Source organism: Pseudomonas sp. PB101 (assembly GCF_009764265.1).
Taxonomy (GTDB): domain Bacteria; phylum Pseudomonadota; class Gammaproteobacteria; order Pseudomonadales; family Pseudomonadaceae; genus Aquipseudomonas.
Window position 1 is genome coordinate 1 of the sequence record NZ_RWIR01000051.1, and the last position, 57,671, is coordinate 57,671.

Here is a 57,671-nt window from a genome sequence, read left to right on the forward strand (position 1 = left end):
CCTCTTTTTCAACTTCCTTTTGGCTTCGATGACCTGAAGCACCTGCTGTCGAAATCTGCGTAACTCATTGTTTACCAAGGAGTTTTCCGTTTCGACTGCGCCGGAAGTGGGGCGAATTATAGGCTTCTAGAATTCGCCGTCAACCCCTTATTTCAGGTTTATTCGGATTTGAGCGTAATACGCGCAAATGCCTTCTTGCCGGCCTGGCAAACATGGGTCGCGCCCAGTGCATATATAAAGGAGCGATCAACCACCTCACCATCGATACGCACACCACCTGAACCGAGCAGATCGCGAGCCACCGCCGAGTTCTTCACCAGGCCTGCCTTATTAAGGACGGCCGCGATCGGCATATCTTCGGCAGCGGTCAATTCGATCTCCGGCAGATCATCCGGCAGCTCGCCATCCTTCATGCGGTTACCGGCAGCACGGTGAGCATTGGCAGCAGCTTCTTCGCCATGGAAACGCGCAACGATCTCCTCGGCCAGCTTGATCTTGATATCACGCGGGTTGGCACCCGCTTCGACATCAGCGCGGAACGCATTGATCTCATCCATGGAGCGGAAGCTGAGCAACTCGAAGTAACGCCACATCAGCGCATCCGGAATGGACACCAGCTTGCTGTACATCACACCCGGCGCTTCCTGGATACCGACGTAGTTGCCCAAGGACTTGGACATCTTCTTCACGCCATCCAGACCTTCAAGCAGCGGCATGGTCAAGATGCACTGAGCTTCCTGACCATAACCACGCTGCAGTTCACGCCCCATCAGCAAGTTGAACTTCTGATCGGTGCCGCCGAGCTCCACGTCTGCACGCAGGGCTACAGAGTCATAACCCTGAACCAGCGGATAGAGAAACTCGTGAATGGCGATTGGCTGATTGGTGGTGTAGCGCTTGTCGAAGTCATCGCGCTCGAGCATGCGAGCCACGGTGTACTGCGAAGTCAGGCGAATGAAATCGGCCGGCCCCATCTGATCCATCCAGGTGGAGTTGAAGGCCACTTCGGTTTTTGCCGGATCCAGAATCTTGAACACCTGAGTCTTGTAGGTCTCGGCATTCTCGAGGACCTGCTCGCGAGTGAGCGGCGGACGCGTGGCACTCTTGCCGCTCGGATCACCGATCATCCCGGTGAAGTCACCTATAAGGAAGATCACCTGATGCCCCAGCTCCTGGAACTGGCGCAGCTTATTGATAAGCACGGTGTGACCCAGATGCAGATCCGGAGCCGTTGGATCGAAGCCCGCCTTAATACGCAGCGGCTGGCCGCGCTTGAGCTTTTCAATCAGCTCGGACTCGACCAACAGTTCTTCCGCACCACGTTTGATCAGCGCTAGCTGCTCTTCAACCGACTTCATAACAGACCCGCAAGGCTCAGATTCAAAGGGAACCAACCATACAAGATCGCGCGTCAAATACAAGGTTTGCCCGGCGCACGGACGCCAATCCGCAGACAGGGTGCCTGCAGACTTGCTTCAGAGATGATTTGGTTATATTTTATACAGTTATTTCATCTTCATCATGTCATTCATCTTTTCCAATTCATCTTTTTCAAAGTCAAAACCACTTATGACCACAGAATCGTCTAAAGCGCCGCCGCTTTACCCGAAAACCCACTTGCTCGCAGCAAGTGGCATCGCCGCCCTTCTCAGCCTGGCGCTCCTGGTATTCCCTTCCAGCGATGTTGAAGCCAAAAAGACGACCCTCAGTCTTGAACTGGAAAGTCCTGCTGAACAACTGACACAAGATCAAGACGCTGCCGAAGCCGCTCAAGCCACAAATGAACCGGCAACATCTCCCTTCGCACAGATCGACAACAGTGCCGAGGACACTCAGGAAACCGCTCAAGCCGAGCCGGTACCAGCACCAGTATCGGCGGTAGAAGAAAAGAAACCGGCAAGCCACAGGGAAGTGATCGTGGCCAAGGGCGACACCCTTTCTACGCTGTTCGGGAAAGTCGGCCTGCCTGCCACCGCCGTGCATGAAATACTGGCCAGCGACAAGCAGGCCAAGCAGTTCAGCCAGCTCAAGCACGGGCAAAAACTCGAATTTGAACTGAGCCCCGAGGGACAGCTGACCAACTTGCACAGCAAGCTCAGCGACCTCGAAAGCATCAGCCTGACCAAGAACGACAAGGGCTACACGTTCAACCGCATCACTGCGAAACCGACCGTGCGCTCCGCTTACGTTCACGGCGTCATCAACAGTTCGCTGTCGCAGTCCGCGGCCCGCGCGGGCCTGTCTCACAGCCTGACCATGGACATGGCCAGCGTGTTTGGCTACGACGTCGACTTCGCCCAGGATATTCGCCAGGGCGACGAGTTCGACGTGATCTACGAACAAAAGGTGGTCAACGGCAAGGCTGTCGGCAACGGCCCGATCCTGTCGGCGCGCTTTACCAACCGCGGCAAGACCTACACCGCCGTGCGCTACACCAACAAACAAGGCAACAGCAGCTACTACACCGCCGACGGCAACAGCATGCGCAAGGCGTTCATCCGTACACCGGTGGACTTCGCCCGCATCAGCTCGAAATTCTCCATGGGGCGCAAACACCCGATCCTGAACAAGATCCGCGCCCACAAAGGCGTCGACTACGCCGCGCCACGGGGCACGCCGATCAAGGCCGCCGGTGATGGCAAGGTCCTGCTGGCCGGTCGTCGCGGCGGCTACGGCAACACCGTGATCCTCCAGCACGGCAATACCTACACCACGCTGTACGGCCACATGCAAGGTTTCGCCAAAGGCGTGAAGACTGGCGGCACGGTGAAACAGGGCCAGGTGATTGGCTACATCGGCACCACCGGCCTCTCCACCGGCCCGCACTTGCACTACGAGTTCCAGGTCAATGGTGTGCACGTCGACCCGCTGGGCCAGAAACTGCCAATGGCCGATCCGATCGCCAAGGCTGAGCGCGCACGCTTCCTGGCCCAAAGCCAGCCGCTGATGGCGCGCATGGAACAGGAAAAAGCCACTCTGCTGGCTTCGAGCAAGCGTTAAGCATGGCGCTCTATATAGGTGTGATGTCCGGGACCAGCCTGGATGGCCTGGACATCGCATTGATCGAGCAAGCCCCGGCGATCAGGTTGATCGCCTCCCACTACATCCCGATGCCCGACGCCCTGCGCGCCGAGCTTCTTGGCTTGTGCGCCAGCGGCCCGGACGAAATTGCCCGCTCCGCCATCGCCCAGCAGAACTGGGTGAAACTGGCAGCCCAAGGGATTCATGCCCTCCTCGCCCAGCAGCAACTGAAACCTGACGACATACGCGCGATCGGCAGCCATGGCCAGACCATACGCCACGAACCGGCTCGTGGTTTCACCGTGCAGATCGGCAACCCGGCCCTGCTGACGGAGCTGACCGGCATCACCGTGGTCAGCGATTTCCGCAGCCGCGACGTCGCTGCCGGCGGCCAAGGCGCACCACTGGTTCCGGCCTTTCACGAAGCCCTTTTTGAAGAGCAGGCGGGCAATCGCGCAGTGCTTAACGTTGGCGGTTTCAGCAATCTCAGTCTTATCGAGCCCGGCAAGCCGGTTGCCGGTTTCGACTGCGGCCCGGGCAACGTGCTGCTGGACGCCTGGATTCATCAGCAACGCGGCGACCACTTTGACCGTGACGGCCAATGGGCTGCCAGTGGCAAGGTTCAACCGGTGCTGCTTACTGCGCTGCTCAGTGATCCGTTCTTTGTGACCAAAGGCCCGAAGAGCACCGGCCGGGAAGTGTTCAACCTGCCATGGCTGACACAGCATCTGGCGAACCTGCCAGCCTTCACTGCCGAAGACGTTCAGGCGACGCTGCTTGAACTGACCGCGCTGACCATCGTCGAATCACTGCAAAGCGCCCAGGCAGATACGCAACAACTGCTGGTCTGTGGCGGCGGTGCCCATAACTCCACGTTGATGAATCGCCTGGCCAACCTGCTGCCAAATGCCAGTGTCGGCAGCACTGCCACTTACGGCGTAGACCCCGACTGGGTTGAAGCCATGGCCTTTGCGTGGCTGGCTCATTGCTGCCTCGAAGGCATCGCAGCCAACCGTCCAAGCGTTACCGGCGCTCGTGGCTTGCGCGTACTCGGCGCCATCTACCCCGCATAATCTCCACACAGCAAAACGCCGCAAGACCATGAGGCCCTGCGGCGTTTTGTGAAACCGGTGCGTTGATCAGATCGAGAACGAAGAACCGCAGCCACAAGTGGTGGTCGCATTCGGGTTCTTGATGACGAAACGCGAACCTTCCAGACCTTCCTGGTAGTCCACTTCGGCACCTGCCAGATACTGGAAGCTCATCGGATCGACCACCAGACTCACACCTTCGCGCTCGACAATGGTGTCGTCATCGGCCACTTCTTCATCGAAGGTAAAGCCGTACTGAAAACCTGAACAACCGCCGCCCGTAACGAATACGCGCAGCTTCAAGCGATCATTCCCCTCTTCATCGACCAGGCTCTTCACCTTGTGCGCGGCACCGTGGGTGAATTGCAAAGCCGTGGGGGTGAAGGATTCGACGCTCATGCTGACTATCTCCCGGCGTTACGCCGTCATATTGCGTGATGACGCGCATTATCCGCTTCTCCTAGAAAAGCGGTCAACTATTGTTATGGTATATCAGCCAATCGGATCGCCGGCCTGAAATGCAAAAAAGGCCCGTCAGACGGGCCTTTTCCTGCGCGGGATAAAGCCTTACGGCAACATGCCGGCGTGAGACAGGCCCAGACGCTCATCCAGCCCGAACAGAATGTTCATGTTCTGCACAGCCTGACCTGACGCGCCCTTGACCAGGTTATCGATCACCGACAGCACAACCACCAGATCGCCATCCTGAGGGCGATGCACCGCAATACGGCAGACGTTGGCACCCCGTACGCTACGAGTCTCCGGATGGCTGCCGGCCGGCATGACATCGACAAACGGCTCGTTGGCATAACGCTTTTCAAACAGCGCCTGCAGATCCACCGAGCGATCAACAACAGTGGCGTAGAGCGTCGAGTGAATGCCGCGAATCATCGGCGTCAGGTGTGGAACGAAGGTCAGGCCGACGTCCTTGCCTGCCGCACGACGCAACCCTTGGCGAATTTCCGGCAGGTGACGGTGACCTTTGACGGCATAGGCTTTCATGCTTTCCGACGTCTCGGAGTACAGCGAACCTACGGAAGCACCGCGACCGGCACCGCTGACACCGGATTTGCAGTCAGCAATCAGATGAGAAGCATCGGCCAGGCCGGCTTCGAGCAATGGCAGGAAACCCAATTGCGTTGCAGTCGGGTAGCAGCCCGGCACGGCAATCAGGCGCGCTTTCTTGATTTGCTCGCGATTGACTTCCGGCAGGCCGTAGACCGCCTCGTCCAGCAACTCCGGAGCGCCGTGTGGCTGGCCGTACCACTTGGCCCACTCATCCGCGTCCTGCAGACGGAAGTCGGCCGACAGGTCGATGACCTTGGTCCCGGCCGCCAGCAGCTCGCCCGCCAGGGCATGGGCAACACCGTGCGGCGTGGCGAAAAACACCACATCGCAGGCACCGAGGGTCTTGGTGTCCGGAACGCTGAACGCAAGGCCGTCGTAATGGCCTCGCAGGTTCGGGTACATGTCGGCCACGGCCAGGCCAGCCTCGGATCGGGAAGTGATGACAACCACTTCAGCTTGCGGATGTTGCGCCAAAAGACGCAGCAATTCGACACCGGTGTAACCCGTGCCGCCGACGATACCGACCTTGACCATAAACCTGCCCTCAACGAACCCACTGGAAAGCCGTCGATAATAGGGGCCGCGCGCCCCTGCGACAACCGTCAAGGTGACGTGCGGACGCTCAAGCCTCTACTATTCGGGCTACCGTGAATTGGGGAATAACCAAAAATGCTCTATCTGTGGCTCAAAGCGTTTCATATCGTCAGCGTCGTGTGCTGGTTTGCCGGCCTGTTCTACCTGCCACGACTGTTCGTTTATCACGCACAAAGTGAAGACACGATCAGCAAGGAACGCTTCAGCGTTATGGAGCGCAAGCTGTACCGCGGCATCATGGGGCCGGCGATGATCGCTACGCTGATCTTCGGCGGCTGGCTCGTCTACCTCAATCCAGGCATCTTCAGCCAGGGTGGCTGGATACACGCCAAGCTGACTTTGGTCGTGCTCCTGATCGGCTACCACCACATGTGCGGCGCGCAGGTAAAACGTTTTGCCCGTGGCGAAAACACCCGCAGCCATGTCTTTTTTCGCTGGTTCAATGAGGTACCGGTTCTGATATTGCTGGCAATCGTAATTCTGGTCGTCGTTCGGCCGTTCTAAACCCAACAGGCACAACTCACCGGGGTACTTCCAATGTCGCTGCCCGCTTTGCTCGAACAACGTTTGCGTCTGCCCGTGGTGGCTGCGCCGATGTTTCTGATTTCCAACCCGCAATTGGTACTCGCCTGCTGCCGCCAGGGCGTGGTCGGCAGCTTCCCGGCGCTGAATCAACGCGAAAGCAGCGGCTTCAAGGCCTGGCTGGAAGAAATCGAAGCCGGGCTGGCGACAATGGAAAACCCGGCGCCTTACGCCGTGAACCTGATTGTGCACAACAGCAATCCGCGCCTGCAGGCGGATTTGCAGATCTGCGTCGAACATAAGGTGCCCATCGTGATCACCAGCCTCGGCGCCGTGAAAGAAGTGGTCGACGCGGTTCATGGCTACGGCGGCCTGGTGTTCCATGATGTGACAACTCGTCGTCATGCCGAGAAAGCGGCCGAAGCCGGTGTCGATGGCTTGATCGCCGTGGCCGCCGGCGCCGGTGGCCACGCCGGGACCTGGAGCCCGTTCTCGCTGATTGCCGAAATCCGCCAGTTCTTCGACAAGACTTTATTACTGGCCGGATGCCTGAACCACGGCCACGAAATTCTGGCCGCGCAACTGCTAGGCGCGGACCTGGCCTACTTTGGTACTCGATTTATCGGCACGACCGAAAGTCACGCGCCCGACGCCTACAAAGACATGCTTCTGACCTCCAAAGCGGCAGACATCATCCATACTCCAGCCGTGTCAGGCGTTCCTGCGAGTTTCATGCGCCAGAGCCTGGAAGCCGCCGGTTTCGACATGGCGGCGTTGCAAGGCAAGGGCGAGATCAACTTCGGCTCCAAGCTCAAACCCGTGAGCGATGAGGCCAAGGCCTGGAAAACCGTTTGGTCTGCCGGCCAGGGCGTGGGAGAAATCGAAGACTTGCCGAGTGTCGAGCAGCTGATTGCACGTCTCGACGCGGAGTACCGCCAAGCCCTGGAGCATGCTGCCCAGTTACCCAAGCGCTGGCCGCGCTGACAACCTTGGCCAGTCTTGCCCGACTGGCCTTACACTGGCCCGGACACAACATTCTTCTTTGAACCTCTCGCGACAAGGATGCCTCGCACATGGGCGAAAACCGTTTCAAGATCGTCTTCGAAGGAGGCTTGCTGCCGGGTGTCGATAGCACCACAGCAAAGCTCAATCTCGCCGAGCTGTTCAAAAGCGATGTCACGGCCATCGAGCGCCTGTTCAGCGGACGCCCGGTAGCACTCAAACGCAACCTGTCGCAAGCCGATGCCCAGACCTATCTCCAGGCACTGAGCAAAACCGGTATCGACGCCCGCATCGAAGCCGAAACGCCGATCGAGCTGAACCTCGCCGAAGTTCATGACCATACCCCGGCCAGCAGCCAAACCACCTCGGCAGATCCGCAGTCCCCTTACGCCCCGCCTCGCGCCCCCGTCGGCGAAGCCGTGGCGCAGTTCGCCACCCTCCAGCCATTCAGTTTCGATGGCCGTATCGGCCGTTTGCGTTATCTCGCCTGGACGCTGGTACTGACACTCGTGCTCATGACTGTTTGCGGGGTGTTTGCCTTGATCGCCCTGGCCCTCATCGGCGCGGACTCGACCGCCGGCCTGATATTGGGCAGCTTGCTGGCCTTTATCCTGTTTGTCGGATTTGCCTTCGTCAGCATCCAGATCACCGTTCAACGTTTGCACGATGCTGGCTGGTCTGGCTGGCTATGGTTGCTGAACCTGGTGCCGTTTGTTGGCAGCTTCTTTCCGTTTGTGATCATGGCCGTACCGGGTAACGAAACTGCCAACCGCTATGGCCCACCACCACCGCCGAACAGTGCCGCAGTCAAGGTTTTGTCTTCGCTGTGGCTGGTCGTTATCGCGCTGATTCTGTTCGGCTCGCTGGCCGGCGGTCTCACGGCGATACGCGAAGGATACGAAAACGCCGCCCAGAGCAGCTACGACAGCAGTTCGGTTATCACCGATGAAATCGATGTCGAAGTCGAACCGGTGCCTAATTCCACCGACGATGCAGCCGAAGAGGCCCGCCCCCCTGTAGACTCTGCGAAAGAATGAACAGCGCTCCTGGCCCGTGACACCTGCGTCGCGGCGCGGAGCTGTTGCGATGGAGAACTGCATGACCCGTTACGCTCTGATCACTGGTGCCTCCAGCGGCATCGGCCTGGCAATGGCCGAAGCGCTGGCCCGCCGCGGCCGCAGCCTCATATTGGTGGCCCGACAACGTGATCAGCTGGAAAGCATTGCGATTGAACTGACCCAAAGGTTCGGCGTGGAAGTGTTGTTCCGAGCCTGTGACCTGGGCGAGCCGCTGCGCCTGTCCGGCTTCCTGCTGGAACTGGAAGAAGGCGACCGGCAGATCGATCTGCTGGTCAACTGCGCCGGCATCGGCACATGCGGCCCGTTTCTGGCACAGGACTGGATGACCGAGCAGGACCTGATCGAGGTCAACATCCTCGCCCTCACCCGCCTGTGCCACGCCATCGGCAACAGCATGGCCCTGCAAGGCGGCGGGCAGATTCTGAATGTGGCCTCGGTGGCGGCATTCCAACCGGGGCCGTGGATGAGTACCTATTACGCCAGCAAGGCGTATGTGCTGCACTTTTCCGAAGGATTGCGCGTCGAGCTGAAAAAGTGCGCGGTCAAGGTTTCCGTACTCTGCCCCGGGCCGACCCGCACGGCGTTTTTCCGCACAGCGCAACTCAACAGCGACAAGCTGACCGGCAGCAAGCTATTGATGAACCCCGAGGAAGTGGCGCTCTATACCGTGCGCGCGCTGGAAAAGAATAAAGCGATCATCATTCCGGGGCGGCGCAACCGCTGGTTCGCCTTCCTGCCAAGGCTCGGCTCACGCTGGCTGACTCGTACAATCGCCGGCATGGTCAACAAGGCCTACTGCCCGCGCTGATCCAACTCAAGGTAAAAGGCTGGGCGCTGGCATAAGCCATGAGTACACTCAGGCCAGCCCAAACAACGGAGAAAACAGCTGTGGATACTCTGTTCACCAAGATCATCAACCGGGAAATCCCGGCGAAGATCATTTACGAGGACGACCAGGTACTGGCCTTCCACGACATTGCCCCACAGGCACCGGTACATTTTCTGGTGATCCCGAAGAAACCGGTTCGCACCTTGAACGACCTGACCGAGGACGACAAGGCACTGGCCGGACACATTCTATTCACCGCCCAGCGCCTGGCACTGGAACTGGGCTGCGAAAAAGGCTTCCGCGTGGTCATGAACTGCAATGAAGAAGGCGGGCAAACCGTCTACCACATTCATATGCACGTGCTGGGTCAGCGCCAGATGCACTGGCCGCCGGGCTGATTGCAGCAAACCCGATGGGAACGGCGCAGCGTCCCTCCCATCGGGGCATCACAGCATTGTCATCACACCTGCATCACAATGACCCAGCGCAAACCTTCCCCGGCCGTTTGGGTTAAACTGGCCGCCGAAATCCCCCCGGAGGTCAGCATGACTACCCAACGTCACTACTCGCCGATTGACCGCCTGCTGCTGCAAGCCGATGCCGCGATGCGCACCCTGCTGCCCTTCAGCGGCCAGCCGTACCGCCCGTCGCCAGCCATTGTGCAGCCCGACGTGAAGATGAGCGACGAAGACACGCGCCACGTTGCCGGCCTGATGCGCATCAACCACACCGGCGAAGTCTGCGCCCAGGCCCTGTATCAGGGTCAGGCGCTGACGGCCAAGCTGCCGCAAGTGCGTGCCGCCATGGAGCATGCCGCCGAAGAAGAAGTCGATCACCTGGTCTGGTGCGAACAGCGCATTCACCAGTTGGGCAGCCACACCAGCATCCTCAACCCGCTGTTTTATGGCATGTCGTTCGGGATCGGCGCAGTGGCCGGCCTGATCAGCGACAAAGTCAGCCTGGGGTTCGTGGCGGCGACGGAAGATCAGGTCTGCAAACACCTGAACGAACACCTGGAACAACTGCCGGCCGAGGATGAGAAGTCCCGGGCGATTCTCGAGCAGATGCGTATCGATGAAGAACAGCATGCCGAAAGCGCACTGGAGGCCGGCGGGTTCCGGTTTCCGGCGCCAGTGAAATTCGGGATGAGTTTGATGGCCAAGGTGATGACCAAGAGTACTTATCGCATCTGACTTTTGCGCAGTCAGACAGGGCCTCTTCGCGGGCAAGCCCGCTCCCACAGGGGATTTGCGGCAGACATGAAAAAGGCGACCGAGGTCGCCTTTTTTTGTGCTCGCGGTTCTTAGTTCGGCATGTTGCGCGCGTAGAAGATCTCGAGCATTTCGTGTTTCACACGATCGGTCACCTGGGCGCGTTGCTCAGAAGACAGGTTGCTGGTGGCGTCACCGAACAGGTAGTTATCCAGTTCGAAGTTCTTCAGCAGCATCTTGGTGTGGAACAGGTTTTCCTGGTACACGTTCACGTCGGTCATCTGGTACGCGTCGCGGGTGTCTTCGGAGAGGTAGTTCTGGATCGAGTTGATCTCATGATCGATGAAGTGCTTTTTACCTTCAACGTCACGGGTGAAGCCGCGCACACGGTAGTCCACGGTCACGATGTCCGAATCGAACTGGTGAATCAGGAAGTTGAGCGCTTTAAGCGGTGAAATGACCCCGCAAGTCGACACGTCGATATCCACACGGAAGGTCGCAATACCGTCGTCCGGATGGATTTCCGGGTAGGTGTGCACCGTGATGTGGCTCTTGTCGAGGTGGGCCAGGATGATTTCGGGCAATGGGCCCGGGGATTCTTCGATCTGGCTTTCAGTCGGGGTCACCGGCTCTTCCGAGATCAGAATCGTGACGCTGGCGCCCTGTGGCTCATAGTCCTGACTGGCAATGTTCAGGATGTTGGCACCAATGATATCGACAACTTCCGTGAGGATCTGCGTCAGGCGCTTGGCGTTGTACTCTTTATTGATGTACTCGACGTAGGCCTGTTGGTCTTGCGGGGTTTCCGCGTAGCAGATGTCATAGATGTTGAAGCTCAAGGTCTTTGTCAGGTTATTGAACCCGTGGAGCTTGAGTTTGCTTTTCACCGTTAAAAACTCTCTATGTGTTTGCGGCCCGGCCGCGTGATCAAGCATGCCCGTCAGATGCGAACAACGCACCTGCGTAGGACGGTTAACACCTCTTCGCGATGGCGATTTTGGTTGTCTGTTCGGGTGCGAGGCCTGTCGGCTGACAGGCCACTACCCTGAAAAAAGTGGCGCATTATGCAGACGTCAGCAAGGGATCGCCAGAGTCTGCACTGCTTTTATGATAGTTGAATGTCGATTCAACCGAGCTCGATGATTTCGTAGTCGTGGGTAATCTCGACACCGGCCGCGCCCAGCATGATCGAGGCCGAGCAATACTTCTCGGCGGACAGCTCGATAGCACGCTTGACCTGGGCTTCTTTCAAGCCACGGCCCTTGACCACGAAGTGCATGTGGATCTTGGTGAACACCTTTGGATCTTCGGTCGCTCGCTCGGCTTCAAGGAAGGCTTCGCAGCTCTCGACCGCCTGGCGGGATTTCTTGAGGATGCTGACCACGTCGAAATTGCTGCAACCGCCGACACCCAGCAGCAGCATTTCCATCGGCCGGACACCCAGGTTACGTCCGCCGGCATCGGGCGGACCGTCCATGACCACGACATGACCGCTACCGGATTCGCCGAGGAACATGGCTTCGCCAGCCCATTGGATGCGTGCCTTCATCGCCAAGACTCCACTGTATAAAAAAGGGTCGCCAGCTTAGCACAGCCCCCGTGATTGACAGCGCCCGGCGTCCTGGGACATATCCTACGACCCTGTAGGTAAATGCTCGAATATTTCAGGAAGTGTCTGGTAAGCTGACGCCAATCCAATGGCGCATGGCCAGCTTCACTCCAGCTTTCGCTATTCATAAAAACCAAACACACCGTGCAGTCTTTTCGGGATACAACCATGGTTGCTATTGCCCCCACCCCCAGGATCAAAAACCTCGACAAGCTGTTGATGCATTGCCAGCGCCGCCGCTATCAGGCCAAGAGCAACATCATTTGTGCCGGCGACCGCTCGGAAACGCTGTTCTTCATCATCAAAGGCTCAGTCACCATCCTGATCGAGGATGACGACGGACGGGAAATGATCATCTCCTACCTGAACGCCGGGGACTTTTTCGGTGAGCTCGGCCTGTTTGAGCAAGCCGGCCTGGAACAGGAGCGCAGCGCCTGGGTGCGGGCCAAGGTCGAATGTGAAGTTGCGGAAATCAGCTACGCAAAATTCCGCGAGTTGTCTCAGCAGGATCCGGATATTCTTTACGTCCTCAGCGGACAAATCGCACAGCGCCTGCGCAATACCACGCGCAAGGTGGGTGACCTGGCATTTTTTGACGTGACCGGCCGTGTTGCTCGCTGCCTGCTGGAGCTGTGCAAACAGCCAGACGCCATGACTCACCCCGACGGGATGCAGATCAAGGTGACCCGTCAGGAAATCGGGCGGATTGTCGGTTGTTCCCGGGAGATGGTCGGTCGTGTGCTCAAGGATCTGGAAGAGCGCAACCTGGTGGACGTCAAAGGCAAGACCATGGTGGTCTTCGGTACGCGATAAGCTCGAAAACCTAGCTGCTGAACATCTGCGCCAGCATCAACCGGTAGAGTTCGTCGAGACGTGCCAGCGCATGGGGCGCGGCGAACTTCTCATGCAGCGCAATGTGGCTTTCGGCGCGTACTCGTTGTTCCAGGCCGCAGGCCTCGTTGAAACGATTGACCGCTGCGACCATCGATTCCCGCTCGTTATCCACCAGCATCGCGCCATGTACCAGCCCCACCGGACGCTGCCCACCCTGACTCTGGCGCCAGCGCTGGGCGGTACCGACCATCTTGCGTCCATCGAGATTGACGTTGAAGCGACCGTCACAGAATGCGCCTTCGATTTCACCCAGGGACGAAGTACCGCCCAGTTCATCCAGCAACTGGCAAATCGGGTCGCACAGACGACGATAACCGGATTCGATGCGATTCAGATCCCCTTCGCTGCGGGGAGGCGCATAAACCAGTGCGATGTTGATCGTGGTGGCCGATTGCGGTACCGGCTCGCCACCGGTATCGCGCAACAACACGGGCCAACCCGCTGCCGCCGAGACCTCACAGGCGGCTTCGAAGCCTGGTAATCGATTCAAACGACGCGGCATCACCAATGCCTGATCGCTCGGCTGCCAGAACAACAGACCGAACTCCCCATTGCCGGCACAGACCGACGCCAGCAAATCCTGCTCGGCTTGCAGGCCGGCTTCGATGGTCATGGAGGTGGGCAACGACATAGGCGACTCCGGCAGACATGAGGTCTTTAGGGAATTTGAGGGCCTCATCGCGGGCAAGCCCGCTCCCACAGGGAATCGGGTTGCCTGCAATGGCGGGGGTCAGTCGAGAGTTGAGCCGCTGACAGGCAGACCGCGCTCGGGGAAGAACAGACGCTGCAACTCGGTGCCCGGGCTTTCGGCGCGCATGAACGCCTCACCGACCAGGAACGCATAGACTTCGCTGATTTCCATCAGTTCGACATCGGCGCGGTTGAGAATGCCGCTTTCGGTGATGACCAGACGATCACGCGGAATACGCGGCAGCAGATCGAGGGTGGTCTCCAGGCTGACGTCGAAGGTGTGCAGGTTGCGATTGTTCACGCCCACCAGCGGAGTGTCGAGGGTTTTCAAGGCCCGCTCCAGCTCGTCACCGTCGTGAACTTCCACCAGCACGTCGAGGTTGACGCTTTTGGCCACGGCCGCCAGTTCGGCCATTTTCACGTCATCCAGCGCGGATACGATCAACAGCACGCAATCGGCGCCCAGGGCTCGGGCTTCGACGATCTGGTACGGATCGATCATGAAGTCCTTGCGGATAACCGGCAGCTGGCACGCCGCGCGGGCCTGCTGCAGGTAGGCATCGGCGCCCTGGAAATAATCGATGTCGGTGAGCACCGACAGGCAGGTCGCCCCGCCCTTCTCGTAGCTTCTGGCGATATCGGCGGGAACGAAGTTCTCGCGGATCACGCCTTTGCTCGGCGAGGCTTTCTTGATTTCGGCAATGACCGCCGGCTGCTTCAGCTTGGCCTGAGCCAGCAAGGCATTGGCAAAACCACGGGGTGCATCGGCCGCCTTGGCCAGACCTTCCAGCTCGGCGAGGCTGACACGAGCGCTGCGCTCAGCCACTTCCTCGACCTTGCGCGCCAGAATCTTTTCCAGAACCGTCGGTACACTCATCCCTCATTCTCCACTTTGAATACCGCGGTAAACGCACCCAGTTCCTCGAGCTTCTCCCGAGCGAGACCGGTGTGCAGCGCATCGTGCGCAAGTGCGACTCCCTCTTTCAAACTGCTGGCATGGTCGGCGGCGTACAGTGCGGCACCGGCATTGAGCATGATCATCTCGGCCGCTTTCTGACCGTTCTCGGTCTTGCGCTTGCCCAGGGCATCGCGAATCAACTCCAGCGACGCCGCCGGGCTATCCACCGCCAGGCCGTGCAGGCTCTGGCTCTTCATGCCCAGGTCTTCCGGCTCGACCCAATACTCGGTGATCTGGTCGTTTTTCAGCTCCGCCACGAAGGTCGGTGCCGCCAGGCTGAATTCGTCCAGGCCATCCTTCGAATGCACCACCAGCACATGCTTGCTGCCCAGACGCTGCAACACTTCCGCAAGTGGCCGGCACAGGGCCTGGGTGAAAACGCCTACCACCTGATGCTTCACACCGGCCGGATTCGTAAGCGGGCCGAGCATGTTGAACAAGGTGCGCAAGCCCAGATCACGACGCGGGCCAGCGGCGTATTTCATCGCAGAGTGATGGGTCTGGGCAAACATGAAACCAATACCAACGTTGTCGATGCAACGCGCCACTTGCACCGGCGTCAGGTTCAGGTAGATGCCGGCCGCCTCCAGCAGATCGGCGCTGCCGCTCTTGCCCGACACCGCACGGTTGCCGTGTTTGGCGACCGTACAACCGGCCGCCGCAACCACGAAAGCGGAAGCGGTCGACACGTTGAAGATATTGGCGCCATCGCCGCCGGTGCCGACCACATCGACCACGCCGTCGAGGGTCTTGAGCTCGACCTTGTCCGCCAGCTCGCGCATCACCGACACCGCGCCGACGATCTCGTCAATGCTTTCGCTCTTCATGCGCATAGCCATCATGAACGCGCCAATCTGCGCGTCAGTGCATTGCCCGGTCATGATTTCGCGCATCACGTCGCGCATTTCTTCGGTGCTGAGGTCGAGCTGTTCGACGATACGGCCCAGGGCTGTCTTGATGTTCATGATGAGTCCTTAGCGCGTGCCGCCGGTTTGTTTGAGGAAGTTGGCGAACAGTTCGTGGCCCTGCTCGGTGAGGATCGACTCAGGGTGGAACTGCACGCCCTCGATGTTCAGGGTCTTGTGGCGCAGGCCCATGATCTCGTCGACCGAGCCGTCTTCGAGCTGGGTCCAGGCGGTCAGCTCCAGGCAATCGGGCAGGGTTTCGCGCTTGACGATCAATGAATGATAGCGGGTCACCGTCAGCGGACGATTCAGGCCTGCGAACACACCCTTGTCCTCGTGAAATACCGGGCTAGTCTTACCGTGCATCACTTGACGGGCGCGCACCACATCACCGCCAAAGGCCTGGCCGATGGATTGGTGACCGAGGCAGACGCCAAGAATCGGCAGCTTGCCGGCGAAATGCTTGATCGCTTCAATCGAGATGCCGGCTTCGGTCGGCGTGCAAGGACCGGGGGACACAACGATGCGCTCAGGGTTGAGGGCTTCGATCTCAGCGATGGTCAATTCATCGTTGCGCACAACCTTGACCTCGGAGCCAAGCTCGCCCAGGTACTGCACAACGTTGTAGGTAAAGGAGTCGTAGTTATCGATCATCAGCAACATGGCGTTTAGAACCTCTTGAATTCACTGACTTTGAAGATGGCCTTCGAATGATTGACCCGCAGAGCGCTGCGCTTTGTCAGGTGCCGGAGTAGCGCCAGCAAAGCGGCATTTCAAACGGGTAAAGAAGGCGAAGCGGTACAGGTCCGGCGAGGCCGGCAAAAGAATTCAGGCGCGCCAACGCCAGCGGGCGTGTGCCTTGATGACTTGATCCAGGAGTTTACTGATGATCAACACGGGGAAGGTCTCGTTCATACGTCCCGGCACAGTAACTTAGCTGGGCAGAGCGTGCAATATCGCCGGGGGTACTGCCTGCGAAACTATTAAAGGCTTCGCGACAGATGGCAAAAGGCCGAAAGTTTTTGGTACTGTCGTTTCGTTCACTAAAACAATAAATAAACGGACTTGCTCATGATCAAACAGTCGTTGTTTGTACCGCTCGCAGGATGCTTGCTCGCGATGGCATGCGCCCAGGCGAACGCCGCGCCCAATCCTTACACTAACTTTGTGGTCTTCGGAGACAGCCTCAACGACGCCGGGACCTTTGCCGACACCGGCGGGCCTGCGGGGGCGACGCAGCGCTATACCAACCGGACGGGGCCGGTATACCTGGATGGCAGCGGTGAAGTCCGCTCGCTCAACTCCACGCAGATACTGGGTGGAAAACTGGGTTACTCGGCGGACCAGACCGCGTCATCTTCTTCGGCCGTGCGCGCCAACAACGGCCAGCCCGACGGCAATAACTGGGCCGTCGGCGGTTACCGCACCGATCAGATTCTGGATTCGATCACCAGCACGTCCGCCACTGGCGAACGCACTCGGGCCGGCTATCTTCCATCGAACAACTTCCGCGCCGACCCGAACGCGCTGTATTACCTGTCAGGTGGCGGTAACGACTTCCTGCAAGGTCGCGTCACCAGCCTGCCCCAAGCCAGTGCCGCCGCCGACCGACTGGCCGACAGCGTGCAGACGCTGCAAACCGCCGGCGCCAAATACGTCATGGTCTGGTTGCTGCCCGATATCGGCTTTACCCCGGCGTTCAACGGCACCCCGCTGCAGGCCTTCACGTCCCAGCTCAGCGCCCAGTTCAACACTGAACTGGTGAGCCGGCTGCAAAACATCAATGCCGAAATCATCCCGCTCAACATTCCGGTACTGCTCAAGGAGACGTTCGCCAACCCCGCGCAGTTTGGCCTGGCCACCGACCAGAACCTCATCGCCACCTGTTTCAGCGGCAACGGTTGCACCGAGAATGCCCGCTACGGCATCAACAGCGCCACGCCGGACCCGACCAAGCTGATCTACAACGACTCGGTGCATCCCACCGAAGCCGGGCAGCGTCTGATTGCGGACTATGCGTATTCCCTGCTGGCGGCGCCGTGGGAGCTGACCTTGCTGCCGGAAATGGCCCAGGGCACCGTGCGCGCGCATCAGGATGAACTGCGCAACCAGTGGCTGGCCGATTGGGAAAACTGGCAGGGTGTCGGTCAATGGCGAGCCATTGTCAGCGGCGGCGGACAGCACCAGGACTTTGACAGTCAGGACAGCGCGGTCAGTGCCGACGGCAACGGAGCCAACCTGAACATCGGTGGCAGCTACCGTATCGATGATGCCTGGCGCGTCGGCTTGGCGGCCGGTTTCTATAACCAGAAACTCGAGGCCGGCAGCAACGACTCCGACTACAAGCTCAACACCTACCTGGGCACGGCATTCGCTCAATACCAGCAAAACCGTGTCTGGGCTGACCTGGCGTTGACCGCCGGGCATCTGGATTACGACAGCCTCAAGCGCAAGTTCCAGCTGGGCGTCAACGAACGCGGTGAAAAAGGCGATACCAGTGGCTACGTCGAGGCCTTCAGCGCTCGCCTGGGTTACGACATTGCCCAACAAGCCAGCAGCCCTTGGCATGTGTCGCCGTTTATCAGCGCTGATTTCTCCAAGGCGAAAGTCGACGGCTACTCGGAGGACGGCAACAACTCCACGGCGCTGACCTTTGCCGACCAGGAAGTGATTTCCCGTCGCCTGGGCGCTGGCCTGCAGGGCAAGTACCAGATCACCCCGCAAACCCAGGTGTTCGGCGAGGCGGCAATCGAGCGTGAGTACAACGACGATACCCAGGACGTGGGCATCAACCTCAACACCTTGCCGAACAACCAGTTCACACTGGAAGGCTACACCCCGCAAAGCCACTTGCAACGCGTGAACCTGGGGGTGAGCCACAACCTCACCCGCGACCTGGCATTGCGCGCCAGCTATAACATCCGCAAGGACGACGACTTCACCCAACAGGGCATCAACGTAGGGGTTGCGCTGGACTTCTGATGTGCAGGCAATAAAAAACGCGGCGCCCTCACAGGCGCCGCGTTTTTTGGTGTCCGCAAATCCCCTGTAGGAGCTAGCTTGCTAGCGAAGGTATGTCAGTCGACACTGTGTTGCTGACACTCCTTCGCTAGCAAGCTAGCTCCTACAGTAGGTTTTGCGTGAATCAGGTATTCGGGGTCTGTTCCGCCAGGGCAACGGCGCGGAACATCGCGCGGCGCTTGTTCAGGGTTTCCTCCCATTCCAGTGCCGGCACCGAGTCGGCGACGATGCCGCCACCGGCCTGCACATGCAGTTCGCCGTTCTTGATCACCGCCGTGCGGATCGCAATGGCGGTGTCCATGTTGCCGTTCCAGGCGAAGTAACCGACCGCGCCACCGTAGACGCCACGCTTGACCGGCTCCAGCTCGTCGATGATTTCCATCGCGCGAATCTTTGGTGCGCCGGACAAGGTGCCCGCCGGCAGAATCGCTCGCAGTGCGTCCATCGCCGTCAGCCCGGCCTTCAATTGCCCGGTGACGTTGGACACGATGTGCATCACGTTGGAGTAACGCTCGATGACCATTTTCTCGGTGAGCTTCACCGAACCGATTTCCGAGACGCGACCCGTGTCGTTGCGACCGAGGTCGATCAGCATCAGGTGCTCGGCGATTTCCTTGTCGTCCGACAGCAGGTCTTTTTCCAGCGCCAGGTCAGCCTCTTCGCTGGCGCCCCGCGGACGGGTGCCGGCAATCGGGCGCACGGTGATCAGGTTGTCTTCGACCCGCACCAGCACTTCCGGCGAACTGCCGACAACGTGGAAGTCGCCGAAGTTGAAGAAGTACATGTAGGGCGTCGGGTTGAAGCAGCGCAGCGCCCGGTACAGATCGATCGGCGCAGCCTTGAAGTCGATCGACATGCGCTGGGACGGCACGACCTGCATGCAGTCACCGGCCAGGATGTATTCCTTGATGGTGTCGACGGCTTTTTCGTAATCGCTTTGGGTGAAGCTGGAACGGAACACCGGGTCAGCCGCTTGCTGCTTGCTGAAGTCCAGGCCACGGCGCGGGGTGATCGGCTGGCGCAGTTTTTCCAACAGCTCTTCCAGGCGCGCGCGACCTTGCTCGAAAGCATCTTCCTGCGCCGGGTCGGCCAGGACGATGGCGTGCATCTTGCCGGCCAGGTTATCGAACACCACGACAGCGTCGGAGACCATCAGCAGGATGTCCGGCACGCCCAGCGGATCCGGATTCGGGCACTTGCCCAGACGCTTCTCCACATAACGCACGCAGTCATAACCGAAATAACCCACCAGGCCGCCGTTGAAACGTGGCAGGCCGGCAATGGTCGGCACGTTGTAGCGAGCCTTGAAGGCTTCGACGAAGGCCAGCGGGTCTTCCACGTCATGGCTTTCGGTCTCGACACCGTCGACGGTCACGCTGACGTGATGGTCGTGAACCCGCATCACGGTGCGGCACGGCAGGCCGATGATCGAGTACCGGCCCCACTTCTCGCCGCCCTGTACGGACTCCAGCAAGTAGGAATTGGGCTCGTCAGCCAGCTTCAGGTAGATCGACAGCGGCGTGTCGAAGTCAGCCAGGGTTTCACAGGCAAGCGGGATGCGGTTGTAGCCGGCAGCGGCCAAACGCAGGAATTCTTCGCGGATCATGAGGTGCCTCGTGGCTTGAGGGTCGAACAGTCAGGTATGCAAACGCGCCGGGTAACCGGCCAGGATCAAGTCAGGCGCGCCAACGCCAGCGGGCCAGGGCCTTGATGACTTTCATCCAGAGTTTGCGAGTGACCACCACGATGGCGTTTCCAGAAGGGGGTTGGACAGCGTCGGCCAACGTTATCTCAGCGGCCGGATCCAGGCAACCGGGAATTAGTTTGCGCAGGTCGTCGATCACCAGCGCCGGCAACTCTTCGGCGATCGGCCGGCCGTGGTTATAGCCGTAGCTCAGGGCCACGCACTTGACCCCCGCCGCTTTCGCCGCCAGCACATCGCTGCGCGAATCACCCACGAACAACGACTGCGAAGCCGGAATGTTGGCCATCTTCATCACGAAAAACAGCGCGGCCGGATCGGGTTTTTTCTGTGGCAGGGTGTCGCCGCCGATGATCCAGCGGAAATAACGGCCGATCTTCATCTGATCCAGCAACGGTGCGACGAAACGCTCCGGTTTGTTGGTGATCAGTGCCATCTCGACACCCTGCTTTTTCAGCCATTTGAGGGTGTCGCGCACACCGGGGTAAACCACGGTCAACTCATGGCTCTCGCCATATGCCTGCATGAAATACTCCAGCGCCCGTTCGGCCTCGACGTCATCGACCGCCGAATGATCGATAGCGCCAGCCAGCGCACGTCGCACCAGTACCGGCGCGCCATTGCCGACCCATTCGCGCACAGCTTCCAGGCCGGCAGGTTGGCGACCGAGGTTGAGCAGCATCTTGTCCACAGCCACTGCCAGGTCCGGCACCGAGTCGATCAACGTACCGTCCAGATCGAACATCACCAGCCGTGGCAGTTGCCCCGGGAACAGCTGCTCAAAGCCACTCATGGGCGAGCCAGCGCCAGTTCGGAACGCATCTTGTCGATGACTTCCTGATAGTTCGGCGCATTGAAGATGGCCGAGCCGGCGACGAAGGTGTCAGCGCCAGCCGCAGCGATTTCACGAATGTTGTTCACGTTCACGCCGCCGTCGATTTCCAGGCGAATGTCACGGCCCGAAGCATCGATCAACGCCCGCGCTTCGCGCAGCTTGTCGAGGGTGCCGGGGATGAACTTCTGCCCGCCGAAGCCCGGGTTGACGCTCATCAGCAGGATCATGTCGACCTTGTCCATCACGTACTTGAGCACGTCCAGCGGGGTCGCCGGATTGAACACCAGGCCCGACTTGCAGCCGCCTTCGCGGATCAGTTGCAGGGAACGGTCGACGTGCTGCGTGGCTTCCGGGTGGAAGGTGATGTAGGTCGCGCCGGCTTCGATGAAGTCACCGACGATGCGATCCACCGGGCTGACCATCAGGTGCGCGTCGATCGGCGCGGTCACGCCGTACTTGCGCAATGCCGCGCAGACCATCGGGCCGATGGTCAGGTTCGGTACGTAGTGGTTGTCCATGACATCGAAGTGCACGAAGTCGGCGCCGGCGGCCAGGACGTTGTCCACTTCTTCGCCCAGGCGGGCGAAGTCGGCGGAGAGAATCGACGGAGCAATTACGAAGGGCTGCATGACGCACCTTTTCTGAGCAGAATCACGATGGCGCGCATTGTATACCTCATGCTTTGACGCGCGCACCGTGAGCGCGATGATCAGTAGGCAGCGCGGTAGATCTTCTCGATATCGATCGCGCTCAATTTGCGCGGATTGTTGCGCATCAAGCGCTCAATGCCCGCGGCTTCCACGGCCATGGCAGGAATGGCGTCCTCCGGCACTCCGAAGCTGCGCAGGCCGGACGGGATTTCCACCGCCGCGCACAACTCGCTCATGGCCTCCACGGCTTTGTCGGCCGCTTCGTTGGCACTCAGATGAGCGGTCATCACTCCCATGGCCTCGGCAATATCCTGCATGCGTTCGATGCAGGCCATCTTGTTCCAAGTCATGACATAGGGCAGTAGCAAGGCATTGCTGACGCCATGGGCGATGTTGAAGCGCCCGCCCAATGGATACGCCAGCGCATGCACCGCGCCGACCCCGGCATTGCCGAACGCCATGCCGGCCATCAGGCTGGCGGTGGCCATGTCTTCGCGGGCTTGCAGGTTCGACGGGTTGGCGTAGGCCTTGGGCAGGGCCTTGGCGATCAGCTTGATGGCGCCGATGGCCAGGGCATCGGTAATCGGCGACGCGTTGATCGACAGATAGGACTCGATGGCATGCACCAGCGCATCGACGCCGCTGGCCGCCGTGACGCTGCGCGGACAGGTCAGGGTCATTTGCGGACTGACCAGCGCCACGTCCGGCAATAGATAGTCGCTGACGATGCCCTTTTTCAGTTGCGCAACCTTGTCGGAAAGGATGGCAACGTTGGTCACTTCCGACCCAGTGCCGGCGGTGGTCGGGATGGCGATCAGCGGCGGGCCTTTGCGCGGCACCTGATCGATACCGAACAAGTCCTCCAGCGCGCCGTGGTACCCGGCATAGGCTGCAACGCTCTTGGCAATGTCGATGGCACTGCCGCCGCCCAGACCGATCAAGCCGTCATGCCCGCCGTCGCGGTACACCTGCATGCAATCTTCGACGATGGCGATTTCCGGGTCCGGCAGGACTCGGTCGAAAATCTCGTAGCTGCGTTCGCCCAGTTGCGCCAGCGCCAGTTCCACCGTGCCGGATTTCACTAAAGCGGCATCGGTAACGATCAACGGGTTATCGATGTCCAGACGCGCCAGCTCGGCGGACAGTTGCTCGATGGCACCTGCGCCGGTGATCAGTTTGTGAGCGATTTTGAAAGAGGAAAGACTCATGTGCGCAGCCTCTTATAGGTAGGGGAGCTGGGCACAATAGTAGCTGGGGATTGGGGTTTGTCTGCCATTCAGGCCATGAATGACCGGACCTGCCGAAAACTGCCAAAAACACCTGTAGGAGCGAGCCTGCTCGCGATGAACCCGAGAACGCCGCGGGGTGTCAGGTATCCCGCGTTATCGTTGACGTTCATCGCGAGCAGGCTCGCTCCTACAGGGTGCGGTGTCAGACCTGCGCGGTACGCAGTTTTTCGCTACGCCCACGCAGCCACTCCAGGGTCAGCAGCAGGATCACCGAGAAGGCAATCAGCAGCGTCGCGGCGGCGGCGATGGTCGGACTGAGGTTCTCGCGGATACCGCTGAACATCTGCCGTGGCAGGGTTGCCTGCTCGGGACCGGCGAGGAACAGCGTCACCACCACCTCATCGAACGACGTCGCGAAGGCAAACAGCGCGCCCGAGATCACGCCCGGCGCAATCAGCGGCAAGGTCACCCGGCGGAACGTGGTCAGCGGCGAAGCGCCCAGGCTCGCAGCGGCCCGCACCAGGTTGTGGTTGAACCCCTGCAAGGTCGCCGACACGGTGATGATCACGAACGGCACACCCAGCACCGCATGCACCACGATCAGCGAGAAGAAGCTGTTACCCAATCCCAACGGAGCGAAGAACAGGTAGCTGGCCACGCCGATGATCACCACCGGCACCACCATCGGCGAGATCACCAGCGCCATCACCAGCGCCTTGCCGGGAAAGTCGCCGCGAGTCAGGCCAATGGCCGCCAACGTACCGAAGACCATCGCCAGCACCGTGGCCGCCGGGGCGACGATGATGCTGTTCTTCAGGGCGCGCATCCATTCCGCCGAGGCGAAGAAATCGTGGTACCACTGCAGCGAGAAGCCCTGCAGCGGGTACACCAGGAAACTGCCGGAGTTGAACGACAGCGGAATGATCACCAGCACCGGCAGGATCAGGAACAACAGAATCAAGCCGCAGAGAATCCGCAAGCTGTAGAACCACACCCGTTCGATGGGCGACATGTAAGGACTCAGCATTTCGTTCTCCCCTTAGCTCAGGCGCAGGCGGCTCGCGCCCACCAGCCAGCTGTAAATCAGATAAAGCACGACCGTCGCCAACAGCAGCAGCCCACCGAGTGCGGTCGCCATGCCCCAGTTGATGCTGGTGTTGGTATAGAAGGCGACGAAGTAGCTGACCATTTGATCGTTCGGGCTGCCCAGCAATGCCGGGGTGATGTAGTAGCCGATGGCGAGGATGAACACCAACAGGCAACCGGCGCCGACACCGGCATAGGTCTGCGGGAAGTACACCCGCCAGAAGCTGGCGAACGGATGGCAGCCGAGGGAAATCGCGGCGCGCATGTAAGTCGGCGAGATGCCTTTCATCACGCTGTAGATCGGCAGGATCATGAATGGCAGCAGGATGTGCACCATCGAGATGTAGACGCCGACGCGGTTGAACACCAGTTCGATCGGCTTATCGATGATGCCCATGGCCATCAGGCCGCTGTTGATCAGGCCGCCCGATTGCAGCAACACGATCCACGCCGCGACCCGCACCAGGATCGAGGTCCAGAACGGCAGCAACACCAGGATCATCAGCAGGTTGCTCTGCCGCGATGGCAGGTTCGCCAGCAGGTAAGCCAATGGGTACGCCAGCACCAGGCAGATCACGGTAATGATCAGGCCCATCCAGAAGGTGCGGGCGAAGATGTCGAGGTAGATCGCCTGATCCGGAGTGGCCGGAGCGATTTCGCCGAGGTCGTCGATGCGGTGATCGACAGCCGCCAGCAGGTAATACGGGGTGATGCTGCTGGTGTTGCGGCGTACCGCTTGCCAGTAGGCCGGGTCGCCCCAGCGCTCGTCGAGGCCTTCCAGCGCTTCTTTATAGGAGGCCGGTTCAGTGGCAAGCGGCAAGGCGCGGGCGGTTTTGGTCAGCAGGCTGCGGTAGCCGGCCAGTTCCATGTTCAGGCGCTTGGACAGATCGCCCAGGGTCTGATTCTTGCGAGCCTCGGCGAGGTCTTCAGCCGCTGCTTTGTAAACCGGTTCAGCGGGCAGGCCACGGCCGTCCCAACTGGCGATGGCGGTCACGGTGCGCGGCATGCCGCCGACCACTTCCGGGTTGCCAACGCTTTTGTAGAGCAGCGCCACGATCGGCACCAGGAACACCAGCAACAGAAACAGCACCAGCGGCGCGATCAGCGCCTGGGCCTTCCAGCGGTTGACCCGCTCGGCGTGCTTGAGCCGCTGCTTCAAGGTGGGGCTGGTGCCCTCGTTCAGGGGAACGGCGATAGCCATGACGTACTCCGCAAATCTTTGATCGTTACAGAGGTGGCGCTTGTTGAGGGCAAGGCCACCTCTGTTCTGGATAACAACTCATCACCTGTAGGAGCCTGGCTTGCCAGCGATGAACGATAACGGGGTCTGGCTGATACACCGTGTCGCCCGGATCGCTGGCAAGCCAGCTCCTACAGGCGAAGCATTACTTCGCAGCCCAGGAATTGAAACGCTGTTCCAGTTGCTCGCCGTTGTCAGCCCAGAAGCTGACGTCGATCTGCACCTGGTTGGCGATGTTTTCCGGGGTGGTCGGCATGTCTTTCAGGACATCCTTGGCCAACAACGGTACGGCTTGGGTGTTGGCCGGGCCGTAGGCGATGTTTTCCGAGTAGGTTTTCTGCTGCTGTGGCATCACCGAGTAGGCGATGAACTTCTTCGCAGCTTCAGCGCGCTTGGCATCCAGACCTTTTGGAATGGCCCATGCGTCGAAGTCGTAGATGCCGCCGTTCCATACGACTTTCAGGTTGCTTTCTTTCTGCACGGCAGCGATTCGACCGTTGTAGGCCGAGCTCATGACCACGTCACCCGAAGCAAGGTATTGCGGCGGTTGTGCGCCGGCTTCCCACCACTGGATGTTCGGCTTGAGCTCATCGAGTTTCTTGAACGCGCGATCCTGGCCATCTTTGCCAGCCAGCACTTTGTAGACGTCTTTCGGCGCAACGCCGTCGGCCATCAGTGCGAATTCCAGGGTGTACTTGGCGCCTTTACGCAGGCCGCGCTTGCCCGGGAATTTCTTGGTATCCCAGAAATCGACCCAACTGGTCGGTGCGGATGCCAGTTTGTCAGCGTTGTACGCCAGCACGGTCGACCACACGAAGAAGCCCACGCCGCAAGGCTGGATGGCGCCCTTGACATAGTCTTCGGTCTTGCCGAACAACGCAGGGTCCAGTTGCTCGAACATGTCTTCGTCGCAACCACGGGACAGTTCTGGCGATTCAACCTCTACCAGATCCCAGGACACGCTCTTAGTGTCGACCATGGCCTTGACCTTGGCCATTTCGCCGTTGTACTCGCCCGCCACGATCTTGCCGTTGCCTGCCGCTTCCCACGGTGCGTAGAAGGCTTTGACCTGAGCCGCCTTGTTCGCTCCGCCAAAGGACACCACGGTCAGGTCCGGGCCGGCCGCCATTGCGTGTGCCGCGCCCATCATGCCCAGTGCCAAAGCGGTGAATTTCAGGGATCTCAACATTTATTGTTCTCTCCACGTGCAGGGTTGGTGTTGGTATTGCCGGGGCGATCAGTTCGCCTCTAGAAGCGGATCGAGTGCACGAACGTGCTCGACCTGCCAGCCAAGCGGTACCACGTCGCCGACGGCGAGCGCAGGATCGAGCTCGGCAATCGGCTGTTTCACGAAGAAGTCGGTCTTGCCGCAGACTTCCATGCGCACCCGGACGTGGTCGCCCAGATAGATGAATTCCTCGACCCGCCCGGAGAAGCGGTTGACGCATTGGTCGCTGGAGCCATTGAGGCTCACCCGCTCCGGACGAATGGACAGGGTCACCGGCTCACCGGTCTGGCCGACGTTGACCGCCAGGGCTTCCACCTTTTCACCGCGTCCGAGTTCGACAATGCACCGGTCGCCGGTTTGGCTGTGCAGTCGGCCATTGAGGCGGTTGTTCTCACCGATGAAGTTGGCGACGAAGGTGTTTTTCGGCTCTTCGTAGAGGGTGCGCGGTGGCGCGATCTGCTGGATTTCGCCCTGATGGAACACCGCCACGCGGTCCGACATGGTCAAGGCTTCGCCCTGATCGTGGGTCACGTAGACCACGGTGACGCCCAGGCGCTGGTGCAGGTGCTTGATTTCCATCTGCATGTGTTCACGCAGTTGTTTGTCGAGTGCGCCGAGGGGCTCGTCCATCAGCACCAGTTGCGGCTCGAACACCAGCGCGCGGGCCAATGCCACACGCTGTTGCTGACCACCGGAAAGCTGCGCCGGGTAGCGCTGGGCGAAGGCATCGAGCTGGACCATGCTCAGCACGCGCTTGACCCGGGCACTGACGTCGCTCTTGTTCATGCCGCGCACGGTCAGCGGGAACGCCAGGTTCTCGGACACCGTCATGTGCGGGAACAAGGCGTAGTTCTGGAACACCATGCCGATGTCACGCTTGTGCGGCGGCACGTTGTTGATGGAGCGCCCGGCCAACAGGATTTCGCCCGCGGTCGGCGTTTCAAAACCGGCGAGCATCATCAGGCTGGTGGTCTTGCCGGAGCCGGACGGTCCGAGAAGAGTGAGGAATTCGCCTTTGCGAATGTCCAGGTTGAGGTCTTTGACGATCAGGTTCTCGCCGTCGTAGCTCTTCTGCACTCCACGAAAGCTGACCAGAACATCATTGGCCCCTGCGCTTGAATCGACCTGGCTCATACCCACACCTTTGTTATTGATGACTGCTGTGGGATTAAGCCTAGTGGACGCTGGGGACCACGCAAATCGGGGGGCAAGAGAGATTCGCCTCAGCCGGATGGAAGGTTGGGGGTAGGGATTGCCCTACAAGGATGGCGCGTTTTGGCAAATGCAATGGCGGCGCTCAGCTACAAGCCGCAAGTAATGGCAAAAGCGGTTGTTCGGCATGTCGTAAATGGATATGGCGTCGCGTTAATCCTGTAGGAGCCGGCTTGCTGGCGATAGCGACCTCTAGAACGCCATCGCCAGCAAGCCGGCTCCTACAGGGGATGCGGTATCAGAGGAGCTTGTGCTCCATCGCGTACTTCACCAGTTCCGCCAGCGAGGTGATGTTGAGCTTCTGCATCAACCGCGCCTTGTGCGTGCTGATGGTCTTGCTGCTCAGCGCCAACTGCTGGGCGATGTCGTTGACGTTCGCGCCCTGGGCCAGGCGTTCGAACACGGAAAACTCGCGCTCGGAGAGCAACGAGTGCAATGGCCGCGAGTCGGTCAGGCCGACCTCGAAAACCATGCGATCGGCCAGATCCGGGTCGATGTAACGCCCGCCTGACGCCACTTTGCGAATCGCCGTCAGCAACAGCGCCGGGTCGCTGTCCTTGGTCGCATAACCCGCCGCCCCGACCTTGAGCGCCCGGGCGGCCATCTGCGCTTCGTCGTGCATCGACAACACCAGGATCGCCGGCGGATTGTTCAGGGCGCGGATCCGCGGAATGGCTTCCAGGCCATTGACCCCCGGCATGGAGATGTCCAGCAACACCACTTCGCAGGGCACATGACGCAAGGTGTCGAGCAACTGCTCGCCATTGCTCGCCTCCCCCACCACAAGCAAATCCTTGGCCAGGCCAATCAGTTGCTTGATGCCTTCACGGACGATGGTGTGGTCTTCGGCTACCAGTACACGGATCACTTGCCCTTCCTCATTGATTACGACTGTCGGCGGTCCAGCGGCACGCGCACACTCAGGGTCGTGCCTTCACCCGGTTCACTCTCAAGGGATAACTCACCGCCCAGGATCAATACCCGCTCACGCATTCCGACGATCCCAAAGGAGGTTGGCCTGCCAAGTGCGGCAACAAATCCTACACCGTCATCGCTGACCGTCAGGCACAACTCGTCGCCTTCAAGCGCCAGTGTCAGTTCGACAGTATGCGCCTGAGCATGGCGCATGACATTGGTCAGCGCTTCCTGAAGGATCCGGAACAGGCCGATGGCCTTGGCGTCGCTGAGCACCGGCAGATTGTCCGGCACCCGCACCAGACACGGAATCTGCGTACGCGCTTCAAAGCGTCGGGCCTGCCATTCGATGGCCGAGGCAATGCCGGCATCGAGAATCGGCGGGCGCAATGCAGTCGCCACGTCGCGAACCAATTGGAACAGTTGAGCGATCAGGCGCTTCATGCTGCCCAGGCGTTCGTTAAGACCCGGATCGAGTTGCGCGTAAGCCAGTTCGCACATGGAGGTTTCCAGCTTGAGCACCGTCAGCATCTGCCCCAATTCGTCATGAACTTCCCGGGCGATGCGCGCCTTTTCTTCTTCGCGCACGCTCTCCAGGTGTGCGGACAACTCGCGCAATTGTTCCCGGGAGCTGGCCAGCTCGAGCTCGATGCGCTTGCTCTCACTGATATCCCAGACGATGCCGTCCCAGACATAGGCGCCATCTTCCAGCCGCCGGGTGATGGCCTTGATCTCCGCCCAGCGCTGCTCGCCCTGGCGCGTGAGGATGCGCCCTTGCCACGACCAGTCGCTGTCGGTATCCAGCGCATGGTCCTGGGTCTGGTGATAGCTGGCCTTGTCATCCGGATGCACCAGGCTGCGCAGGCCTTTGTCGCGATGGGCCAGCGTGGCCGGCGAGTAGCCCACCAGGCTTTCGCTGCCTTCGCTGATGTAGGCAAAGTCGATCTGGCCGGTCACCGGCGCCCGTTCCAGGCGGAAAACCAGCCCCGGAACGTTGGCGGCGATACCTTGCAGCCGCGCCTCGCTTTCCTGCAGGGCCGCCAGGGCACGACGCCGCTCGGTGACGTCGTTGAGGTAAACCACCAGGTATTCACCGTTGCGAAAACGCAGAAAACTCAACGAGACGTCGGCCGGCAGCACGCTGCCGTCGGCGCGCACGCAGTTGGTTTCGAAGCTTTGCGGGCCGTCTTCACTGGCCCGGGCGCGCTTCCACAGATTGAGCCAGCGGTCCATGTGCAGGCCGGGCTCGAAGTCGATCAAGGGTCGGTCAATGATCCCGCCAGGCGGGTAGCCGAGCATGTTTTCCGCCGCGCGGTTGGCGTAGCGCACATGACTGTCCCAGTTGACCCAGAGAATGCCGACGGTGCTCTGGTCGATGGAAAACTGGGTGAGCCGCAACGCCTCTTCGCCAGCGGCACGCATGGCAATGTCGTCCTGCGCGGCCATCAGGCGTTGCTCCAGACTGTGCTGTTGGCGCCGCTGCCAGAACACGATAGCCATGCAGCTCAACGCCAATACCGCCAGCAACAGGCAGAGGTTTTGCCAGAATCCCGGAGACTCGGTGAGGCGCGGATACTTGGGTTGCAGCCATTGATTGTGCAGCTGTTCCAGATCCTTGGCCGGAATCGCCCGCAACGCGCTTTCAACGATGCCCGCCAGTTCCGGCTTGTCGCGACGCGTGGCCACCCGCAGCAGTTGCGGCAGGCCGACATCCCCGACCACCACCAGTCCGGCGAACTCCGGCTCGACGGACAGGCGCCCCAATTGCGCCTCGTCAACCACCGCATAGGCCGCCTGCTGGCCCGTCAGCAACTGTAACGCCTGGCGCTCCATCGGGACGCCCTGCAGGTTCAGGTGTGGATAGTTGCCGTGCAGATAATCGGCGATGGCGCTGGGCATGCGCACGGCGACGCGGGTCTGGCTGTCGAGCTTTTCCAGTTCGACCGTGCCCGCGCTTTTCTGGTCGCTGACCACCAGTTGCGGCACCCGCATGTAGGGGTCGGAAAACTGCCACAGGCGCAATCCGCCAGGGGTTTGGGTCAGCCCCGGGGCGATGTCGATTTCGCCCTCGCGCGCGGCCGCCTCCAGTTGCTCAAGGTCGGGAAAGTTGCGCCAGCTCAGTTCGACGTTGAGGGTCTTGGCCAGCCACTTCATCAAGTCGACATTCACCCCGGACAGGCGCTGCAAGCGACGATCGTATTGCGCATAGGGCGCCTGCAACACCAGGCCGACCCGCAACTCGCTCTGCTGCGCCAGCCAGGACTGTTGTTTCGGCGTCAGTCGGGCAAGGTGCTCCGGGGGCATGGCCGCCGCCCAGCCCATCAAGGGAAACCACAAGCAGCCGATAACCCACAGGCAGCGAAAACGCATCATTGAACTCTCACACCCTGACAAATACTGACCAACCCATTAGGCTGCCGGAACAACTTCTGGCCTGGAATATCCGATGCCCCCTGTCTACCGCCTGGCACTGCCAGCATTGTGCCTGTCGCTGATCCTGCCTTGCGCTTTTTCCGTCGAGGCGGCCGACCCGGCACCTGGTGCAACAGAAAAAACCGCCGAAGAAAAACCACTCGAACGTCAGCCGTTGCCTGAGCGTAGTCAGGAAGAAGCGACTGCACTTGAGCGAAAAATCCCGGCTCAGGAACAGCAACAACTGCAAGCGGGCAACGACACGTTTCTGGCCTTGTGGAAACCGGCCAATACTGCCGAACCCAAAGGCGCGGTCATTATCATCCCGGGCGCCGGTGAAACCGTTGACTGGCCGCAAGCGGTCGGTCCTTTGCGGCGCAAATTGCCGGACGTCGAATGGAGCAGCCTGAGTATCACCTTGCCAGACCTGCAAAGCGATGCCATTGCGCCACGAGTCGTGGAAGCGCCACCCGCTCCCAAAGCCGCCGAAAGCGCCAGTAAAGATTCGACCACCGCAGCCCCCATCGAGCAGGTGGCCGGCGGCGAGGCCGATGTGGCCGACAAGGTTGTCGCCGAAACCACCGAGGAACAATCCAAGGCTGATGCCGAGCGCATCTTTGCCCGGATCGACGCGGCGATCGCATTCGCCGAACAGCAAAGCGCTCGTAGCATCGTGGTGTTGGGACATGGTTCGGGCGCCTACTGGGCCGCGCGCTACCTGAGCGAGAGGCAGCCGTCGCAGGTCGAGAAACTGGTGATGGTTGCCGCGCAGACACCCGTGACGGTGAAACCGGAACTGGCGGAACTGACCCCGACGTTGAAGCTGCCGACCGCCGATATCTTCTATAACGACAAACTGTTGGATCGCAATGCGGCTCTGGCCCGTCTGCAGGCCAGCAAACGATTGAAGGCGTCGGCCTTCAGCCAGGTGTCGCTCAAGGCGTTGCCAGACAACAAGGCAGAGCAGGAGCAACTGTTCCGGCGGGTGCGGGGCTGGTTGAGTCCGCTGCCTGCGACAGACTGACAGACCGAGGCGCCTTCATCGCGGGCAAGCCACAGGTTTTGTGTACGACACAAAACCTGTGGCTTGTCCGCGATAGCGGTATCACTGGCGACGCAAATGTTCCGGACTAGCGAAAATCCCGCCGCTCCCGAATCAACGTATAGGCACTGTGCAATTCCCGCGTTCTCTCGGTCGCTTCACGAACCTGCATCGCCGTCGCACCGCTACCGGCAATCTTGTCCGGATGATGCCGACTGAGCAGGCGTCGGTAAGCACGCTTGATCTGCGCCGGCTCGGTGGTAGCCGACACCCCCAAAAGCCTCAGGGCGTCCTGATAACTTGGCACGCTGCTGCTCAATGGCCGCTTCTGCGGCTCATAGTCGTGGGCCAGCGCATTTACCTGGTGAGGTGTCCAGCCCAGCCACCGGCCCCATTGGCTGATCAGCTCACGTTCACTGCTGCCGGCACGACCATCGGCCCAGACCATTCGCCAGCAGGCGCGCAACACGCCTTCGGCCGCATGGGGCTGGGCACTCAGGCGACGCAGATAACCGCGTAGGCGGTCGCGGCCCGACTTGCCGCGATTGAACGCGGCAATCGCACGACGCTGGGCCGGCCCGGACATGTCCAGCGCGCGCATTTCCGCCCGGGCCTGTTCGATGTGCCCGGCCACCACCTGACCGTCGCACTTGGCCAGGCGCCCCAACAGGACAAACAGCAATTCATCGTTACGCAGCACCGGGCGACCGCCCAGCTTTTCCCGCAAATGCCCCCAGCTCTGCAAGTGCAGGCGCCGGTCCAGCGCCTGCCCCAACAATGCGCCGAGCAAGGCCCCCGGAATGCTGGCTATGGCAAAACCCGCTCCGGCTCCGATCAGAGTCCCTGGCCACAGCATCTCAGCGGCTCGCTTCTATTAATGTTTCAACTTCGGCCAGGCGTTCGTGAGTGCCGACATCGACCCAGTGGCCTTTCAACTGTTCGCCAGTCACCTGACCGTCAGCCATGGCTTTGCGCAACAACGGCGCGAGCTTGAAGGCCCCCGCGGTGCAACCGTCGAACAACTGCGGATGCAACACGGCGATACCGCTGTAGGTCAGGGTTCCAACCTCTGGCTGACCGTCGCGTACCTGCGTTTCGACCAGGCTGAAGTCCCCGGCCGGGTGATGGGCCGGGTTGCTGGCCAGCACCAGGTGCGCCAGGCCGTTAATGGGCTGATGCAACACGCTGAAGTCGTAATCGGTCCAGATATCACCGTTGACCACCACAAACGCCTCATCCCCCAACAACGGCAAGGCGCGGAAAATCCCCCCGCCGGTTTCCAGGGGCTCACCTTCCGCCGAGTACTGGATGCTCACGCCATATGTCGAACCATCACCCAGATAGTCTTCGATCTGCTGACCGAGCCAGGCATGATTGATCACGATGTCGGTGAACCCGGCGGCGGCCAGCGCCCGCAGGTGATACTCGATCAACGGCACACCGCCGGCGCGAACCAGCGGCTTTGGCGTGGTCAGGGTCAGCGGGCGCATGCGCTCGCCCTTGCCCGCGGCCAGGATCATTGCCTTCATGCTTTCACTCCGGCACGCAGACTGGCCAGCAATACATCCAGCTCGGCCAGTTCAGGACGGCGAGCGATCACGGCTTCTATATAGGCAAAGAACCGCGGCACATCGCCCAGATAGCGCGGTTTGCCGTCGCGATGGCAGATGCGCGCGAAAATGCCGATGACTTTCAGGTGACGCTGCACCCCCATCAAGTCACTGGCACGCAGGAAGTCCTCGAACTCTGGCTGCACCGGAATACCAAGGGCGCCCGCCTGCTGCCAGTAGCTTTCGAGCCAGCCGGACACACGCTCCTGGGGCCAGCTGAGGAAAGCGTCCTTGAACAGGCAGGTCACGTCGTAGGTCACCGGGCCATACACCGCGTCCTGGAAATCCAGCACACCGGGATTGGGCTCGCTGAGCATCAGGTTGCGCGGCATGTAGTCGCGATGCACCAGGACTTTTGGCTGCGCCAGGGCGCTGTCGATCAACAGGTCGCTGACCTGCTGCCACAGCACTTGCTGCGCTGCGTCGAATTCGATGCCCAGTTCACGTTTCACGTACCACTCGGGGAACAGCTCCAGTTCCCGACGCAGCAATGCCACGTCATAGCTCGGCAGCGGCGCAACCATCGGCAACTGCTGGAAAGCCAGCAACGCTTGCAGGGCATCGTTGAACAGATCGTCGGCATTTTCGCTGTCGATGACGTCCAGATAGGTCTTGTTGCCCAGGTCATTGAGCAAAAGAAAACCGCGCTCGAGGTCTTCGGCATAAATTTTCGGCACATTTATTCCGGATTTCGCCAGCAAAAAGGCGATATCCACGAAAGGTTTGCAGTTTTCCTGGGGCGGCGGCGCGTCCATCACGATGAAACTTTTGCCATCGCCTTCCCAGCGGAAATACCGCCGAAAACTCGCGTCGCTACTGGCCGCAGTCAATGTGGCCGGGGGGACGGCGCCCCAACCCTGCTCGGCAAAGAGGGTCGCCAATTGTTTATCGAGCCAAACTTTCAGGTGTTGCAAGCGTACATCTTGATCAGGCATTGCAAGGGTCTCCGACGGCGCTAGCCGTCAAGCGGGTCATGCTTTATTATCCAGCATCTTTTTCAGACCATCGAGAGGCGTGCGGCCCACACCGCGGGCAGATGGCACGCAGGAAGCCCGGACTAATAAGATGGCATTGAAATCCCCCGCGTTTCGTAAAAAATTTCCGTTGTTGGTAACCGGCAGTTTGCTGGCGCTGCAACCCCTTGCCACTTCCTACGTGGTCGCCGCGGAACAGTTTGACTGCTCAGTCTCTGCTTCGGGTTCCTGGGACTGTGCGCCAAAAACGCCGGCGGCTGCATTGCCACCGCGTCCCGTCCATGACGGCAGCGCAGTTTCCGCTACCGGCGAAGCTCCGGTCCAGACCGGATCCGGCGAAGACACTGGCGCCAAGCCGGTGCTGGTCACCGAATCCAAAGGCCGTGGCCTGAAGTCGCGTAGCGCAGACTACAGTCACCTCGACTGGGTTCCCCGCGAGCAGCTCACCGCCGCACAATTGGCCGAAACCGGTCCTTATTGCTCTGGTTCCTATATCGAACCGATTCGTCCTGGCATGAATGACAAGACGGATAAAAGTGACGCACCTACCTTTATCGGCGCAAAAGCCTCCCGCTATAAGCAGGATGAGCAGGTCGCGACCCTGGCCGGTGACGTTGTCATGCGCCAGGGCAGCATGCAGGTCGAAGCCGACGAAGCCAACCTGTACCAGGCCGAGAGCCGTGGCGAATTGAGCGGCAACGTGCGCATTCGCGACAACGGTGCACTGATCGTCGGCGACCACGCCGATGTACAGCTCGACACCGGTGAAGCCAAGGTCGACAACGCCGAATACGTGATGCACAAGTCGCGCATCCGCGGCAGTGCGCTGTACGCCAAGCGTGCCGAGAACGCGATCATCCGCCTCAAGGATGGTACGTACACCACGTGCGAACCGAACAGCAACGCCTGGCAGCTCAAGGGCAACAACGTCACGCTGAACCCGGCCACCGGTTTCGGTACCGCGACCAACGTGACACTGCGGGTCAAGGACATTCCGGTCCTGTACACGCCGTACATCTACTTCCCGATCGACGACCGTCGCCAGTCCGGCTTCCTGCCGCCGACCATCGGCACCGGCAGCGATACCGGCTTCATGCTGGTCACCCCGTACTACTTCAACCTGGCGCCGAACTACGATGCCACGTTGTACCCGCGCTACATGGAAAAGCACGGCTTGTTGATGGAAGGCGAATTCCGCTACCTGACCAAGTCCAGCGAAGGCCAGTTCGGTGCGGCGTACCTGAACGACGAAAGCGACGAGCGCGACAAGCAGTCCGACGCCGAAAAAACCCGCTACATGTACAACTGGCAGCACAAGGGTGGTCTCGACTCGCGAGTATTCACGCAAGTCGACTACACCAAGATCAGCGATCCGTATTACTTCCAGGATCTGCAGACCGACCAGATTGGCATCAAGAGCAATGACTACGTGAACCAACAGGGTTCCGTGACCTATCGCGGCGAGGGCTATACCGCTCGCGCGAACGCCCAGGCCTACGAACTGGCGAGCGTATCGAACATTACGCCGTACGACCGCCTGCCGCAGCTCACCCTCGACGGCATGCTGCCTTATCATCCGGAAGGCCTGGATTTCACGTACAACACCGAACTTGTGCGGTTTGATCGCGATCTGCAGAACGGGACATACTTTGACGAAGATGGCGTCGGCAGCCCTCGCCTGGATAACAACGTTCAAGGTCTGGCTCGCGCCAATGGCGACCGCCTGAATCTCGCGCCCGCCATCAGCCTGCCAATGACCACGACCTACGGTTTCCTGACACCGAAGCTCAAGTACCAGTACACCCAGTACCAACTGGACCTGGACGGCACCGGCAAAAGCCAGATCGCGGCTCAGAACCTGAACGCAGCTGCAAACGGGACTGAAAACCTCAACGGCCAGTTCGACAGCAACCAGAATCGCAGCATTCCGATCGCCAGCATCGACAGCGGCCTGTACTTCGATCGCAATACCCAGTATTTCGGCAAGAACTACCGCCAGACCCTCGAGCCGCGCCTGTTCTACCTGTACGTGCCCGAGGTCGACCAGGAAGACATCCCGGTATTCGATACCAGCGAATACACCTTCAACTATGCGTCGCTGTTCCGTGACAACCGCTTCTCCGGCTCCGACCGTGTCGGCGACGAGAACAAACTGTCGTTGGGCGTGACCAGCCGCTGGATCGAAGACGACGGTTTCGAGCGTCAACGCATCAGCGTCGGCCAGGCCTTGTACTTCAAGGACCGCGAAGTTCAGTTGCCAGGTATCGATGCCAAGACTCGTCAGGATACGCAAGCCAACGTTTCGCCTTACGCCCTGGAATACGAATATCGCTGGAACCGCGACTGGCGGACCACGGCCGACTACAACTGGGACCCGGACAGCCGCAGCCCTCGCTCGGGCAGCGCGATGTTCCACTACCAGCCTGAAGACAACCCGAACAAGGTGGTCAACCTCGGTTATCGCTATCGTAATGACCAGGTCCGTTACGACCAGAACACCGGTCAATGGAGCGTTGGCGGCGGTGACTACGGCACCCCTGGCCAGCCTGGCTACGTGAAGGACTACTACAAGATCGAACAGCACGACTTCTCGGTGATCTGGCCGATCGTGCCGCAATGGAGCGCCATCAGCCGCTGGCAGTATGACTACAACCGCAACCGTACCCTGGAAGCCTTCGGTGGTTTCGAGTACGACAACTGCTGCTGGAAACTGCGCCTGATCAACCGCTACTTCGTTGATTACGACGAGTTCAGCCAGGAAGCACCCGAAAACGAAAAAGGCGACCATGGCGTCTTCCTCCAAATTGTTCTGAAGGGACTCGGTGGCGTGACTGGCGCCAAGGTAGAGAGCTTCCTCGACAAAGGCATTCAAGGTTATCGTGAACGTGAAGACCAAGCTTTCTGATTGTCTGCGCCCGCTGATGCTGGGCGCGCTGTTCCTGAGCACGGCGGCCAGCGCCGCCGTGCAGTCCATCGACAAAGTGGTGGCCATCGTCGACAACGACGTGGTCATGCAGAGCCAACTGGACCATCGCGTCCGTGAAGTTCAGCAAACCATTGCCAAGCGTGGTTCTGCCGTGCCGCCGTCCAGCGTGCTGGAGCAGCAGGTACTTGAACGCCTGATCGTCGAAAACCTGCAATTGCAGATCGGCGAACGCTCCGGCATCCGCATTACCGATGAAGAGCTGAACCAGGCTGTCGGCACCATTGCCCAGCGCAACAACATGTCGATCGAGCAGTTCCGCGCTGCCCTGACTCACGACGGTCTGTCCTACGACGACGCACGCGAGCAGATTCGCCGCGAAATGGTCATCAGCCGTGTGCGCCAGCGTCGGGTTGCCGAACGCATTCAGGTCTCCGAGCAGGAAGTGAAGAACTTCCTGGCATCGGACCTTGGCAAGATGCAGCTGTCCGAAGAGTTTCACCTGGCCAACATCCTGATTCCAACGCCGGAAAGCGCCAATTCCGAAGCGATTCAGAATGCAGCCAAACAAGCCGATGCGATTTACCAGCAGCTCAAGCAAGGCGCTGACTTCAGTCAGTTGGCAATCGCCAAGTCCGCCAGCGAAACCGCTCTGGAAGGCGGCGACATGGGCTGGCGTAAAGCCGCTCAACTGCCTCCGCCGTTCGATCGCCTGCTGAGCACCATGCCGGTGGGTGATGTCACCCAGCCAATGCGCACGCCGGGCGGATTCATCATCCTGAAGATCCTCGACAAGCGTGGCGGCGAAACCCAGATGCGCGATGAAGTGCATGTGCGCCACATCCTGGTCAAACCGAGCCCGATCCGCGACGAAGCCAAGACCAAGGCCCTGGCCGAATCGCTCTACAGCCGCATCGAGGCTGGCGAAGACTTCGGCGAACTGGCGAAAAGCTACTCGGAAGACCCGGGTTCTGCCCTCAACGGCGGAGACCTGAACTGGATCGACCCGAACGCGCTGGTACCCGAGTTCCGCGAAGTGATGGCCAAGACCCCGCAAGGTCAGCTGTCCAAGCCGTTCCAGACTCAGTACGGCTGGCACGTCCTGGAAGTCCTTGGCCGTCGCGCCACGGACAGCACCTCCCAGGCTCGCGAGCAGCAAGCCATGACCGTATTGCGTAACCGCAAATACGACGAAGAGCTGCAAACCTGGCTGCGTCAGATCCGTGACGAAGCGTACGTGGAAATCAAACTCCCTGGCGCCGACCAGGCAGCGCAGTGAAACCCCAACGTTTCGCGCTGACACCCGGTGAACCAGCCGGCATAGGTCCCGACCTGTGCCTGCTGCTCGCCTCGCAAGCCCAGCCTCACCCCCTGATCGCCATTACCAGCCGCGACCTGCTCATTGAGCGGGCCGCGCAACTGGGTGTGGCTGTCGACTTGCTGCCGGTCACACCGGACAACTGGCCGGATGCACCTGCGCCAGCCAACAGCCTGTATGTCTGGGATACATCGCTCAACGCCAAGGTCGTCGCCGGGCAACTGGACAAGGCCAACGCCGCCTTCGTCCTGGAAACCCTGACCCGCGCCGGCCAAGGCTGCCTGAGCGGAGATTTCGCCGGCATGATCACCGCGCCGGTGCACAAAGGCGTGATCAACGAATCCGGCATCGCCTTTTCCGGGCACACCGAATTCCTCGCTGACCTGACCCACACCGCACAAGTGGTGATGATGCTGGCCACACACGGCTTGCGCGTAGCCCTGGTGACCACTCACCTGCCCCTTCGCGAGATTGCCGATGCAATCACGCCGGAACGCCTGGAACGCGTTACGCGAATCCTGCACGCCGACCTGCAAAACAAATTCGGCATCGCCCGGCCACGCATCCTGGTCTGCGGGCTCAACCCGCATGCCGGTGAAGGCGGACACCTGGGCCATGAAGAAATCGATATCATCGAACCCACATTAGAGCGCTTGCGCGGCGAGGGCATGGACCTTCGTGGCCCCCTGCCCGCCGACACTCTGTTTACCCCCAAATATCTGGAGCACTGCGATGCGGTGCTGGCGATGTACCACGACCAGGGCCTGCCGGTGCTGAAGTACAAAGGCTTTGGCGCGGCAGTCAACGTGACCCTCGGTTTGCCGATCATCCGCACCTCGGTCGACCACGGCACAGCCCTGGACCTGGCCGGCAGCGGCAAGATCGACACCGGCAGCCTGCAAGTCGCCCTGGAAACCGCCTACCAGATGGCCGAGACCCGTTTATGACCGAGCAATACCAACACAAGGCGCGCAAACGCTTTGGCCAGAACTTCCTGCATGACGCCGGCGTTATCGACCGCATCCTGCGCTCCATTCATGCCAAGGCCGAAGACCGCCTGCTGGAAATCGGCCCGGGCCAGGGCGCACTGACCCAAGGCCTGCTCAGCAGCGGCGCGCAACTCGACGTGGTGGAGCTGGACAAGGACCTGATCCCGATCCTCAACCAGCAGTTTGCCGGCAAGAGCAATTTCAACCTGCATCAGGGCGATGCGCTGAAGTTCGACTTCAACAGCCTCAACGCAGCGCCAGGCAGCCTGCGAGTGGTCGGCAACCTGCCGTACAACATCTCCACGCCGCTGATTTTTCACCTCCTGCACAACTCGCACCTGATCCGTGACATGCATTTCATGTTGCAGAAGGAAGTGGTCGAGCGCCTGGCGGCCGGCCCGGGTGGTGGCGACTGGGGCCGCTTGTCGATCATGGTTCAGTACCATTGCCGGGTCGAGCACCTGTTCAATGTCGGCCCGGGCGCGTTCAACCCGCCGCCGAAAGTCGACTCGGCCATCGTGCGCCTGGTGCCTCACGCGGTGCTGCCGCACCCGGCCAAGGATCACCGCCTGCTCGAGCGCGTCGTGCGTGAAGCGTTCAATCAGCGCCGCAAGACTCTGCGCAACACCCTCAAGCTGCTGCTGAGCAATGCCGAAATCGAAGCCGCCGGCGTCGATGGCAGCCTGCGTCCCGAGCAGCTCGACCTGGCTGCCTTCGTGCGCCTGGCCGACAAGCTCAGCGAACAGGCAGCACAACAGCCCGCCGCGAACTGACAGGCGATGAGCGCTATCGGGTAGGACGCCACTCTGGTCTACTACCCGATACTTGGCCTAGACTGGATTCCAACAGCTACGCCCCGCGTCCGCTTCGTTTTTAAGGCCCCTTGCATGTCCGATCCTCGTTATCAGGTCGACGTCAGCGTCGTCACCCGCTATCTGGCAGAACAATCGCAACCCGAGCACGACCGTTTTGCCTTCGCCTACACCATCACCGTGCAAAATAATGGCGAATTGCCCGCCAAGCTGCTTTCACGGCACTGGGTCATCACCGATGGCGACGGGCATGTCGAAGAAGTGCGCGGCGCAGGCGTGGTAGGCCAGCAACCGCTGATCGACCCGGGCAAGAGCCACACCTACAGCAGCGGCACGGTCATGAGCACCAAGGTCGGCACCATGCAAGGCACCTACCAGATGCTTTGCGACGACGGCAAACATTTCGATGCCATCATCGCGCCCTTCCGCCTGGCGGTGCCCGGAGCCCTGCACTGATGGCAACCTACGCTGTCGGCGACCTGCAAGGCTGCCTTCAGGCCCTGCAATGCCTACTCAAGAAAGTAGCGTTCGACCCTCAACGTGATCGCCTGTGGCTGGTCGGCGACCTGGTCAACCGTGGCCCGGAGTCTCTGGAAACCCTGCGCTTCCTCTACAGCATCCGCGAATCGCTGGTGTGCGTGCTCGGCAACCACGACCTGCACCTGCTGGCGGCCGGACGCAACATCGAACGCCTGAAGAAGGCCGATACCCTGCGCGAGATCATCGAAGCGCCCGATAGCGCCGAGCTGCTCGAATGGCTGCGCCAGCAAAAGCTCCTGCACTACGACGAACAGCGCAACGTTGCACTGGTCCATGCCGGCATTCCACCCCAGTGGTCGCTGCGCAAAGCCTTGAAGTGTGCCGCCGAAGTCGAGACTGCCCTGCGTGACGACAACCTGCTGCCGCCTTACCTCGATGGCATGTACGGCAACGATCCGGCGAAATGGGACAGCGACCTCAAAGGCGTGACCCGCCTGCGGGTGATCACCAACTATTTCACCCGTATGCGTTTCTGCACCGCCGAAGGCAAGCTCGACCTCAAGAGCAAGGAAGGCCTCGATAGCGCCCCACCAGGCTACAAACCCTGGTTCCAGCACAAGGAACGCAAGACCCGGGATGTGAAAATCATCTTCGGTCACTGGGCAGCACTGGAAGGCAACATCAATGAGCCGGGCATCTCGGCCCTCGACACCGGCTGCGTCTGGGGCGGCGCCCTGACCCTGATGAACGTCGACAGCTTTGAGCGCCTGTCCTGCAAATGCGACGAACACGGTCATGCCGTGCCGCCAGTCGCCTCAACCATTCCCCAAACATCGCCAGCCAGCGCACCGCGCTAAACTGCCCATTCTGCCGAGCCACAGGAGCCCGCCATGAGCGAATTCAAACGTATTCCCCCGGAACAGGCCCAAGCCCTGCGTGAACAAGGCGCAGTGGTGGTCGACGTCCGCGACCCGGCCACTTTTGCCGCCCTGCACATCGCAGGCTCCAGGCATCTGGACAATCATTCCCTGCACGCCTTCATCCAGGGCGCCGACCTCGACGCCCCCACCGTGGTGGTCTGCTATCACGGCAACTCCAGCCAGGGCGCGGCTGCCTACCTGATCAGCCAGGGCTTCTCCGACGTGTACAGCATGGATGGCGGATTCGAGTTGTGGCGTACGACCTATCCTGCGGAAACGGCGCAAGGCACGTCCGAATAATTTTTTTGTAACGTTGCAGGCCCCGGCTCCCGCGGGCTCGCGTGGTGGCAGACGAACGGTCTGCCACAACAAATTACGTATCTCGCCTTTACCTCCCGAATTCCCAACTATCCTTAAGCCCAGGCCATCCAAAACAGGGGAGAGCCGGTACACCGGCGCACGGGTCATCGGGAGTAGCTTTCGGGGTAGTCAACTCCGGGAGAGTTCTGGGGGGTAAACAGCAATCGCCTGTTCGGTTGCTGCCAGCATCGACTGAGTGATCCGGCGTCGGCTCCACGTATCGAGCGAGGTGACGTCATGAGTATCTTTAGCCACTTCCAACAACGCTTCGAGTCCACACGCCAGGAAGAACTCTCTCTGCAAGAGTATCTTGAGCTGTGCAAAAAAGACCGCAGCGCCTACGTTTCCGCCGCCGAGCGTCTGCTGCTGGCCATCGGTGAACCGGAACTGCTCGACACCTCGACCAACTCGAGACTGTCGCGCATCTTCTCCAACAAGGTAATCCGTCGCTATCCGGCCTTTGAAGACTTCCACGGGATGGAAGAATGCATCGACCAGATCGTCTCGTATTTCCGCCACGCCGCTCAGGGCCTGGAAGAGAAGAAACAAATCCTTTATCTGCTCGGCCCTGTCGGTGGCGGTAAATCGTCCCTGGCCGAGAAGCTGAAACAGCTGATTGAAAAAGTGCCCTTCTATGCGATCAAGGGCTCGCCGGTGTTCGAGTCGCCCCTGGGTCTGTTCAACTCCACTGAAGATGGAGCGATCCTCGAGGAAGATTTCGGCATTCCACGGCGCTACCTCAACACCATCATGTCGCCATGGGCAACCAAGCGCCTGGCCGAATTCGGTGGTGACATCAGTCAATTCCGCGTGGTGAAACTCTACCCGTCGATCCTCAACCAGATCGCCGTGGCCAAGACCGAACCGGGCGACGAAAACAACCAGGACATTTCGGCGCTGGTGGGCAAGGTCGATATCCGCAAACTGGAGGAATTCCCGCAGAACGACGCCGACGCCTACAGCTACTCGGGCGCCCTGTGCCGGGCCAACCAGGGTCTGATGGAGTTCGTGGAGATGTTCAAGGCACCGATCAAGGTGCTGCACCCACTGCTGACGGCCACCCAGGAAGGTAACTACAACAGCACCGAAGGCCTCGGCGCGATTCCGTTCACCGGGATCCTGCTGGCCCACTCCAACGAATCGGAGTGGCACACCTTCCGCAACAACAAGAACAACGAAGCCTTCATCGACCGGATCTACATCGTCAAGGTGCCGTACTGCCTGCGGGTCAGTGACGAAGTGAAGATCTACGACAAGCTGCTGTTCAACAGCTCGCTGGCCAAGGCGCACTGCGCGCCGGACACCCTGAAGATGCTGGCCCAGTTCACCGTGCTCTCGCGCCTTAAAGAGCCGGAAAACTCCAACATCTACTCGAAGATGCGCGTGTACGACGGCGAGAACCTCAAGGACACGGATCCGAAAGCCAAGTCGATCCAGGAATACCGCGACAACGCCGGTGTCGACGAAGGCATGAATGGTCTGTCGACCCGTTTCGCGTTCAAGATCCTGTCGAAGGTGTTCAACTTCGATCCGCACGAAATCGCCGCCAACCCGGTGCATCTGCTCTACGTGCTGGAACAACAGATCGAACAGGAACAGTTCCAGGCCGAGACCCGCGAACGCTATCTGCGCTTCCTCAAGGAATACCTGGCACCGCGCTACATCGAATTCATCGGCAAGGAGATCCAGACCGCCTACCTCGAGTCCTACAGCGAGTACGGCCAGAACATCTTCGATCGCTACGTGCTGTACGCCGACTTCTGGATCCAGGACCAGGAATACCGCGACCCGGAAACCGGCGAAATCCTCAACCGCGTCGCCTTGAACGAAGAACTGGAGAAAATCGAAAAACCGGCCGGCATCAGCAATCCGAAGGATTTCCGCAACGAAATCGTCAACTTCGTACTGCGCGCCCGAGCCAACAACAACGGCAAGAACCCGACCTGGCTCAGCTACGAAAAACTGCGGGTGGTCATCGAGAAGAAAATGTTCTCCAACACCGAGGACCTGCTGCCAGTCATCAGCTTCAATGCCAAGGCCAGCAAAGAGGACCAGCAGAAACACAACGACTTCGTCACACGGATGGTCGAGCGGGGCTACACCGACAAACAGGTACGACTGCTGTCCGAGTGGTACCTGCGGGTCAGAAAATCACAATAACCCGCTGCCGGTCAGACCGGTTGTCGTCAGCCAGAGACCTGTGTGCGCTTTTTCTGTTACACAGGCCTCTGGAAGGTGTTCGAAAGTCGGTAGCGAGTTCAGGCAGCATCCAAAGCGCTTGGGGGAGCGTTCAATATCCCTCGGCTCTCGGTTCGATGCTGCATCACCGCTCGCCCCTTTCAGGACAGCTTCTAAGGAGCAGTCATGAGCTATGTGATCGACCGACGTCTCAATGGCAAGAATAAAAGCACGGTGAACCGGCAGCGGTTTCTGCGGCGCTACCGTGATCACATTAAAAAGGCTGTCGAAGAGGCGGTCAGTCGGCGTTCCATTACCGATATGGAACACGGCGAACAAATCAGCATTCCCGGGCGCGATATCGACGAGCCGGTGCTTCACCACGGGCGCGGTGGCAAACAGACTGTCGTGCACCCGGGCAACAAGGAATTCACCACTGGCGAACATATCGCCCGCCCACCGGGAGGCGGTGGCGGTCGTGGTCCCGGCAAGGCCGGCAACTCCGGTGAAGGGATGGACGAGTTCGTCTTCCAGATCACCCAGGAAGAGTTCCTCGAATTCATGTTCGAGGATCTCGAACTGCCGAACCTGGTCAAGCGCAACCTGACCGGCACCGATACCTTCAAGACCGTACGCGCCGGCATCAGCAACGAGGGCAACCCGTCGCGGATCAACATCATCCGCACCCTGCGTTCAGCCCACGCCCGACGGATCGCCCTGTCCGGCAGCAGCCGGGCAAAACTGCGCGAAGCCAAAGAAGAACTTCTGCGACTCAAGCAGGAAGAACCAGACAACTTCGGCGATATTCAGGAAATCGAAGCGGAAATCGAAAAACTCAGCGCGCGCATTCACCGCGTACCGTTTCTCGACACATTCGACCTCAAGTACAACCTGCTCATCAAGCAACCCAACCCCAGCTCCAAGGCGGTGATGTTCTGCCTGATGGACGTGTCCGGCTCGATGACCCAGGCGACCAAGGACATCGCCAAGCGCTTCTTTATCCTGCTGTACCTGTTTCTCAAGCGAAACTACGACAAGATCGACGTCGTGTTCATCCGCCATCACACCAGCGCCCGCGAAGTGGATGAAGAGGAGTTTTTCTACTCCCGGGAGACCGGCGGCACCATCGTCTCCAGCGCCTTGAAGCTGATGCAGGAGATCATGGCCGAGCGTTATCCGAGCAACGAGTGGAACATCTACGCCGCCCAGGCCTCCGACGGTGACAACTGGAACGACGACTCTCCGATCTGCCGCGACATCCTGATCAACCAGATCATGCCATTCGTGCAGTACTACACTTACGTTGAGATCACCCCGCGCGAACACCAGGCCCTGTGGTTCGAGTACGAGCGCATCGCCGAAGCCTTTTCCGACACTTTTGCCCAGCAACAACTGGTCTCGGCCGGGGATATCTATCCGGTCTTCCGTGAACTCTTCCAGCGCAGGTTAGTGACATGACCGCCAAAGAGCAGAAGCGCCAACCCATTTCCACCGGCTCCGAATGGACATTCGAGCTGATCCAGGCGTACGACCGCGAAATCAGCCGTATTGCGGCCGGCTACGCCCTCGACACCTACCCCAACCAGATCGAAGTGATCACCGCTGAACAGATGATGGATGCCTACGCCTCTGTCGGTATGCCGCTGGGTTATCACCACTGGTCCTACGGCAAGCACTTCCTCAGCACTGAAAAATCCTATAGCCGCGGCCAGATGGGCCTGGCGTACGAGATCGTGATCAACTCCGACCCGTGCATCGCCTACCTGATGGAAGAAAACACCATCTGCATGCAGGCGCTGGTGGTGGCCCATGCCTGCTACGGGCACAACAGCTTTTTCAAAGGCAACTACCTGTTCCGCACCTGGACCGACGCCAGCTCGATCATCGATTACCTGGTGTTTGCCAAGCAGTACATCATGCAATGCGAGGAGCGCCACGGTATCGACGCGGTCGAGGACCTGCTCGATTCCTGCCACGCCCTGATGAACTATGGAGTCGACCGCTACAAACGCCCCTACCCGATTTCCGCGGAAGAAGAACGTCGCCGGCAAAAGGACCGGGAGGAGCACTTGCAGAAACAGATCAACGATCTGTGGCGCACCATTCCCAAAGGCGCAGACAAGTACAGCGACAAGGACAACGCACGCTTCCCCGCCGAACCGCAGGAAAACATCCTGTACTTCATCGAAAAACATGCGCCGCTGCTGGAGCCGTGGCAGCGGGAAATCGTGCGCATCGTGCGCAAGATCGCCCAGTATTTTTATCCACAACGTCAGACCCAGGTGATGAACGAGGGTTGGGCCACGTTCTGGCACTACACCCTGATGAACGACCTGTACGACGAAGGCCTGGTCACCGACGGCTTCATGATGGAATTCCTGACGTCCCACACGAGCGTGGTGTTCCAGCCTGGCTTCGACAGCCCTTATTACAGCGGCATCAACCCTTATACGCTGGGATTTGCCATGTACCGTGATATCCGGCGCATGTGCGAAAATCCCACCGAGGAAGACCGTCGCTGGTTCCCCGACATTGCCGGTACGGACTGGCTGGCAGCCATCAAGTTCGCCATGAGCAGCTTCAAGGATGAGAGTTTCATCCTGCAGTACCTGTCACCCAAGGTGATCCGCGACCTGAAATTGTTCAGCATTCTCGATGACGACCAGAAGGACGACCTGCTGGTGCCGGCGATTCACGACGAAGACGGTTATCGCATCATCCGTGAGACCTTGGCCGCCCAGTACAACCTGGGCAATCGCGAACCCAACGTGCAGATCTACAGCATCGACCGGCGCGGTGACCGCTCCCTGACCCTGCGCCACCAGCAACACGACCGCAAACCGCTGGGCGAGTCCACCGAAGAAGTGCTCAAACACCTGCACCGCCTCTGGGGCTTCGACATTCACCTGGAAACCCTGCAAGGCGAAACCGTGATGAAAACCCATCATGTACCGCCAAGAAACGAGCACAGCGAAGGTGATTACGGCCGACTGGACCTGGCCGTCATCCATCTTTGATCAGGCTTGTGCCTCCGAAAGCTCGATGCAGCGGTTATCCTGTCGGGCTAACGGAGGTTTTTAATGCGTATTTATAAAGTCGGCGGCGCGGTACGTGATCGCCTGCTGGGCAAACCGGTTACCGATATCGACTGGGTCGTGGTCGGCGCCACCACCGAAGAAATGCTCGCCAAGGGCTTTCGCCCGGTAGGCGCGGACTTCCCGGTGTTCCTTCATCCAAAAAGCGGTGAGGAGTACGCCCTCGCCCGCACCGAGCGCAAAAGCGGGCGCGGCTACGGCGGGTTCACTTTCCACGCCAGCCCGGAAGTCACCCTCGAAGAAGACTTGATCCGTCGCGACCTGACCATCAATGCCATGGCCGAAGACGATCAGCAGAACCTGACCGACCCTTACCACGGCCAGCGTGATCTCGAAGCGCGCCTGCTTCGTCATGTTTCCCCGGCATTTGCCGAAGATCCGCTCCGGGTCCTGCGTGTTGCCCGCTTTGCGGCGCGTTATGCGGCGCTGGACTTTAGCGTCGCTGCGGAAACCCTGGAACTGATGCGCCAACTCAGCGAGTCAGGCGAACTTGAAGCGCTGACCCCGGAGCGCAGCTGGAAAGAAATTTCCCGCGCCCTGATGGAAGATCAGCCACAGGTGTTTGTTGAGGTTCTGCGCGCATGCGGCGCACTCAAGGTACTGATGCCGGAGGTCGACGCGCTGTTTGGTGTTCCGCAACCCCCGGCCCACCACCCGGAAATCGATACTGGCACGCACACCCTGAGCGTTTTGCAGCAAGCAGCCCTGCACAAGCAGCCGCTGACCGTGCGCTGGGCGTGCCTGCTGCACGATCTGGGCAAGGGCCTGACGCCAGAGGACGAATGGCCGCGGCACATCGCTCATGAGTTCAAGGGCCTGAAGCTGATCAAAGCGGTCAATGAACGATTCAAAGTACCCAGGGACTGCCAGGAACTGGCGTTACTGGTGGGCGAGTATCACACCCACGGGCATCGCGCCCTTGAACTCAAACCATCGACTTTGCTGGAATTGCTGCAAAGCTTCGACGTTTACCGTCGGCCACAGCGCTTCGAGGAGTTCATCGCGGCATGCGAGATGGATGCGCGTGGACGCAAAGGACTGGAACAAAGAAGTTATCCACAGGCGGATTATTTACGCGGCGCGGCAACCGCAGCACGTAGCGTAGCGGTCCAACCATTGCTGGAGAAAGGCTTCAAGGGGCCGGAGCTGGGGGAAGCGATCAAGCGCGAGCGACTAAAAGCCTTGAAAGCCTACAAAGAGACCGCGTCGATCTGAAAAGCTTCGCGAGCAGGCTCGCTCCCACAGGTTTACGCAAACCCTGTGGGAGCGGGCTTGCCCGCGATGGCGTCATCACTGTCACAACAAATCTGAAGGTGTCAGCTGCTCACCGCGCCATTCGAAAGCCACCGGCGCCAACACCTGATCGATCTGCGCTTCACCCCACAAGGTCGCAAAGCTCTTGCCTACACCCGGGTGCACCCGATCCGGCGCAATCAACGACAGCGGCCACAGAACGAACGCATTTTTCAGGATTTCTGCCCGCGGCAAGACCAGGCCATCGAAGTTGCCCACCAGATCACCGAACAACAACACGTCGATATCCAGCGGCAAACCTCGGCGATCCGGCGCATAACGACCGTTATCCGCCTCGATGAACTTCAATCGACGATCGAGCTCCATCAGCGGTAAATCGGTATACGCCGACACCACGAAATTGAAGAAAGGCCCACTCTTGATGCCCACAGGCTGGCTTTCGAACACCGCCGAACAGCGGATATCCACAAGGAACGACGCCAACGCATCGAGCCCTGCCCGCAAATGGGTTTCACGCTCGATATTGCTACCGAGCCCGAGGTACACCTGAGTCAGCGACATCCGCGCTCGATCTCCACGCCCACACCGCCGGTGGCAGCCGGGACCGCGCCGGGTTTTGTCAGCTTCAGGCGCATCCAGGTGATCTTGAATTCGCTCATCAGCACTTCAACCAGGCGCTCGGCAAAGGTCTCGACCAACTGGAACTGCGCCTGCTCGGCAAATGCCTGGATGCGCGAGGAAACACTGGCGTAGTCGAGCGCCAGGGTCAGGTCATCACCGGCGGCGGCCGGGCGGTTATCCCAGGCGAAGCTCAGATCAAGACGCAAGCACTGTCGGATGCCTCGTTCCCAGTCGTAGGCACCGATCACCGTGTCGACTTCCAGGCCCTCGATAAACACTCTGTCCAAGCACTTCTCTCCGCTACACGACAAGGGCGCAATGCGCCGTTAGAATCAGGGCTTCCTCGCCCGGAATAGTTAGCATGTTTTGGTTACTGGCGATCCTCGCCTACCTGCTCGGCTCTCTGTCCTTCGCCATTTTGCTCAGCCGCCTGACCGGTAACCCCGATCCGCGAATGAGTGGCTCGGGCAATGCCGGCGCCACCAACATGTTGCGCCTGGCCGGCAAGAAACTCGCCATCCTGACCCTGCTCGGCGACCTTTGCAAAGGCCTGCTGCCGGTACTGATTGCGCGTCTTGCGGGCCTTTCGCAGCAGGAACAGGCCTGGATCGGCGTCTATGCCGTCATCGGCCACCTGTTCCCGTTGTACTTTCGCTTTCGCGGCGGCAAGGGTGTCGCCACCGCTGCCGGCATGCTGCTGGGACTGTACCCGCCCGCAGCCCTTCTGGCGGTCTGCGCCTGGCTCCTGACGTTCTACCTGACCCGCACCAGCTCCCTGGCCGCCTTGATCGCCACACCGCTGACCCTGCCGTTGCTGGCCTGGCAAGAACCGGCGGCCCTGCTGCCGATGAGCACGCTGACCGGGCTGATCGTCTGGCGTCACCGCGGCAATCTACGCGACCTGTTTGCCGGGCGCGAACGGCATTTCTAGTTGCCCTGCATGAGCGCCGTTCATCACAACGGCGACAACTGCTCCATCGGCCAACGCGCCTGAACACTGATCGCCAGGCTTTCGCGCTGTCCGGCCTGCAAACGCTGGCAGCCGGCAAAGGCGATCATCGCGCCGTTATCGGTGCAGAACTGCGGACGGGCATAAAACACATCACCCTTCATGTCGCCGAGCATTTTTTCCAGGGAAACGCGTAGCGCCTTGTTGGCGCTGACGCCCCCTGCGATCACCAGGCGCTTCATGCCGGCGGCTTTCAGGGCACGCTTGCACTTGATGGTCAAAGTCTCTACCACGGCCTGCTGGAACGCCAGCGCGATGTCGCATTGGGCTTGCTCGCCGTCGTCCCCGGCGCTGACGCGCTGTTGCCAGGTGTTCAATGCGAAGGTTTTCAGTCCGCTGAAGCTGAAATCCAGGCCCGGACGGTCGCACATCGGACGCGGGAAGACGAAACGTCCTGCAACGCCCTGCTCTGCAAGGCGAGCGATCTCCGGTCCGCCCGGATAATTGAGGCCCATCATCTTGGCCGTCTTGTCGAAGGCTTCGCCGGCAGCGTCGTCCAGGGTCTCGCCCAAGAGCGTGTACTGACCGATTCCGTCGACCTGAACCAGCTGCGTATGGCCACCCGAGACCAACAAAGCGACGAACGGAAATTCCGGCGGTTGCGACTCCAGCATCGGCGCCAGCAAATGGCCTTCCATGTGGTGCACGCCAAGGGCCGGAATGCCCCAGGCAAAGGCCAGCGCCTGAGCGCAGGAAGCCCCCACCAGCAAAGCCCCCACCAGGCCAGGACCCGCGGTGTAGGCGATCGCATCGATCTCGGTCGGCACGCAGTCGGCCTCGGCCAACACCTGACGAATCAAGGGCAGCATGCGTTTGACGTGATCGCGCGAAGCCAGCTCCGGCACCACGCCACCATAGGCGCGATGCAGGTCGATCTGACTGAACAGCGCATCGGCCAGCAGCCCGCGTTCACTGTCATATAATGCGACGCCGGTTTCGTCGCAGGAGGTTTCTAATCCCAGTACTAGCATGGGTTTGCGCCTTGTTTAGGCTGAATTCGAAGGCGCGCATAATAGTCGTCGCGTGATGCCCCGACCAGCGGTTTTCGATCAGAGGCTTTGCATTCCGAGCGTTGAGGGGTTAACATCCGCAACCCTTAAAAACCGACGTCTTCAAGTGCTCTTTTGCCGCGAGGATGTTGACCCCGGTAATGAATGAAGGTAGCTCTGGATGCCAGCCGTCAAAGTAAAAGAGAACGAACCCTTCGACGTAGCTCTGCGTCGTTTCAAGCGCTCCTGCGAAAAAGCCGGTGTACTGGCTGAAGTTCGTAGCCGCGAATTTTACGAGAAGCCAACTTCTGAGCGTAAGCGCAAAGCAGCAGCCGCTGTTAAGCGTCACGCCAAGAAAGTTCAGCGCGAACAGCGCCGCGCCGTTCGTCTGTACTAATACACAGACGATCGTAGCAAGCTTCTGCCAAGCCCGGCCCTCAGCCGGGCTTATGGCATTTGCGTAAAACGCTTGATGCTTCACCGTCAAAGCCGCAGATGCGACCGAGACAAATCTGCTTCATCACGTCAGACCTGGCTCTTTTGCCAGCAGTGCACGTCTTTTCTGACGAGCCTTTCAAGGCTACTGACGAGCACACCCACTGATTCCTCTCACGACGATCAGCCCAAGGCACCTGCTTGCGTGCCAGATGATGAGCTATCCGAGGCCGACAATTGGCTGCAGCGGATTCAGCGCAATACATTCAAACAGTCGAATACTGATTGGCATTAACGTCAGTGGACTTTCGGCAGATACACTTCCCGACAGCGATTACGCAGACGACACTGGTCGAGCCGCACATTTTGCGCGCCTCAAACAATGACCGCCGTTCGGTCGCCGTTCGTTTCGGGTTCCTTTCAGCGCAGATGACGAGAACGCCATGGCCGGGCTAATTCCCCAGAGCTTCATTGACGACCTTCTGAACCGCACCGACATCGTCGATGTGGTCAGCTCGCGCCTGCAGCTGAAAAAAGCCGGCAAGAACCACACCGCCTGCTGCCCGTTCCACAAGGAAAAGACGCCATCGTTCAGCGTCAGCCCCGACAAGCAGTTCTATTACTGCTTCGGTTGCGGCGCTGGCGGCAACGCCCTCGGCTTCATCATGGACCACGACAACCTGGATTTCGTCCAGGCCGTCGAAGAACTGGCCAAAGCCGCCGGCATGGAAATCCCCCGCGAAGAAAGCGGCCGACCGCACAAACCGCGACAGCCGACCGATTCGCCGCTGTATCCACTACTCAGCGCTGCCGCCGATTTTTATCGCCAGGCCCTGAAAAGCCATCCATCGCGCAAAGCCGCCGTGGACTACCTGAAAGGTCGCGGGCTGACCGGCGAAATCGCCAGGGACTTCGGCCTCGGCTTTGCGCCGCCGGGCTGGGACAACCTGTTCAAGCACTTGAGCAGCGACACCCTGCAACAAAAGGCCATGATCGACGCCGGCCTGCTGATCGAAAACGCCGAAAGCGGCAAACGTTACGACCGCTTTCGCGACCGCGTGATGTTCCCCATCCGCGACAGTCGCGGGCGTGTCATCGCCTTTGGCGGCCGGGTACTGGGCGACGACAAGCCGAAGTACCTGAACTCCCCGGAAACCCCGGTGTTCCATAAAGGCCAGGAACTCTACGGCCTTTATGAAGCGCGCAAGACCAACCGCAATCTCGACGAGATCATCGTCGTCGAGGGTTACATGGACGTCATTGCCCTGGCCCAGCAAGGCCTGCGCAATGCTGTCGCGACCCTGGGCACCGCCACCAGCGAAGAACACCTCAAGCGACTGTTTCGCGTGGTGCCCAACGTGCTGTTCTGCTTCGACGGCGACCAGGCCGGCCGCAACGCTGCATGGCGGGCACTGGAGGCGACACTGTCGAGCCTGCAGGACGGGCGCCGCGCGCGCTTCCTGTTCCTGCCCGAGGGTGAGGATCCGGACACCCTGGTGCGCTCCGAAGGCACCGATGCCTTTCGCGCACGCATCAACCAGCACGCGCAGCCACTGGCCGATTACTTCTTCCAGCAACTGACGGAAGAAGCCGATCCTCGCTCGCTCGAGGGCAAGGCCCACATGGCCACCCTCGCCGCGCCGCTGATCGACAAAGTCCCGGGCGCGAACCTGCGCACCTTGATGCGCCAGCGCCTGAGCGAAATCACCGGCCTGAGTGGCGAAGCGGTGAGCCAGCTGGCCCAAAGCGCCCCGCAGGAAGCACCGCCGGCGTACGATCCGGGCATCGATTACGACGCAATGCCCGATTACAGCGACTATCATCAGCCGCAGGCACAGGAAATGTATGTGCCGCAGCAGGAATGGACGCCGAAGAAACCCGGTGCAGGAGGCAAGAAATGGGACAAGAAACCCTGGGACAAGAATGGCAAACGCGGCGGTGATCGTGATCAACCCCGCGCGCCACGGGTGCCCGCCGCCGTAGAACCGCCGACCCTCGCCGCCTTGCGCACGCTACTGCATCACCCGCAGCTGGCCGAAAAAGTCGAGGATGCCGGGCACTTCGCCGCCGAGGATCACACCAACACACAATTGCTGGTGGCGCTGCTCGAAGCCGTGCAGAAGAATCCCAAGCTAAACTCAATTCAGCTGATTGCCCGCTGGCACGGCACAGAACAAGGCCGTTTGCTCAAGGCCCTGGCGGAAAAGGAATGGCTGATTGATGGAGATAACCTTGAACAACAGTTTTTCGACACCATTACTAGCTTGTCAGCCCGCCAACGCGAGCGAAACCTGGAACAACTTCTGCGAAAAGCGCGTCAAAGCGAATTGACCAGCGAAGAAAAAAATCAACTGCGCGACCTCTTGAGTCGCAATGTTTCCGCATCAAACCCGACCTCAACTGGCGCGTGAGGTCATAGCTCAGGTATAATCCTCGGCTTGTTTTTTGCCCGCCAAGACCTTCAGTGGATAGGGTGTTATGTCCGGAAAAGCGCAACAGCAGTCTCGTATCAAAGAGTTGATCACACTTGGTCGTGAGCAGGGCTACCTGACTTACGCGGAGGTCAACGACCACCTGCCGGAGGATATTTCAGATCCGGAACAGGTGGAAGACATCATCCGCATGATCAATGACATGGGGATCAACGTATTCGAGGTTGCGCCAGATAAGGATTCCCTTATGCTGGCCGACGCCGATACCGACGAAGCCGCAGCCGAAGAGGCCGCTGCAGCGTTGGCTGCGGTCGAGACCGACATTGGTCGCACTACCGACCCGGTGCGCATGTACATGCGCGAAATGGGTACGGTGGAGCTCCTCACTCGTGAAGGCGAAATTGAAATCGCCAAGCGTATTGAAGAGGGCATCCGTGAAGTGATGAGCGCAATCGCGCACTTCCCTGGCACGGTTGATCATATTCTCTCCGAGTACACCCGCGTCACCACCGAAGGTGGTCGCCTGTCCGACGTCCTGAGCGGTTATATCGACCCGGACGACGGCATCGCGCCGCCTGCGGCAGAAGTGCCGCCGCCGATCGATGCGAAAGCCGTGAAAGCGGATGACGACACCGACGACGATGAAGCCGAATCTTCCGATGACGAAGAAGAAGCCGAAAGCGGTCCGGATCCGGTCATCGCTGCCCAGCGCTTCGGCGCTGTGGCCGATCAGATGGAGATCACCCGCAAGGCGCTGAAAAAGCACGGTCGCAACAACAAGGCAACGATTGCCGAGTTGTTGGCCCTGGCCGAACTGTTCATGCCGATCAAGCTGGTTCCGAAGCAATTCGAAGGCCTGGTCGAGCGTGTTCGCAGTGCTCTGGATCGCCTGCGTCAGCAAGAGCGCGCAATCATGCAGCTCTGCGTTCGTGATGCACGCATGCCGCGTGCAGACTTCCTGCGCCAGTTCCCGGGCAACGAAGTCGACGAAAGCTGGAGTGATGCCCTGGCCAAAGGCAAAAGCAAATACGCTGAAGCCATTGGTCGTCTGCAGCCGGACATCATCCGTTGCCAGCAGAAGCTGACCGCGCTGGAAACCGAAACCGGTTTGACCATCGCTGAAATCAAGGACATCAACCGTCGCATGTCGATCGGTGAGGCCAAGGCCCGCCGCGCGAAGAAAGAGATGGTTGAAGCCAACCTGCGTCTGGTGATCTCGATCGCCAAGAAGTACACCAACCGTGGCCTGCAATTCCTCGATCTGATCCAGGAAGGCAACATCGGCTTGATGAAAGCGGTAGACAAGTTCGAATACCGTCGCGGCTACAAGTTCTCGACTTATGCCACCTGGTGGATCCGTCAGGCGATCACTCGCTCGATCGCCGACCAGGCCCGCACCATCCGTATTCCGGTGCACATGATCGAGACGATCAACAAGCTCAACCGCATTTCCCGCCAGATGCTGCAGGAAATGGGTCGCGAACCGACCCCGGAAGAGCTGGGCGAACGCATGGAAATGCCTGAGGACAAGATCCGCAAGGTATTGAAGATCGCTAAAGAGCCGATCTCCATGGAAACCCCGATCGGTGATGACGAAGACTCCCATCTGGGTGACTTCATCGAAGACTCGACCATGCAGTCGCCAATCGATGTTGCAACCGTTGAGAGCCTTAAAGAAGCGACTCGCGAAGTGCTGTCCGGCCTCACTGCCCGTGAAGCCAAGGTACTGCGCATGCGCTTCGGCATCGACATGAATACCGACCACACCCTCGAGGAGGTTGGTAAGCAGTTCGACGTGACCCGTGAGCGGATTCGTCAGATCGAAGCCAAGGCGCTGCGCAAGCTGCGCCACCCGACGAGAAGCGAGCATCTGCGCTCCTTCCTCGACGAGTGATACCAGAACCCCCGGCCCAGGCCGGGGGTTTTGTTTTATGGCAGATTAATATCTCAGCACCTCCCCCTCCGTCCCTAGCCCGTCTACACTCGAAACATTCCCCCGAGCCATAACGAGACCGTTATGCCCAGACTGCCGACCGTGCTTTTTTTGCTGTCGCTGATGACCTGGACCGCAACGGCTGGCGCTCTGACTCTCACTGACGATGAACGTAGCTGGCTGGCGGCTCACCCGGACTTGCGCCTGGGTGTCGATGCGTCGTGGCCGCCTTTCGAGTTCCGTGACGATGAGGGCCGCTATCAGGGCCTTGCCGCGGATTACATCGAGGTCATCCGCAAAAGGCTGGGGACCAGGCTCACGCCCATCGAGCCGGTCAGTTGGACCATCGTTCTGGAACAAGCCAAAAAGGGCAAAATCGATCTGCTGCCGGGCATCATGTCGACGCCGGAACGCCAGAACTACCTGTCGTTCACCCGCCCTTACCTGGACTTCCCGATTGTCATCCTGGCCCATGTCGGAGGCCCCCAACCACATAACCTGCAAGACCTGTACGGCTTGAAAATCGCCGTGGTGGAGAACTACGCTCCCCACGAACTGCTGCGCACCCACAATCCCGACCTGAACCTGGTGGCGATGCCCAACGTCAGCTCGGCGTTGCAGGCACTGGCCACCGACGCAGTGGATGCAGTCGTGGGCGACCTGGCATCGAGCGTCTGGAGCCTGCGCCAGCTCAAGCTCGACGGGCTGTATGTCAGCGGTGAAACGCCCTATCGCTATCAACTGGCCATGGCTGTACCTCGCGACAACACCATGCTCGTCGGCATTCTCGACAAAGTCCTGGCGGACATGAGCCCCGCCGAAATCAGTGCAATCCAGGAGCATTGGGTCGGTAACGTCCTCGATCATCGAACGTTCTGGAATGACCTGCTGGTGTACGGCCTGCCCGGACTGCTGGTGCTGACCCTCGTGCTGGCCGCGGTTATCCGTATCAACCGCCGCTTGAGCTCGGAAATCGCCCGCCGGGTCGATCTTGAACAGGAACTGCGCAGCAGCGAATACCACTACCGTGGCCTGGTCGAGAGCCTGTCGGCCATCGCCTGGGAAGCCAAGGTCACCGACTACACCTACAGCTATGTATCGCCCCACGCCGAAGACCTGCTCGGCTATCCCCTCTCCCATTGGCTGATTCCCGGCTTCTGGCGCAACATCATTCACCCTGCCGACCTGATCCGCGCCCAGACTTTCTGCGATCACGAAGTGCTGGCCGGTCGCGATCACCGGCTCGACTACCGGGTGATCACCGCCGACGGCCGCACCCTCTGGGTGCGCGATA

The 57,671-nt window shown here is 60.0% G+C and carries 52 protein-coding genes (1 of these 52 running past the window's edge); 27 read left to right on the plus strand and 25 right to left on the minus strand.

The window, feature by feature from the left end; all coding sequences use genetic code 11:
• Positions 1-158: 158 nt before the first annotated feature.
• Positions 159-1,358 (minus strand): tyrosine--tRNA ligase, encoded by a 1,200-nt coding sequence (gene tyrS / locus EI969_RS14285; protein ID WP_160388375.1) that lies wholly within the window; start codon positions 1,356-1,358, stop codon positions 159-161.
• Between the two features lie 211 nt (positions 1,359-1,569).
• On the opposite strand from tyrS, the gene EI969_RS14290 reads away from it, so the two are divergent.
• Together EI969_RS14290 and EI969_RS14295 are read left to right on the plus strand one after the other, a co-directional pair.
• The gene (locus tag EI969_RS14290) at positions 1,570-3,000 is read left to right on the plus strand and encodes a peptidoglycan DD-metalloendopeptidase family protein (protein ID WP_160388376.1); all 1,431 of its coding nucleotides are present in this window, start codon (positions 1,570-1,572) and stop codon (positions 2,998-3,000) included.
• Between the two features lie 2 nt (positions 3,001-3,002).
• Complete coding sequence (locus EI969_RS14295; RefSeq protein WP_160388377.1) at positions 3,003-4,094, plus strand: anhydro-N-acetylmuramic acid kinase; 1,092 nt, start codon at positions 3,003-3,005, stop codon at positions 4,092-4,094.
• 66 nt (positions 4,095-4,160) lie between these two features.
• Here EI969_RS14295 and erpA read toward each other — a convergent pair whose 3' ends face one another.
• Positions 4,161-4,511 carry an iron-sulfur cluster insertion protein ErpA gene (gene erpA / locus EI969_RS14300; RefSeq protein ID WP_007906865.1) on the minus strand — a complete coding sequence of 117 codons (351 nt, stop codon included), beginning with the start codon at positions 4,509-4,511 and terminating at the stop codon, positions 4,161-4,163.
• Between the two features lie 168 nt (positions 4,512-4,679).
• The gene (gene argC, locus EI969_RS14305; RefSeq protein WP_160388378.1) at positions 4,680-5,714 is read right to left on the minus strand and encodes an N-acetyl-gamma-glutamyl-phosphate reductase; all 1,035 of its coding nucleotides are present in this window, start codon (positions 5,712-5,714) and stop codon (positions 4,680-4,682) included.
• 135 nt (positions 5,715-5,849) lie between these two features.
• Here argC and hemJ point away from each other — a divergent pair, with 135 nt between their 5' ends.
• From hemJ to coq7, 6 genes are all read left to right on the plus strand, one after another.
• Positions 5,850-6,278 carry a protoporphyrinogen oxidase HemJ gene (gene hemJ / locus EI969_RS14310; protein ID WP_160388379.1) on the plus strand — a complete coding sequence of 143 codons (429 nt, stop codon included), beginning with the start codon at positions 5,850-5,852 and terminating at the stop codon, positions 6,276-6,278.
• Between the two features lie 33 nt (positions 6,279-6,311).
• Positions 6,312-7,280, plus strand: coding sequence for a nitronate monooxygenase family protein (locus EI969_RS14315; protein WP_160388380.1), 969 nt, complete (start codon positions 6,312-6,314; stop codon positions 7,278-7,280).
• Positions 7,281-7,369: 89 nt separating this feature from the next.
• Positions 7,370-8,335, plus strand: coding sequence for a DUF805 domain-containing protein (locus EI969_RS14320; protein ID WP_160388381.1), 966 nt, complete (start codon positions 7,370-7,372; stop codon positions 8,333-8,335).
• A gap of 61 nt (positions 8,336-8,396) precedes the next feature.
• Positions 8,397-9,185 (plus strand): SDR family oxidoreductase, encoded by a 789-nt coding sequence (locus EI969_RS14325; protein ID WP_160388382.1) that lies wholly within the window; start codon positions 8,397-8,399, stop codon positions 9,183-9,185.
• Positions 9,186-9,265: 80 nt separating this feature from the next.
• Positions 9,266-9,604: a histidine triad nucleotide-binding protein gene (locus EI969_RS14330; protein ID WP_008027110.1), complete on the plus strand. Its 339-nt coding sequence runs from the start codon at positions 9,266-9,268 to the stop codon at positions 9,602-9,604.
• Positions 9,605-9,751: 147 nt separating this feature from the next.
• On the plus strand, positions 9,752-10,399 hold the full coding sequence (gene coq7 / locus EI969_RS14335; RefSeq protein WP_160388383.1) for a 2-polyprenyl-3-methyl-6-methoxy-1,4-benzoquinone monooxygenase: 648 nt from the start codon (positions 9,752-9,754) through the stop codon (positions 10,397-10,399).
• 110 nt (positions 10,400-10,509) lie between these two features.
• Here coq7 and speD read toward each other — a convergent pair whose 3' ends face one another.
• Both speD and EI969_RS14345 read right to left on the minus strand, forming a co-directional pair.
• Entirely contained in the window at positions 10,510-11,304 is a 795-nt protein-coding gene (gene speD, locus EI969_RS14340) for an adenosylmethionine decarboxylase (protein WP_160388384.1), read from the minus strand.
• Positions 11,305-11,543: 239 nt separating this feature from the next.
• The gene (locus EI969_RS14345) at positions 11,544-11,966 is read right to left on the minus strand and encodes an OsmC family protein (RefSeq protein ID WP_008061600.1); all 423 of its coding nucleotides are present in this window, start codon (positions 11,964-11,966) and stop codon (positions 11,544-11,546) included.
• Positions 11,967-12,194: 228 nt separating this feature from the next.
• Here EI969_RS14345 and crp point away from each other — a divergent pair, with 228 nt between their 5' ends.
• The gene (crp, locus tag EI969_RS14350) at positions 12,195-12,839 is read left to right on the plus strand and encodes a cAMP-activated global transcriptional regulator CRP (RefSeq protein ID WP_150719237.1); all 645 of its coding nucleotides are present in this window, start codon (positions 12,195-12,197) and stop codon (positions 12,837-12,839) included.
• A 10-nt stretch (positions 12,840-12,849) separates the two neighbouring features.
• On the opposite strand, the gene EI969_RS14355 is transcribed toward crp, so the two are convergent.
• The 4 genes from EI969_RS14355 to EI969_RS14370 form a co-directional block, all read right to left on the minus strand.
• Complete coding sequence (locus EI969_RS14355) at positions 12,850-13,551, minus strand: lipoate--protein ligase family protein (protein WP_160388385.1); 702 nt, start codon at positions 13,549-13,551, stop codon at positions 12,850-12,852.
• 99 nt (positions 13,552-13,650) lie between these two features.
• A complete protein-coding gene (trpC, locus tag EI969_RS14360) occupies positions 13,651-14,487 on the minus strand; it encodes an indole-3-glycerol phosphate synthase TrpC (protein WP_160388386.1) in 837 nt (278 codons plus the stop codon).
• Complete coding sequence (trpD, locus tag EI969_RS14365; RefSeq protein WP_160388387.1) at positions 14,484-15,533, minus strand: anthranilate phosphoribosyltransferase; 1,050 nt, start codon at positions 15,531-15,533, stop codon at positions 14,484-14,486. Before trpD ends, trpC begins: the two co-directional genes overlap by 4 nt.
• Positions 15,534-15,542: 9 nt before the next feature.
• Positions 15,543-16,136: an aminodeoxychorismate/anthranilate synthase component II gene (locus EI969_RS14370; RefSeq protein WP_085727855.1), complete on the minus strand. Its 594-nt coding sequence runs from the start codon at positions 16,134-16,136 to the stop codon at positions 15,543-15,545.
• Positions 16,137-16,544: 408 nt separating this feature from the next.
• On the opposite strand from EI969_RS14370, the gene estP reads away from it, so the two are divergent.
• Positions 16,545-18,455, plus strand: a complete 1,911-nt coding sequence (gene estP / locus EI969_RS14375; protein ID WP_160388388.1) for an esterase EstP — start codon at positions 16,545-16,547, stop codon at positions 18,453-18,455.
• A gap of 163 nt (positions 18,456-18,618) precedes the next feature.
• Here the strand turns inward: estP and trpE are convergent, their stop codons facing one another.
• The 10 genes from trpE to EI969_RS14425 form a co-directional block, all read right to left on the minus strand.
• The gene (gene trpE / locus EI969_RS14380; RefSeq protein ID WP_160388389.1) at positions 18,619-20,100 is read right to left on the minus strand and encodes an anthranilate synthase component I; all 1,482 of its coding nucleotides are present in this window, start codon (positions 20,098-20,100) and stop codon (positions 18,619-18,621) included.
• Between the two features lie 70 nt (positions 20,101-20,170).
• The gene (locus tag EI969_RS14385; RefSeq protein ID WP_160388390.1) at positions 20,171-20,989 is read right to left on the minus strand and encodes a phosphoglycolate phosphatase; all 819 of its coding nucleotides are present in this window, start codon (positions 20,987-20,989) and stop codon (positions 20,171-20,173) included.
• Entirely contained in the window at positions 20,986-21,660 is a 675-nt protein-coding gene (gene rpe / locus EI969_RS14390) for a ribulose-phosphate 3-epimerase (RefSeq protein ID WP_053162900.1), read from the minus strand. Before rpe ends, EI969_RS14385 begins: the two co-directional genes overlap by 4 nt.
• An 80-nt stretch (positions 21,661-21,740) precedes the next feature.
• Positions 21,741-22,889 carry an iron-containing alcohol dehydrogenase gene (locus EI969_RS14395; RefSeq protein WP_160388391.1) on the minus strand — a complete coding sequence of 383 codons (1,149 nt, stop codon included), beginning with the start codon at positions 22,887-22,889 and terminating at the stop codon, positions 21,741-21,743.
• Positions 22,890-23,112: 223 nt separating this feature from the next.
• On the minus strand, positions 23,113-23,937 hold the full coding sequence (locus EI969_RS14400) for an ABC transporter permease (protein WP_007980200.1): 825 nt from the start codon (positions 23,935-23,937) through the stop codon (positions 23,113-23,115).
• A gap of 12 nt (positions 23,938-23,949) precedes the next feature.
• Entirely contained in the window at positions 23,950-25,197 is a 1,248-nt protein-coding gene (locus EI969_RS14405) for an ABC transporter permease (protein ID WP_007980201.1), read from the minus strand.
• A gap of 184 nt (positions 25,198-25,381) precedes the next feature.
• On the minus strand, positions 25,382-26,425 hold the full coding sequence (locus EI969_RS14410) for an ABC transporter substrate-binding protein (protein WP_160388392.1): 1,044 nt from the start codon (positions 26,423-26,425) through the stop codon (positions 25,382-25,384).
• Between the two features lie 48 nt (positions 26,426-26,473).
• The gene (locus EI969_RS14415) at positions 26,474-27,598 is read right to left on the minus strand and encodes an ABC transporter ATP-binding protein (RefSeq protein WP_160388393.1); all 1,125 of its coding nucleotides are present in this window, start codon (positions 27,596-27,598) and stop codon (positions 26,474-26,476) included.
• Between the two features lie 316 nt (positions 27,599-27,914).
• The gene (locus EI969_RS14420) at positions 27,915-28,544 is read right to left on the minus strand and encodes a response regulator transcription factor (RefSeq protein ID WP_103396764.1); all 630 of its coding nucleotides are present in this window, start codon (positions 28,542-28,544) and stop codon (positions 27,915-27,917) included.
• Between the two features lie 17 nt (positions 28,545-28,561).
• Positions 28,562-30,964 carry a PAS domain S-box protein gene (locus tag EI969_RS14425; RefSeq protein WP_160388394.1) on the minus strand — a complete coding sequence of 801 codons (2,403 nt, stop codon included), beginning with the start codon at positions 30,962-30,964 and terminating at the stop codon, positions 28,562-28,564.
• A gap of 73 nt (positions 30,965-31,037) precedes the next feature.
• On the opposite strand from EI969_RS14425, the gene EI969_RS14430 reads away from it, so the two are divergent.
• On the plus strand, positions 31,038-32,027 hold the full coding sequence (locus tag EI969_RS14430; protein ID WP_160388395.1) for an alpha/beta hydrolase family protein: 990 nt from the start codon (positions 31,038-31,040) through the stop codon (positions 32,025-32,027).
• Positions 32,028-32,133: 106 nt separating this feature from the next.
• Here EI969_RS14430 and EI969_RS14435 read toward each other — a convergent pair whose 3' ends face one another.
• From EI969_RS14435 to EI969_RS14445, 3 genes are read right to left on the minus strand one after another with little or no spacing between them, the layout of a single operon-like run.
• A complete protein-coding gene (locus EI969_RS14435) occupies positions 32,134-32,901 on the minus strand; it encodes a TerB family tellurite resistance protein (protein WP_160388396.1) in 768 nt (255 codons plus the stop codon).
• Between the two features lies 1 nt (position 32,902).
• Complete coding sequence (gene murU, locus EI969_RS14440) at positions 32,903-33,574, minus strand: N-acetylmuramate alpha-1-phosphate uridylyltransferase MurU (protein ID WP_160388397.1); 672 nt, start codon at positions 33,572-33,574, stop codon at positions 32,903-32,905.
• Complete coding sequence (locus EI969_RS14445; protein WP_160388398.1) at positions 33,571-34,590, minus strand: aminoglycoside phosphotransferase family protein; 1,020 nt, start codon at positions 34,588-34,590, stop codon at positions 33,571-33,573. Before EI969_RS14445 ends, murU begins: the two co-directional genes overlap by 4 nt.
• Positions 34,591-34,720: 130 nt before the next feature.
• Between EI969_RS14445 and EI969_RS14450 the strand changes: the two genes are divergently transcribed.
• From EI969_RS14450 to EI969_RS14500, 11 genes are all read left to right on the plus strand, one after another.
• Positions 34,721-37,534: an LPS-assembly protein LptD gene (locus tag EI969_RS14450; RefSeq protein ID WP_160388399.1), complete on the plus strand. Its 2,814-nt coding sequence runs from the start codon at positions 34,721-34,723 to the stop codon at positions 37,532-37,534.
• A complete protein-coding gene (gene surA / locus EI969_RS14455) occupies positions 37,509-38,831 on the plus strand; it encodes a peptidylprolyl isomerase SurA (RefSeq protein WP_371925960.1) in 1,323 nt (440 codons plus the stop codon). Before EI969_RS14450 ends, surA begins: the two co-directional genes overlap by 26 nt.
• On the plus strand, positions 38,828-39,817 hold the full coding sequence (pdxA, locus tag EI969_RS14460) for a 4-hydroxythreonine-4-phosphate dehydrogenase PdxA (RefSeq protein ID WP_160388401.1): 990 nt from the start codon (positions 38,828-38,830) through the stop codon (positions 39,815-39,817). Before surA ends, pdxA begins: the two co-directional genes overlap by 4 nt.
• The gene (gene rsmA / locus EI969_RS14465) at positions 39,814-40,632 is read left to right on the plus strand and encodes a 16S rRNA (adenine(1518)-N(6)/adenine(1519)-N(6))-dimethyltransferase RsmA (protein WP_160388402.1); all 819 of its coding nucleotides are present in this window, start codon (positions 39,814-39,816) and stop codon (positions 40,630-40,632) included. The genes pdxA and rsmA overlap by 4 nt, the downstream gene beginning before the upstream one ends.
• 114 nt (positions 40,633-40,746) lie before the next feature.
• On the plus strand, positions 40,747-41,127 hold the full coding sequence (gene apaG / locus EI969_RS14470) for a Co2+/Mg2+ efflux protein ApaG (protein ID WP_160388403.1): 381 nt from the start codon (positions 40,747-40,749) through the stop codon (positions 41,125-41,127).
• Entirely contained in the window at positions 41,127-42,008 is an 882-nt protein-coding gene (locus EI969_RS14475) for a symmetrical bis(5'-nucleosyl)-tetraphosphatase (protein ID WP_160388404.1), read from the plus strand. Before apaG ends, EI969_RS14475 begins: the two co-directional genes overlap by 1 nt.
• Before the next feature lie 33 nt (positions 42,009-42,041).
• The gene (gene glpE, locus EI969_RS14480) at positions 42,042-42,371 is read left to right on the plus strand and encodes a thiosulfate sulfurtransferase GlpE (protein WP_060541633.1); all 330 of its coding nucleotides are present in this window, start codon (positions 42,042-42,044) and stop codon (positions 42,369-42,371) included.
• Positions 42,372-42,668: 297 nt separating this feature from the next.
• The gene (locus EI969_RS14485) at positions 42,669-44,591 is read left to right on the plus strand and encodes a PrkA family serine protein kinase (protein ID WP_053162938.1); all 1,923 of its coding nucleotides are present in this window, start codon (positions 42,669-42,671) and stop codon (positions 44,589-44,591) included.
• A gap of 204 nt (positions 44,592-44,795) precedes the next feature.
• On the plus strand, positions 44,796-46,067 hold the full coding sequence (locus tag EI969_RS14490) for a YeaH/YhbH family protein (protein ID WP_150717988.1): 1,272 nt from the start codon (positions 44,796-44,798) through the stop codon (positions 46,065-46,067).
• Positions 46,064-47,626, plus strand: a complete 1,563-nt coding sequence (locus tag EI969_RS14495; protein ID WP_160388405.1) for a SpoVR family protein — start codon at positions 46,064-46,066, stop codon at positions 47,624-47,626. The genes EI969_RS14490 and EI969_RS14495 overlap by 4 nt, the downstream gene beginning before the upstream one ends.
• A gap of 63 nt (positions 47,627-47,689) precedes the next feature.
• Entirely contained in the window at positions 47,690-48,919 is a 1,230-nt protein-coding gene (locus EI969_RS14500; RefSeq protein ID WP_160388406.1) for a multifunctional CCA addition/repair protein, read from the plus strand.
• Positions 48,920-49,000: 81 nt separating this feature from the next.
• Here EI969_RS14500 and folK read toward each other — a convergent pair whose 3' ends face one another.
• Entirely contained in the window at positions 49,001-49,519 is a 519-nt protein-coding gene (folK, locus tag EI969_RS14505; RefSeq protein WP_160388407.1) for a 2-amino-4-hydroxy-6-hydroxymethyldihydropteridine diphosphokinase, read from the minus strand.
• A complete protein-coding gene (gene folB / locus EI969_RS14510) occupies positions 49,510-49,866 on the minus strand; it encodes a dihydroneopterin aldolase (protein ID WP_008051601.1) in 357 nt (118 codons plus the stop codon). The genes folK and folB overlap by 10 nt, the downstream gene beginning before the upstream one ends.
• Before the next feature lie 74 nt (positions 49,867-49,940).
• On the opposite strand from folB, the gene plsY reads away from it, so the two are divergent.
• A complete protein-coding gene (gene plsY, locus EI969_RS14515) occupies positions 49,941-50,510 on the plus strand; it encodes a glycerol-3-phosphate 1-O-acyltransferase PlsY (protein ID WP_007993197.1) in 570 nt (189 codons plus the stop codon).
• A gap of 23 nt (positions 50,511-50,533) precedes the next feature.
• Here the strand turns inward: plsY and tsaD are convergent, their stop codons facing one another.
• Positions 50,534-51,559: a tRNA (adenosine(37)-N6)-threonylcarbamoyltransferase complex transferase subunit TsaD gene (gene tsaD, locus EI969_RS14520; protein ID WP_160388408.1), complete on the minus strand. Its 1,026-nt coding sequence runs from the start codon at positions 51,557-51,559 to the stop codon at positions 50,534-50,536.
• Between the two features lie 199 nt (positions 51,560-51,758).
• Between tsaD and rpsU the strand changes: the two genes are divergently transcribed.
• The 4 genes from rpsU to EI969_RS14540 form a co-directional block, all read left to right on the plus strand.
• The gene (gene rpsU, locus EI969_RS14525) at positions 51,759-51,974 is read left to right on the plus strand and encodes a 30S ribosomal protein S21 (protein WP_002551877.1); all 216 of its coding nucleotides are present in this window, start codon (positions 51,759-51,761) and stop codon (positions 51,972-51,974) included.
• Positions 51,975-52,455: 481 nt separating this feature from the next.
• Positions 52,456-54,423: a DNA primase gene (dnaG, locus tag EI969_RS14530; protein ID WP_160388409.1), complete on the plus strand. Its 1,968-nt coding sequence runs from the start codon at positions 52,456-52,458 to the stop codon at positions 54,421-54,423.
• A 67-nt stretch (positions 54,424-54,490) separates the two neighbouring features.
• Positions 54,491-56,338, plus strand: coding sequence for an RNA polymerase sigma factor RpoD (gene rpoD, locus EI969_RS14535; protein ID WP_160388410.1), 1,848 nt, complete (start codon positions 54,491-54,493; stop codon positions 56,336-56,338).
• 123 nt (positions 56,339-56,461) lie between these two features.
• Positions 56,462-57,671 carry the start of a bifunctional diguanylate cyclase/phosphodiesterase gene (locus EI969_RS14540; protein WP_160388411.1) on the plus strand. The gene runs 2,537 nt beyond the window's last position, so the window shows 1,210 of its 3,747 coding nt (coding positions 1-1,210); the start codon lies at positions 56,462-56,464; its stop codon lies off the right edge, out of view.

Excerpts from the sequence above, each read along its gene's own strand:
- tyrS (WP_160388375.1), bottom strand. The coding sequence starts at position 1,358 with ATGAAGTCGGTTGAAGAGCAGCTAGCGCTGATCAAACGTGGTGCGGAA.
- EI969_RS14290 (WP_160388376.1), top strand. The coding sequence starts at position 1,570 with ATGACCACAGAATCGTCTAAAGCGCCGCCGCTTTACCCGAAAACCCAC.
- EI969_RS14295 (WP_160388377.1), top strand. The coding sequence starts at position 3,003 with ATGGCGCTCTATATAGGTGTGATGTCCGGGACCAGCCTGGATGGCCTG.
- erpA (WP_007906865.1), bottom strand. The coding sequence starts at position 4,511 with ATGAGCGTCGAATCCTTCACCCCCACGGCTTTGCAATTCACCCACGGT.
- argC (WP_160388378.1), bottom strand. The coding sequence starts at position 5,714 with ATGGTCAAGGTCGGTATCGTCGGCGGCACGGGTTACACCGGTGTCGAA.
- hemJ (WP_160388379.1), top strand. The coding sequence starts at position 5,850 with ATGCTCTATCTGTGGCTCAAAGCGTTTCATATCGTCAGCGTCGTGTGC.
- EI969_RS14315 (WP_160388380.1), top strand. The coding sequence starts at position 6,312 with ATGTCGCTGCCCGCTTTGCTCGAACAACGTTTGCGTCTGCCCGTGGTG.
- EI969_RS14320 (WP_160388381.1), top strand. The coding sequence starts at position 7,370 with ATGGGCGAAAACCGTTTCAAGATCGTCTTCGAAGGAGGCTTGCTGCCG.
- EI969_RS14325 (WP_160388382.1), top strand. The coding sequence starts at position 8,397 with ATGACCCGTTACGCTCTGATCACTGGTGCCTCCAGCGGCATCGGCCTG.
- coq7 (WP_160388383.1), top strand. The coding sequence starts at position 9,752 with ATGACTACCCAACGTCACTACTCGCCGATTGACCGCCTGCTGCTGCAA.
- EI969_RS14345 (WP_008061600.1), bottom strand. The coding sequence starts at position 11,966 with ATGAAGGCACGCATCCAATGGGCTGGCGAAGCCATGTTCCTCGGCGAA.
- crp (WP_150719237.1), top strand. The coding sequence starts at position 12,195 with ATGGTTGCTATTGCCCCCACCCCCAGGATCAAAAACCTCGACAAGCTG.
- EI969_RS14355 (WP_160388385.1), bottom strand. The coding sequence starts at position 13,551 with ATGTCGTTGCCCACCTCCATGACCATCGAAGCCGGCCTGCAAGCCGAG.
- trpC (WP_160388386.1), bottom strand. The coding sequence starts at position 14,487 with ATGAGTGTACCGACGGTTCTGGAAAAGATTCTGGCGCGCAAGGTCGAG.
- trpD (WP_160388387.1), bottom strand. The coding sequence starts at position 15,533 with ATGAACATCAAGACAGCCCTGGGCCGTATCGTCGAACAGCTCGACCTC.
- EI969_RS14370 (WP_085727855.1), bottom strand. The coding sequence starts at position 16,136 with ATGTTGCTGATGATCGATAACTACGACTCCTTTACCTACAACGTTGTG.
- estP (WP_160388388.1), top strand. The coding sequence starts at position 16,545 with ATGATCAAACAGTCGTTGTTTGTACCGCTCGCAGGATGCTTGCTCGCG.
- trpE (WP_160388389.1), bottom strand. The coding sequence starts at position 20,100 with ATGATCCGCGAAGAATTCCTGCGTTTGGCCGCTGCCGGCTACAACCGC.
- EI969_RS14385 (WP_160388390.1), bottom strand. The coding sequence starts at position 20,989 with ATGAGTGGCTTTGAGCAGCTGTTCCCGGGGCAACTGCCACGGCTGGTG.
- rpe (WP_053162900.1), bottom strand. The coding sequence starts at position 21,660 with ATGCAGCCCTTCGTAATTGCTCCGTCGATTCTCTCCGCCGACTTCGCC.
- EI969_RS14395 (WP_160388391.1), bottom strand. The coding sequence starts at position 22,889 with ATGAGTCTTTCCTCTTTCAAAATCGCTCACAAACTGATCACCGGCGCA.
- EI969_RS14400 (WP_007980200.1), bottom strand. The coding sequence starts at position 23,937 with ATGCTGAGTCCTTACATGTCGCCCATCGAACGGGTGTGGTTCTACAGC.
- EI969_RS14405 (WP_007980201.1), bottom strand. The coding sequence starts at position 25,197 with ATGGCTATCGCCGTTCCCCTGAACGAGGGCACCAGCCCCACCTTGAAG.
- EI969_RS14410 (WP_160388392.1), bottom strand. The coding sequence starts at position 26,425 with ATGTTGAGATCCCTGAAATTCACCGCTTTGGCACTGGGCATGATGGGC.
- EI969_RS14415 (WP_160388393.1), bottom strand. The coding sequence starts at position 27,598 with ATGAGCCAGGTCGATTCAAGCGCAGGGGCCAATGATGTTCTGGTCAGC.
- EI969_RS14425 (WP_160388394.1), bottom strand. The coding sequence starts at position 30,964 with ATGATGCGTTTTCGCTGCCTGTGGGTTATCGGCTGCTTGTGGTTTCCC.
- EI969_RS14430 (WP_160388395.1), top strand. The coding sequence starts at position 31,038 with ATGCCCCCTGTCTACCGCCTGGCACTGCCAGCATTGTGCCTGTCGCTG.
- EI969_RS14435 (WP_160388396.1), bottom strand. The coding sequence starts at position 32,901 with ATGCTGTGGCCAGGGACTCTGATCGGAGCCGGAGCGGGTTTTGCCATA.
- murU (WP_160388397.1), bottom strand. The coding sequence starts at position 33,574 with ATGAAGGCAATGATCCTGGCCGCGGGCAAGGGCGAGCGCATGCGCCCG.
- EI969_RS14445 (WP_160388398.1), bottom strand. The coding sequence starts at position 34,590 with ATGCCTGATCAAGATGTACGCTTGCAACACCTGAAAGTTTGGCTCGAT.
- EI969_RS14450 (WP_160388399.1), top strand. The coding sequence starts at position 34,721 with ATGGCATTGAAATCCCCCGCGTTTCGTAAAAAATTTCCGTTGTTGGTA.
- rsmA (WP_160388402.1), top strand. The coding sequence starts at position 39,814 with ATGACCGAGCAATACCAACACAAGGCGCGCAAACGCTTTGGCCAGAAC.
- apaG (WP_160388403.1), top strand. The coding sequence starts at position 40,747 with ATGTCCGATCCTCGTTATCAGGTCGACGTCAGCGTCGTCACCCGCTAT.
- EI969_RS14475 (WP_160388404.1), top strand. The coding sequence starts at position 41,127 with ATGGCAACCTACGCTGTCGGCGACCTGCAAGGCTGCCTTCAGGCCCTG.
- glpE (WP_060541633.1), top strand. The coding sequence starts at position 42,042 with ATGAGCGAATTCAAACGTATTCCCCCGGAACAGGCCCAAGCCCTGCGT.
- EI969_RS14485 (WP_053162938.1), top strand. The coding sequence starts at position 42,669 with ATGAGTATCTTTAGCCACTTCCAACAACGCTTCGAGTCCACACGCCAG.
- EI969_RS14490 (WP_150717988.1), top strand. The coding sequence starts at position 44,796 with ATGAGCTATGTGATCGACCGACGTCTCAATGGCAAGAATAAAAGCACG.
- EI969_RS14495 (WP_160388405.1), top strand. The coding sequence starts at position 46,064 with ATGACCGCCAAAGAGCAGAAGCGCCAACCCATTTCCACCGGCTCCGAA.
- EI969_RS14500 (WP_160388406.1), top strand. The coding sequence starts at position 47,690 with ATGCGTATTTATAAAGTCGGCGGCGCGGTACGTGATCGCCTGCTGGGC.
- folK (WP_160388407.1), bottom strand. The coding sequence starts at position 49,519 with ATGTCGCTGACTCAGGTGTACCTCGGGCTCGGTAGCAATATCGAGCGT.
- plsY (WP_007993197.1), top strand. The coding sequence starts at position 49,941 with ATGTTTTGGTTACTGGCGATCCTCGCCTACCTGCTCGGCTCTCTGTCC.
- tsaD (WP_160388408.1), bottom strand. The coding sequence starts at position 51,559 with ATGCTAGTACTGGGATTAGAAACCTCCTGCGACGAAACCGGCGTCGCA.
- rpsU (WP_002551877.1), top strand. The coding sequence starts at position 51,759 with ATGCCAGCCGTCAAAGTAAAAGAGAACGAACCCTTCGACGTAGCTCTG.
- dnaG (WP_160388409.1), top strand. The coding sequence starts at position 52,456 with ATGGCCGGGCTAATTCCCCAGAGCTTCATTGACGACCTTCTGAACCGC.
- rpoD (WP_160388410.1), top strand. The coding sequence starts at position 54,491 with ATGTCCGGAAAAGCGCAACAGCAGTCTCGTATCAAAGAGTTGATCACA.